Annotated in this window: 52 protein-coding genes (1 of these 52 only partly in view); 32 read left to right on the top strand and 20 right to left on the bottom strand. The window is 71.0% G+C overall.

The window, feature by feature from the left end:
* From KXC43_RS15170 to KXC43_RS15160, 3 genes are all read right to left on the bottom strand, one after another.
* A protein-coding gene (locus KXC43_RS15170) for a ribonuclease Z (RefSeq protein WP_221376705.1) crosses the window boundary here: on the bottom strand, positions 1-597 show its 5' portion. Its footprint begins 315 nt before the window's first position; the window shows 597 of its 912 coding nt (coding positions 1-597); it begins with the start codon at positions 595-597; its stop codon lies off the left edge, out of view.
* A 308-nt stretch (positions 598-905) separates the two neighbouring features.
* A complete protein-coding gene (gene ppk2, locus KXC43_RS15165) occupies positions 906-1892 on the bottom strand; it encodes a polyphosphate kinase 2 (protein ID WP_221376704.1) in 987 nt (328 codons plus the stop codon).
* A gap of 54 nt (positions 1893-1946) precedes the next feature.
* Positions 1947-3365, bottom strand: coding sequence for a CYTH and CHAD domain-containing protein (locus KXC43_RS15160; protein WP_221376703.1), 1419 nt, complete (start codon positions 3363-3365; stop codon positions 1947-1949).
* 96 nt (positions 3366-3461) lie between these two features.
* Between KXC43_RS15160 and KXC43_RS15155 the strand changes: the two genes are divergently transcribed.
* Positions 3462-3635: a hypothetical protein gene (locus KXC43_RS15155; protein ID WP_221376702.1), complete on the top strand. Its 174-nt coding sequence runs from the start codon at positions 3462-3464 to the stop codon at positions 3633-3635.
* Here KXC43_RS15155 and KXC43_RS15150 read toward each other — a convergent pair.
* Positions 3632-3961 carry a hypothetical protein gene (locus KXC43_RS15150; protein ID WP_221376701.1) on the bottom strand — a complete coding sequence of 110 codons (330 nt, stop codon included), beginning with the start codon at positions 3959-3961 and terminating at the stop codon, positions 3632-3634. The genes KXC43_RS15155 and KXC43_RS15150 overlap by 4 nt on opposite strands.
* Before the next feature lie 305 nt (positions 3962-4266).
* Between KXC43_RS15150 and KXC43_RS15145 the strand changes: the two genes are divergently transcribed.
* Positions 4267-5346 (top strand): NAD/NADP-dependent octopine/nopaline dehydrogenase family protein, encoded by a 1080-nt coding sequence (locus tag KXC43_RS15145; protein ID WP_221376700.1) that lies wholly within the window; start codon positions 4267-4269, stop codon positions 5344-5346.
* A 279-nt stretch (positions 5347-5625) separates the two neighbouring features.
* On the opposite strand, the gene msrA is transcribed toward KXC43_RS15145, so the two are convergent.
* Both msrA and KXC43_RS15135 read right to left on the bottom strand, forming a co-directional pair.
* Positions 5626-6285 carry a peptide-methionine (S)-S-oxide reductase MsrA gene (msrA, locus tag KXC43_RS15140; RefSeq protein WP_221377084.1) on the bottom strand — a complete coding sequence of 220 codons (660 nt, stop codon included), beginning with the start codon at positions 6283-6285 and terminating at the stop codon, positions 5626-5628.
* Positions 6286-6333: 48 nt separating this feature from the next.
* Positions 6334-6747: an HIT family protein gene (locus tag KXC43_RS15135; protein WP_221376699.1), complete on the bottom strand. Its 414-nt coding sequence runs from the start codon at positions 6745-6747 to the stop codon at positions 6334-6336.
* A 24-nt stretch (positions 6748-6771) separates the two neighbouring features.
* Between KXC43_RS15135 and KXC43_RS15130 the strand changes: the two genes are divergently transcribed.
* From KXC43_RS15130 to ilvA, 3 genes are read left to right on the top strand one after another with little or no spacing between them, the layout of a single operon-like run.
* On the top strand, positions 6772-7923 hold the full coding sequence (locus KXC43_RS15130; RefSeq protein WP_221376698.1) for a cystathionine gamma-synthase: 1152 nt from the start codon (positions 6772-6774) through the stop codon (positions 7921-7923).
* A gap of 16 nt (positions 7924-7939) precedes the next feature.
* A complete protein-coding gene (locus KXC43_RS15125; protein ID WP_221376697.1) occupies positions 7940-9301 on the top strand; it encodes an amidase in 1362 nt (453 codons plus the stop codon).
* 31 nt (positions 9302-9332) lie between these two features.
* Positions 9333-10583 (top strand): threonine ammonia-lyase, encoded by a 1251-nt coding sequence (gene ilvA / locus KXC43_RS15120; RefSeq protein ID WP_221376696.1) that lies wholly within the window; start codon positions 9333-9335, stop codon positions 10581-10583.
* Between the two features lie 45 nt (positions 10584-10628).
* On the opposite strand, the gene greA is transcribed toward ilvA, so the two are convergent.
* A complete protein-coding gene (gene greA, locus KXC43_RS15115) occupies positions 10629-11123 on the bottom strand; it encodes a transcription elongation factor GreA (protein WP_221376695.1) in 495 nt (164 codons plus the stop codon).
* A gap of 141 nt (positions 11124-11264) precedes the next feature.
* On the bottom strand, positions 11265-11684 hold the full coding sequence (locus KXC43_RS15110; protein WP_308129087.1) for a DUF4307 domain-containing protein: 420 nt from the start codon (positions 11682-11684) through the stop codon (positions 11265-11267).
* Positions 11685-11793: 109 nt separating this feature from the next.
* Here KXC43_RS15110 and mca point away from each other — a divergent pair, with 109 nt between their 5' ends.
* The 3 genes from mca (at position 11794) to KXC43_RS15095 (ending at position 15892) form a co-directional block, all read left to right on the top strand.
* Positions 11794-12675, top strand: coding sequence for a mycothiol conjugate amidase Mca (mca, locus tag KXC43_RS15105; protein WP_221376693.1), 882 nt, complete (start codon positions 11794-11796; stop codon positions 12673-12675).
* 58 nt (positions 12676-12733) lie between these two features.
* Positions 12734-13090, top strand: a complete 357-nt coding sequence (locus tag KXC43_RS15100) for a hypothetical protein (RefSeq protein ID WP_221376692.1) — start codon at positions 12734-12736, stop codon at positions 13088-13090.
* Between the two features lie 237 nt (positions 13091-13327).
* Positions 13328-15892: a putative bifunctional diguanylate cyclase/phosphodiesterase gene (locus KXC43_RS15095; protein ID WP_308129086.1), complete on the top strand. Its 2565-nt coding sequence runs from the start codon at positions 13328-13330 to the stop codon at positions 15890-15892.
* 16 nt (positions 15893-15908) lie between these two features.
* Here KXC43_RS15095 and KXC43_RS15090 read toward each other — a convergent pair whose 3' ends face one another.
* Complete coding sequence (locus KXC43_RS15090) at positions 15909-16595, bottom strand: Abi family protein (RefSeq protein WP_221376691.1); 687 nt, start codon at positions 16593-16595, stop codon at positions 15909-15911.
* Between the two features lie 219 nt (positions 16596-16814).
* Positions 16815-17249: a restriction system modified-DNA reader domain-containing protein gene (locus tag KXC43_RS15085; protein ID WP_221376690.1), complete on the bottom strand. Its 435-nt coding sequence runs from the start codon at positions 17247-17249 to the stop codon at positions 16815-16817.
* Positions 17250-17365: 116 nt separating this feature from the next.
* Between KXC43_RS15085 and KXC43_RS15080 the strand changes: the two genes are divergently transcribed.
* Genes KXC43_RS15080 through KXC43_RS15055 form a run of 6 tightly spaced genes read left to right on the top strand, consistent with a single transcriptional unit; the run spans position 17366 to position 22523 of the window.
* Positions 17366-19354, top strand: a complete 1989-nt coding sequence (locus KXC43_RS15080; RefSeq protein ID WP_221376689.1) for a thioredoxin domain-containing protein — start codon at positions 17366-17368, stop codon at positions 19352-19354.
* Positions 19355-19366: 12 nt separating this feature from the next.
* Complete coding sequence (locus tag KXC43_RS15075) at positions 19367-20509, top strand: 5-(carboxyamino)imidazole ribonucleotide synthase (RefSeq protein ID WP_221376688.1); 1143 nt, start codon at positions 19367-19369, stop codon at positions 20507-20509.
* Positions 20510-21007 (top strand): 5-(carboxyamino)imidazole ribonucleotide mutase, encoded by a 498-nt coding sequence (purE, locus tag KXC43_RS15070; RefSeq protein WP_221376687.1) that lies wholly within the window; start codon positions 20510-20512, stop codon positions 21005-21007.
* A 9-nt stretch (positions 21008-21016) separates the two neighbouring features.
* Positions 21017-21430 carry a glutaredoxin domain-containing protein gene (locus KXC43_RS15065; protein WP_221376686.1) on the top strand — a complete coding sequence of 138 codons (414 nt, stop codon included), beginning with the start codon at positions 21017-21019 and terminating at the stop codon, positions 21428-21430.
* A gap of 48 nt (positions 21431-21478) precedes the next feature.
* Positions 21479-22033 carry a type 2 periplasmic-binding domain-containing protein gene (locus KXC43_RS15060; protein WP_221376685.1) on the top strand — a complete coding sequence of 185 codons (555 nt, stop codon included), beginning with the start codon at positions 21479-21481 and terminating at the stop codon, positions 22031-22033.
* Between the two features lies 1 nt (position 22034).
* On the top strand, positions 22035-22523 hold the full coding sequence (locus KXC43_RS15055) for a substrate-binding domain-containing protein (protein WP_221376684.1): 489 nt from the start codon (positions 22035-22037) through the stop codon (positions 22521-22523).
* Between the two features lies 1 nt (position 22524).
* Here the strand turns inward: KXC43_RS15055 and KXC43_RS15050 are convergent, their stop codons facing one another.
* The 3 genes from KXC43_RS15050 to KXC43_RS15040 form a co-directional block, all read right to left on the bottom strand.
* On the bottom strand, positions 22525-23163 hold the full coding sequence (locus KXC43_RS15050; protein WP_221376683.1) for a hypothetical protein: 639 nt from the start codon (positions 23161-23163) through the stop codon (positions 22525-22527).
* Between the two features lie 255 nt (positions 23164-23418).
* Positions 23419-24036 (bottom strand): histidine phosphatase family protein, encoded by a 618-nt coding sequence (locus KXC43_RS15045; protein WP_221376682.1) that lies wholly within the window; start codon positions 24034-24036, stop codon positions 23419-23421.
* Entirely contained in the window at positions 24036-29150 is a 5115-nt protein-coding gene (locus tag KXC43_RS15040; protein ID WP_221376681.1) for an SCO7613 C-terminal domain-containing membrane protein, read from the bottom strand. The genes KXC43_RS15045 and KXC43_RS15040 overlap by 1 nt, the downstream gene beginning before the upstream one ends.
* A 186-nt stretch (positions 29151-29336) precedes the next feature.
* On the opposite strand from KXC43_RS15040, the gene KXC43_RS15035 reads away from it, so the two are divergent.
* Both KXC43_RS15035 and KXC43_RS15030 read left to right on the top strand, forming a co-directional pair.
* Positions 29337-30491, top strand: a complete 1155-nt coding sequence (locus tag KXC43_RS15035; protein ID WP_221376680.1) for an acyl-CoA dehydrogenase family protein — start codon at positions 29337-29339, stop codon at positions 30489-30491.
* Positions 30492-30575: 84 nt separating this feature from the next.
* Complete coding sequence (locus KXC43_RS15030; protein ID WP_221376679.1) at positions 30576-31133, top strand: Uma2 family endonuclease; 558 nt, start codon at positions 30576-30578, stop codon at positions 31131-31133.
* Between the two features lie 43 nt (positions 31134-31176).
* Here KXC43_RS15030 and KXC43_RS15025 read toward each other — a convergent pair whose 3' ends face one another.
* Entirely contained in the window at positions 31177-32235 is a 1059-nt protein-coding gene (locus KXC43_RS15025; RefSeq protein WP_221376678.1) for an iron-siderophore ABC transporter substrate-binding protein, read from the bottom strand.
* Between the two features lie 178 nt (positions 32236-32413).
* Here KXC43_RS15025 and KXC43_RS15020 point away from each other — a divergent pair, with 178 nt between their 5' ends.
* Genes KXC43_RS15020 through KXC43_RS15000 form a run of 5 tightly spaced genes read left to right on the top strand, consistent with a single transcriptional unit; the run spans position 32414 to position 38565 of the window.
* On the top strand, positions 32414-33370 hold the full coding sequence (locus KXC43_RS15020) for a FecCD family ABC transporter permease (protein ID WP_438870898.1): 957 nt from the start codon (positions 32414-32416) through the stop codon (positions 33368-33370).
* Positions 33367-34392, top strand: a complete 1026-nt coding sequence (locus tag KXC43_RS15015; RefSeq protein ID WP_221376676.1) for a FecCD family ABC transporter permease — start codon at positions 33367-33369, stop codon at positions 34390-34392. The genes KXC43_RS15020 and KXC43_RS15015 overlap by 4 nt, the downstream gene beginning before the upstream one ends.
* On the top strand, positions 34389-35213 hold the full coding sequence (locus KXC43_RS15010) for an ABC transporter ATP-binding protein (RefSeq protein WP_221376675.1): 825 nt from the start codon (positions 34389-34391) through the stop codon (positions 35211-35213). The genes KXC43_RS15015 and KXC43_RS15010 overlap by 4 nt, the downstream gene beginning before the upstream one ends.
* Positions 35210-36850 (top strand): ABC transporter ATP-binding protein, encoded by a 1641-nt coding sequence (locus KXC43_RS15005; protein ID WP_221376674.1) that lies wholly within the window; start codon positions 35210-35212, stop codon positions 36848-36850. The genes KXC43_RS15010 and KXC43_RS15005 overlap by 4 nt, the downstream gene beginning before the upstream one ends.
* A complete protein-coding gene (locus tag KXC43_RS15000; RefSeq protein WP_221376673.1) occupies positions 36847-38565 on the top strand; it encodes an ABC transporter ATP-binding protein in 1719 nt (572 codons plus the stop codon). Before KXC43_RS15005 ends, KXC43_RS15000 begins: the two co-directional genes overlap by 4 nt.
* A 7-nt stretch (positions 38566-38572) precedes the next feature.
* Here KXC43_RS15000 and KXC43_RS14995 read toward each other — a convergent pair whose 3' ends face one another.
* Positions 38573-39187 (bottom strand): hypothetical protein, encoded by a 615-nt coding sequence (locus tag KXC43_RS14995; protein WP_221376672.1) that lies wholly within the window; start codon positions 39185-39187, stop codon positions 38573-38575.
* Between the two features lie 122 nt (positions 39188-39309).
* Here KXC43_RS14995 and KXC43_RS14990 point away from each other — a divergent pair, with 122 nt between their 5' ends.
* The 5 genes from KXC43_RS14990 (at position 39310) to KXC43_RS14970 (ending at position 42883) form a co-directional block, all read left to right on the top strand.
* Positions 39310-39645, top strand: a complete 336-nt coding sequence (locus KXC43_RS14990; RefSeq protein WP_221376671.1) for a PadR family transcriptional regulator — start codon at positions 39310-39312, stop codon at positions 39643-39645.
* On the top strand, positions 39638-40450 hold the full coding sequence (locus tag KXC43_RS14985) for an ATP-binding cassette domain-containing protein (RefSeq protein WP_221376670.1): 813 nt from the start codon (positions 39638-39640) through the stop codon (positions 40448-40450). Before KXC43_RS14990 ends, KXC43_RS14985 begins: the two co-directional genes overlap by 8 nt.
* Positions 40447-41121: a hypothetical protein gene (locus KXC43_RS14980; protein ID WP_221376669.1), complete on the top strand. Its 675-nt coding sequence runs from the start codon at positions 40447-40449 to the stop codon at positions 41119-41121. Before KXC43_RS14985 ends, KXC43_RS14980 begins: the two co-directional genes overlap by 4 nt.
* Positions 41122-41138: 17 nt before the next feature.
* Positions 41139-42041 carry an arginase family protein gene (locus tag KXC43_RS14975; RefSeq protein ID WP_255644117.1) on the top strand — a complete coding sequence of 301 codons (903 nt, stop codon included), beginning with the start codon at positions 41139-41141 and terminating at the stop codon, positions 42039-42041.
* 452 nt (positions 42042-42493) lie between these two features.
* Positions 42494-42883 carry a hypothetical protein gene (locus KXC43_RS14970; protein ID WP_221376668.1) on the top strand — a complete coding sequence of 130 codons (390 nt, stop codon included), beginning with the start codon at positions 42494-42496 and terminating at the stop codon, positions 42881-42883.
* A gap of 390 nt (positions 42884-43273) precedes the next feature.
* On the opposite strand, the gene lexA is transcribed toward KXC43_RS14970, so the two are convergent.
* Positions 43274-43882 carry a transcriptional repressor LexA gene (lexA, locus tag KXC43_RS14965; RefSeq protein ID WP_221376667.1) on the bottom strand — a complete coding sequence of 203 codons (609 nt, stop codon included), beginning with the start codon at positions 43880-43882 and terminating at the stop codon, positions 43274-43276.
* A 53-nt stretch (positions 43883-43935) separates the two neighbouring features.
* Entirely contained in the window at positions 43936-47298 is a 3363-nt protein-coding gene (locus tag KXC43_RS14960) for a hypothetical protein (RefSeq protein ID WP_221376666.1), read from the bottom strand.
* Positions 47299-47381: 83 nt separating this feature from the next.
* On the opposite strand from KXC43_RS14960, the gene KXC43_RS14955 reads away from it, so the two are divergent.
* Both KXC43_RS14955 and KXC43_RS14950 read left to right on the top strand, forming a co-directional pair.
* The gene (locus KXC43_RS14955) at positions 47382-47903 is read left to right on the top strand and encodes an acyl-CoA thioesterase (protein ID WP_221376665.1); all 522 of its coding nucleotides are present in this window, start codon (positions 47382-47384) and stop codon (positions 47901-47903) included.
* 16 nt (positions 47904-47919) lie between these two features.
* A complete protein-coding gene (locus KXC43_RS14950) occupies positions 47920-49854 on the top strand; it encodes an acetoacetate--CoA ligase (protein ID WP_221376664.1) in 1935 nt (644 codons plus the stop codon).
* On the opposite strand, the gene KXC43_RS14945 is transcribed toward KXC43_RS14950, so the two are convergent.
* A complete protein-coding gene (locus KXC43_RS14945) occupies positions 49851-50555 on the bottom strand; it encodes a TIGR03089 family protein (RefSeq protein ID WP_221376663.1) in 705 nt (234 codons plus the stop codon). The genes KXC43_RS14950 and KXC43_RS14945 overlap by 4 nt on opposite strands.
* Before the next feature lie 180 nt (positions 50556-50735).
* On the opposite strand from KXC43_RS14945, the gene KXC43_RS14940 reads away from it, so the two are divergent.
* Genes KXC43_RS14940 through KXC43_RS14930 form a run of 3 tightly spaced genes read left to right on the top strand, consistent with a single transcriptional unit; the run spans position 50736 to position 53588 of the window.
* Positions 50736-51887, top strand: a complete 1152-nt coding sequence (locus tag KXC43_RS14940) for a glycosyltransferase family 4 protein (RefSeq protein ID WP_221376662.1) — start codon at positions 50736-50738, stop codon at positions 51885-51887.
* Positions 51888-51905: 18 nt separating this feature from the next.
* Positions 51906-53021, top strand: coding sequence for a mannose-1-phosphate guanylyltransferase (locus KXC43_RS14935; protein ID WP_221376661.1), 1116 nt, complete (start codon positions 51906-51908; stop codon positions 53019-53021).
* A 33-nt stretch (positions 53022-53054) separates the two neighbouring features.
* Entirely contained in the window at positions 53055-53588 is a 534-nt protein-coding gene (locus KXC43_RS14930; RefSeq protein ID WP_221377081.1) for an NUDIX hydrolase, read from the top strand.
* A 51-nt stretch (positions 53589-53639) separates the two neighbouring features.
* Here the strand turns inward: KXC43_RS14930 and KXC43_RS14925 are convergent, their stop codons facing one another.
* A complete protein-coding gene (locus tag KXC43_RS14925) occupies positions 53640-54698 on the bottom strand; it encodes a coenzyme F420-0:L-glutamate ligase (RefSeq protein ID WP_221377080.1) in 1059 nt (352 codons plus the stop codon).
* Positions 54699-54784: 86 nt separating this feature from the next.
* A complete protein-coding gene (gene cofD, locus KXC43_RS14920) occupies positions 54785-55762 on the bottom strand; it encodes a 2-phospho-L-lactate transferase (protein WP_221376660.1) in 978 nt (325 codons plus the stop codon).
* A 111-nt stretch (positions 55763-55873) separates the two neighbouring features.
* Between cofD and KXC43_RS14915 the strand changes: the two genes are divergently transcribed.
* Entirely contained in the window at positions 55874-56827 is a 954-nt protein-coding gene (locus KXC43_RS14915; RefSeq protein ID WP_221376659.1) for a hypothetical protein, read from the top strand.
* Positions 56828-57006 lie beyond the last annotated feature (179 nt).

The raw sequence follows: 57006 nt of genomic DNA, 5'->3' as shown, positions 1-57006 counted from the left end.
GAAGGCGAAGCTCTGGCCGGGCCGCTCGACGCTGACCTGGTCGAGCGTCACGTCGCCGATCCGGCCCGCGCGGTTCAGCTCGCCGACCGCGGGCCCGGTGATGCCGTGCGCGGCCAGCAGCGACGGGACCATGCGGCGCCCGGCCGGTTCGTCCAGCCGATAGCCGTACGTGGGAAGGGAGTGCCGAAGAGGCAGCGCCGTCAGGCGCCCGGCCGGGATCGGCTGCGAGAAGCTCGCGCCCTCGATCGGCGAAGCCACGATCTCGGCGTTGTCCCAGTAGCTGGTGGCGTGCCGCAGCCGGTCGTAGAACTCCTGGCCGGCGCCCGGATAGTGGACCGTGACCGGGTGGGCCACCTTGTCGAGCGAGATGCGCTGCAGGATGCCGGGCAGGCCGAGGCTGTGGTCGCCGTGGAAGTGGGTGATGCAGATGCGCTTGATCGGGGTGACCGCGAAGCCGGCCAGGAGCATCTGGCGCTGGGTGCCCTCGCCCGGGTCGAAGAGAATCACCTCGTCGTCCCAGCGCAGCAGGTAGCCGTTGTGGTTTCGGTGCCGCGTGGGCACCTGGCTCGCGGTGCCCAGGACGATCAGCTCGCGCACGTCAGGCCGCCCGATAAAGAAATCACGTCAGGCCCCCGGTGGAGAAATGAAGCGACCCCTGGGGACTTCCGCACACGCATGCGCGGTCCGGTCGGACAAGGCCGGATCCCCAGGGGTCGGGTGGCTATCTGGTATTCGCCGCACCGCTGCCACACGGTCTCGACGTATTGCTACGAAGCTGTCGAGGACAGCGGCTAGCGGACAGCCACCTCACGAGTCCCGTTGCTATACAACTTCGGACCACCTCCCTTCACGTGTACGGCCACGTTAACCACCGGAGGCGGTGCTCGCCAACACTTTTTGAATCACTACAGACGTGGGAATACCCGGGGCGACATCTCGGTGCCCTCCACCGCCAGTGACGCCGGCCCGACGATCAGCGGATCGGGCGTGCCGACGATCTCGGTGTCCTTGTTGTCGTAGTCGAAGCGGTTGAGGACGTGCCGCATCGCCTCGAGGCGGGCGCGCTTCTTGTCGTTGCTCTTCACCACGGTCCACGGCGCGTCGGCGGTGTCGGTGTAGAAGAACATCGCCTCCTTGGCCTCGGTGTAGTCCCCCCACTTGTCCAGGGAGGCGAGGTCGTTGGGGGAGAGCTTCCACTGCCGCACGGGGTCGACCTGCCGGATGGCGAAGCGGGTGCGCTGCTCGCCCTGGGTCACCGAGAACCAGAACTTCACCAGGTGGACGCCGGAGCGCACGAGCATCCGCTCCAGCTCTGGGGTCTGGCGCATGAACTCCAGATACTCCGCGCGGGTGCAGAAGCCCATGACCCGCTCGACGCCGGCCCGGTTGTACCAGGACCGGTCGAACAGCACGATCTCGCCGGCGGACGGCAGGTGCTTGATGTAGCGCTGGTAGTACCACTGGGTGCTCTCGCGCTCGTTCGGCTTCTCGAGGGCGATCACCGAGGCGCCGCGCGGGTTCAGATGCTCCATGAACCGCTTGATCGTGCCGCCCTTGCCGGCCGCGTCGCGCCCCTCGAAGAGGACCACCAGCCGCTCACCGGTGGTCTTGCACCAGTTCTGCAGCTTCAGCAGCTCGATCTGGAGCAGGCGCTTCTGGTGGTCGTACTCGGCGCGGGGCATCCGCTCGTCGTACGGGTAGTCCTCGCGCCAGGTGTCGACCGGGCTGCCGTCGGCGTTGAGCAGCACGGGGTCGTCGTCGTCATCGTCGGCGACCCGATAGCCGCCCAACTCCGCGACCGGTCCGTCGTAAGGACTCGTGGTGAGGTCCTCGTGGTGACCGTTGTGCTGTTCCGGCTGTTCCTGGTGTTCCTGCTCCGCCTCGGACTGCATGGCTCATTTACTACCCAGAACGGGTGACCATTCAACGAGCCGGAAGGTGAACAATCAGCCCAGCCACTGGCGGAAGCGAGCCTTGCGCGAAGTTTCCACAACCACCGGCAACTCGGCGTACGTCTCCCGGCCCACCTGCTCCTGCCGGGCCCACAGCACGCCGAACCAGAAGCTGTCCTGCCCCAGCTCGTGCAGCAGCTCCCGGGCGACGACCGAATCCTGGTGCGCGCCGAGCACGTCCTGCAGCTCGGTCAGCGCGTCGACCAGCTTCTTGGCGGGCTTGCCGGCCGTGGGCTGGAAGACCTCGACCGCGTACCGGGCCCGCTTGTAGGCCTTACGGGCGTCGTGCAGCTCGTGGTCCTCGCCATGGGCCAGCGCCTCGTCGAGCAGCCCGTCGGCCTTGGCCAGGCTCTTGGCGGCCCGCCGGATCGGGTCGGCCTCGGTCGTCTCCTGCGCGGCGAGCTGATCGATGCGGTCGAGCAGGGTGAGGTAGCGCTCGCTCTCGAGCGCTTCGTCGAGCGCGGCCCGGCCCTCGGCCACCTGGGCGTCGAGATGCTCGCGGATGCGGGCGGCGACCGGGCGGAACTGCTCGCCGGCCTCGTCCAGCCCGGCCAGCAGCTTCCCCTCCTGCACCTGGCCGTCGCGCACCTGGCCCAGCAGGTCGGCCAGCCACTTCAGCTCGTCGTTGAGGTCGGCCGCGTCGGGGAAGGTGCGCTTGAACGTCTTCAGGGTGCTGCGCAGGCGCCGGGTGCCGACGCGCATCTTGTGCACCGCCTCCGGGTCGCCGCGACGGACACCCGGGTCGTAGCCGGTGATGGCGTCGTGCTGCTCCCGCACGTACTGAAGAACCGGGCTCTTGGCCTTCTTCGGCGCGGCCGGCTCGGGCTGGCCGCCGACGGCGCGCGAGACCTTGGACGGGCCCTCGGCCGGGGTGGCGCCCGCCTTGAACAGCACCTTCTCGACGGCGGCGAGCAGCTTGGGGCTGCCGTCGACCAGCTCGACCTCGACCTCCTGCCAGCGCTGCTCGCGCCCGTCGGTCTCTGCGGTCACCTGATCCTGCGCGACGAGGGCGAGCGTGTTGCCGTCGGCGTCGCGCAGCGGAGTCTCGACCCGATGGGTGCGCAGGCGAGCGATCGGCCGCAGCCCCTGACGGCGCACGATGGCGCGGACCTGGCCGATCAGCTCGTCCGGAACGGTTTCGGGCCTGCCGTTGAGGGGAAGGCGGTGCTCGGTGCGGTTCGCGCCGTCACCGGGCGTCTTCAGATGCCAGCCGGCATCGCCGCCGCCGGTGCGCCGCCGGAGCGTGCGGCGGTGGCGCATGAGGGCGAAGTCGTCGGTATCGAAGTAGGTGGCGTCGAGGTCGTGCGTCTCGGCGCCGTCGGTGCTGCTGATGCCGGCCTTGCCGGTCAGATCGGGAAGCCGAAACTCGGCGGGCACGTCGTATTTACGCTCTGTTTCGGTGGCGATCTCCATGCGTTAATACTGCCCGAACGGGTGACCTTCATACAGGCCAAGTTCTTGGCAGGTTGTGCACAGCCGGACCACAGATACCGCTGGCACCGTGGTCCCATGGAGAAGTCAGAACGCCGGCCCGTCTCGCTGGCCGGCCTCGGCCTGATCAGCGCCGGCGCAGTGCTCGGCCTCGCGCTGGCGGGGCCCGCCGCCGCTGCCCCGTCGTCGTCCTCGCCGCCGGCGCAGCCCGCCGGACAGTCCCAGTCGGCCCCCGACGACGACAAGAATTAGGCCGCCATCGGGCGCCCGCCCAGGCTGCGCAGATAGAGCGCACGCGAGTAATGGGCCGAGGCAGCCCCGTAATACATGGTGGCCAGCCCGACGTAGAAGCCGTTGTTGGTAATGGCATTCTTCGCATTGGTCGAGGCCGACCAGCGGATCTCCGCGTCGGACTCGCTGATCCCCTTGCGGATGCAGCGCAGCCGGTTCATCTCCTTGCCGGTCTTCCAGGTCTCGAGCGCCGCTTCCGCCTCGCGCATCGACTCCTCCGCCTGCTCGGCAAGCGACTCGGCAAGACTCCAGGCGCGCCGCTCCTCGTCGTTGTAGAAAATCGGCATGGCTTCACCTCCCGCACCACCGCTGACCCTTCCCAGTGTGCGAACGATGTCGGGACATGTCGATCTTTTACACTCCGAGGCGTGAAAACAGCCCCCGGCAGTTGCCGGGCGCGGAACGGTCCTGGATCGTCCGCAGGAGTTCCGGGGAAGCGTTCCTCCCACGCGCGGTGCAACTCGGCTGGCAATCGACCGCGTAAGGTCTTCGATGGGAATAACCTCCGAGATTTCGCCGAATTTGTCGAGGAACACTTCCACCGATTGAATCCGCCGGCGTCTGCCATGACGCCGCAGGATTGGGAGCGACCATGAACGTCACCGTTATCGGTTCCGGCAACGGAGGCATGGCTGTCGCCTTCGACTGTGCTCAGCAAGGCCACCGGGTCTCGCTGTACTCCCGAGCCGAACACGCTCACGAGAACATCGAGGCAGTCGGGGTAAAGGGCGGCATAACGAGCCAGGGACGGCTTGAGGGCTTCGCCCCGGTTGCGTACGCCGGTACGGACATCGAAGCCGCCATGGAGGGCGCCGAGATCGTCTTCGTGGTCGGGCCCGCGTTCGCCACCGAGCCCTTCGGCCGTGACCTCGCACCTCACCTGCGTACCGGGATGACCGTGGTGATCTGTCCCGGATCCTGCGGCGGTGCCCTCGCCTTCAAGCGAGCCGCGGGTTTGGCGGTGCACGACGACAACATCATCGTCGGGGAGACCAGCACCCTTCCGTACGCGTGCCGGGCCGACGGCCAGGGCAACGTCCACGTATTCCACAAATTCGACACGGGCCTCTTCGCCGCGGCCGTCCCTCGGTCGGGCAACGGCAAACTGCTGGAGATCCTCAGGCAGGTCTATCCCTCGGCCACCGAGGCGGCCACGGTCCTCCAGACGTCTCTGCAGAACGGCAACCCCGTCATCCACCCCGCGGTGACGCTCATGAACGCCGCCCTGCTGGAGCGGACCGGTGGCGACTTCCTCTTCTACGAGGAAGGTGTCACCCCGGCTGCGGGCCGTCTGATGGAGGCTGTCGACACTGAGCGTCTCGCCATCGCGACGGCGCTCGGCGTGACGATCCTGTCCGAGCCGGATATCGGTGTGGAGCAGGGCTACATGACCGAGAGCAACTACACGACCGGGTACTCCCGCGCGCCCGGCTTTCGCGGCATCAAGGCCCCGACTGCCATCGACTCGCGGTACCTCACCGAAGACGTCGGCTACAGCCTGGTCTTCTTCACCGACCTGGCGCGCCGACTCGCGGTGCCCACCCCGACGATGGACGCGATCATCGGGATCACCTCTGTCGTCCTCGCACGCGACCTCCGTGCGGAAGGAGCCCGCACGATGAGCTCTTTGGGACTCGACGACCTGACCGCCGAGCAGCTGGCCAGCCTTTGAGGGCAGGCGCCGAGGCCTCATCTCTGGCCGGTCAGCCGAGCCGGCATGAGCGTGCGGATCGAGGCGGGCCCGGCGATCCGGCCCGATCTGGCAACTCATGCCGGACGGCGCGCTTCTGGTGGTACCGGCTGGTCGACCCGGCGAACGACAGCGTGATCGAGGGCGACGGTCCTGGACCCGGTCCGCGGAGTTCCGGGAAGCGTTCCTCCCGCGCGCGGCGACCCGACCATCGTCGCACGAGACGGGCACCCGATGCGGATGCCCGTCCGTTGCCGGAGGTCAGTTGGTCCTGGCGACGCCGATCGGGCACGTCATGCCGTTGGGGCCGTGGTTGCAGTAGCCGTACGGGTTCTTGGCGTCCGACAGGTACTGCTGGTGGTAGTCCTCGGCGTAGAAGTACGCGCCGAGGGGGCGGATCTCGGTGGTGATCTGGCCGTGGCGGGCCGCGGTGACCACCGGCTGGAAGGCCTCCAGGGACTGCTGGGCGATGCGGGCCTGGTCGTCCGTGGTCGTGTAGATCGCGGAACGGTACTGCGTGCCCACGTCGTTGCCCTGGCGCATGCCCTGGGTCGGGTTGTGGTTCTCCCAGAAGGCCTTCAGCAGGTCCTCGTACTGGATCTTGCTGGGGTCGTAGACGACCTGAACCACCTCGGCGTGGCCGGTGGAGCCGGAGCAGGTCTCCTCGTAGGTCGGGTTCTTCGTGAACCCGCCCGCGTAGCCGACCGAGGTCGAGTAGACCCCGGGCAGCTCCCAGAAGATGCGCTCGGCGCCCCAGAAACATCCCATTCCGAAGACCGCGACCTGGAAGCCGGCCGGCCACGGTCCCTTGAGCGGGGTGCCGAGCACGGTGTGCTTGTCGGCGACCGGCATCTCGAGGGGGCGGCCCGGCAGGGCCTGGTCGGGGGTAATCAGTTCGAGCTTCTTGTGCCGCAGGAACACGGTCACTCCCTTCATCCGCCTGGTGTAACGCCGGGGGCGGCCGCTTCCTTACCCGAGTTCTTTCGCGATGCGCGAAGCAAACGACGACGCCTCGTCGTCGCTCGCGTACTTGTGTCGCGGCCAGAAGAAGCCCCGCAAACCGTCGCCCTTGGTCCGCGGCACGACGTGGAAGTGCAGATGGGCCACCGACTGCGAGACGACGTTGTTGTTCGCCACGAATGTCCCCTGCGCCCCCAGGGCTGCCGGAACCGCGGCGGCCACCCGCTGCACAAGCCCGAAGAATCCGGGCAGATCCGCGGCCGGAAGGTCGGGCAACGTCACCACGTGGGCGCGCGGAACGATCAGCACGTGGCCCTTGAACACCGGCCGGGTGTCGAGGAACCCGACCCCGTCCGGCGAGTCGATGACCTTGAAAGCGGGCACCGAGCCCGCCACGATGTCGCAGAAGACGCAGGATGCCACCAGGTGAGACTAGCCTTGCCGAGCATGACGGCTAACGACTACGGGTTCGACACCCTCGCCATCCACGCCGGCCAGGATCCGGACCCCCGGACCGGTGCGGTCGTGCCTCCGATCTACCAGACGAGCACGTACGCCCAGGACGCCGTCGGCGCGCCCCGGCTCGGCTACGAATACAGCCGCTCCGGCAACCCCACCCGCGACGCCCTCCAGGAGTGCCTGGCCGCGATCGAGGGCGGCCGCCGCGGCCTCGCCTTCGCGAGCGGTCTCGCGGCCGAGGACACGCTGCTGCGCGCGGTGTGCCGGCCCGGTGACCACGTGGTGATCCCCGATGACGCGTACGGGGGAACGTATCGCCTCTTCTCGAAGGTGGCCGAGAACTGGGGTCTGGACTGGACGGCCGTCGCCCTCGACGACCTCGACCAGGTGCGAGCCGCTTTCCGGCCCGGCGTGACCAAGCTCATCTGGGCCGAGACGCCGACGAACCCGCTGCTCAACATCGCCGACATCGCGGCGCTGGCCGGCCTGGCCCACGAGTACGACGCCATGCTCGTGGTCGACAACACGTTCGCCTCGCCCTACCTGCAGCAGCCGCTCGCCCTGGGCGCCGACGTGATCGTGCACTCGACCACGAAGTACCTGGGCGGGCACTCCGATGTGGTCGGCGGCGCGCTGGTCACCGCGAACGACGAGCTCGGCGAGCAGCTGGCCTTCCACCAGAACGCGATGGGCGCGGTCAACGGGCCCTTCGACGCGTGGCTCACGCTGCGAGGCATCAAGACCCTGGGCGTACGGATGGAAAGGCACTGCGACAACGCCGAGCGCATCGTCGGGTTCCTCCGTGAGCACCCGGCCGTCACCGAGGTGCTCTATCCGGGCCTCGAGACGCACCCCGGCCACGAGGTCGCGGCCAAGCAGATGCAGCGCTTCGGCGGCATGGTGTCGTTCCGCGCGGCCGGCGGCCAGGAAAAGGCCATCGACGTCTGCAACCGGACAAAGCTCTTCGTGCTCGCGGAGTCGCTGGGCGGGATCGAGTCGCTCATCGAGCACCCCGGCCAGATGACACACCTGTCCGCTGCGGGTTCGGCGCTTGAAGTCCCCGCCGATCTCGTGCGACTGTCTGTCGGCATCGAAACCGTTGACGATCTGCTCGCCGACCTGGAGCAGGCATTGGGCTGAGGTAAACGGAGAGGCAATGAGCGACGGTACGACCTGGGTAGGCGCGACAGCCAAGCAGATCTCCCGTGCGGTGCGGCGCGGTGACGCGACCGCCACCCAGGTCGTGGCCGACCACCTGGAGCAGATCGCGATCACCGACCCCACCCTGGACGCCTTCCGGGTGATCCGGGGCGGCGAGGCCATCACCGAGGCCGAGAAGGTCGACGACCAGGAGGATCTGGCCAACCTGCCGCTGGCCGGGGTGCCGGTCGCGGTCAAGGAGAACACCGCCGTCGCCGGCCTGCCGACCTGGAACGGCTCGGCCGCGGCGCGTACGCCCGAGGTGGCCGAGGACGACCACGAGGTGGTCCGGCGGCTGCGCGGCGCCGGGGCGATCGTGGTCGGCACCACGCGCATGCCCGAGATGGGCCTGTGGGCGGTCACCGACGAGGGCGAGGGTGTCACCCGCAACCCCTGGGACCGCGACCGTACGCCGGGCGGCTCCTCCGGCGGGGCGGCGGCTGCGGTGGCGGCCGGGCTGGTGCCGATCGCCCAGTGCAACGACGGGCTCGGCTCGATCCGAATCCCCGCGGCCTGCTGCGGGCTGGTCGGCCTGAAGCCCGGGCGCGGCGTCGTCCCGTCCGACCTGGGCATCACCAACTGGTACGGGCTGGTCGAGAACGGCGTGCTGACCACCACGGTCTCGGATGCCGTGCTGGGCTTCTCGGTGCTGGCCGGTCGCGATCCGATCAAGCTGGTCGAGCCGAGCCGTCTGCGGGTCGGGGTCTCGGTGAAGTCACCGCTGGCGGGCGTACGGCCCGACGAGCCCAACGCCTCGGCCGTCACCGCGGCCTCGAAGCTGCTGGTGCAGGCCGGGCACGACACGGTCGCGGCCAACCCGCCGTACCCGCAGACGCTGGGCATCGGCACCCTGGCCACCTGGTTCGCGTCGGCCTACCGCGAGTCCGCCGACTACCAGCTGACCCAGCTCCAGCCACGCACCCGGCAGCACATCCGCCTCGGCAAGTGGGCCCTGCGGGCCGGCCTGGTGCGCCAGTCGCAGCGGGACGCCTATCGCGAGGCGGCGATCCGGTTCTTCGCCGACAACTCGCTCGACCTGTTGCTCACCCCGGCCCTGGCCGGCGCGCCGCCGCTCGCCGAGGGCCACGCGGGCGGGTCGTGGCGGGGGAACATGTCGGCCAGCATGAGGTACGCCCCGTACGCCGCCCCCTGGAACGTCGCCGGGCTCCCCGCCATCGTCGTCCCGGTCGGCACCCGGCCCGACGGCCTGCCCCTGGGCATCCAGCTGGTCGGCCCGCCCGACTCGGAAGCCCTGCTCCTGGCCGTGGCCGGCCAGTTCGAGGTTCTCAATCCCTGGCAGCGGGTCGCCTTCGTGTAGCAGGCGCCGGCGAAGTGGCAGCATTCGGGGAATGAATGGTGCTCCCCACCCGCTCGATCTGCTCGCGCCGGCCGACATCGAGGCCGCGCGCGAGCTGCTGACCGGCGTGGCCAAGAAGACCCCGCTGATCCCGTCGCGCCCGCTCTCCGAGATCACCGGCACCCCGGTCTGGCTCAAGTGCGAGAACCAGCAGCGCGCCGGCTCCTACAAGGTCCGCGGCGCGTACACCCGCATCGCCCGGCTCTCCGACGCCGAGCGGGCCCGCGGGGTCGTGGCGGCCAGCGCCGGCAACCACGCGCAGGGTGTCGCGCTGGCCGCCGAACTGCTCGGCACGCGGGCCACGGTGTTCATGCCCGAGGGGGCGCCCCTGCCCAAGGTCACCGCGACCCGGAACTACGGCGCCGCGATCGAGTACGCGGGCACGGCCGTCGACGACTCGCTGGAGGCGGCGCGCGACTTCGCCGACCGCACCGGCGCCGTGCTGATCCATCCCTTCGACCACCCGGATGTCATCGCCGGTCAGGGCACCGTGGGCCTCGAGATCCTCGAGCAGTGCCCCGAGGTGACCACGATCATCACCGCGGTCGGCGGCGGCGGGCTGATCTCGGGCGTGGCCGTCGCGGCCAAGGCGTTGCGGCCGCAGATCCGGGTTGTCGGGGTGCAGGCGAGCGGCGCCGCGGCGTTCCCGCCCTCGCTGGCCGCCGGCTCGCCGCAGAAGCTGGCGCGGGGCGTCACGATCGCCGACGGCATCAACGTGCTGCGGCCCGGGGAGCTCACGTTCGCGCACGTCAGCAAGCTCGTCGACGAGATCGTGACGGTCAGCGACGAGGATCTGTCGGCGGCGCTGCTGGTGCTGCTGGAACGGCACAAGACGGTGGTCGAGCCGGCCGGGGCGGCCGGTGTGGCGGCCCTGCTGACCGGCGCGTACGCCCCGCTCGAGGACGGCCCGGCGGTGGCGATCCTGTCCGGCGGCAACATCGACCCGATGCTGCTGATGCGCGTGATCGAGCACGGGCTGGCCTCGGCCGGCCGCTTCCTGCGGCTCGCGGTGCGCTGCACCGACCGGCCGGGCGAGTTGGCGCGGCTGCTGGGGCAGATCGCCGCCCAGCGGGCCAACGTGGTCGACGTGGCCCACTCGCGGCAGAGCCCGCGGCTCAGCTTCGGCGAGGCCGAGGTCGCGCTCTCGGTCGAGACCCGCGGCCCGGACCACTCGGCCGCGCTGATCAGCAGCCTGCGTGACCTGGGCTACCGGGTGGCGCTGCTGGCCGACCACACGCCCTGACGAAAATGGCCCGCGGCGCATCGCCGCGGGCCTCTCGCCAAGCTCTCAGCCCTCGAACGGGCCGAACTTGACCACGGTCACCTTGATGTCGGAGCCGCTGGGCGCCGTGTAGGTGACAGTCTGGCCCTCGGCCGCGCCGAGGATGGCCGTGCCGAGTGCCGACTCGGGGCTGTAGACCGTGAGGTCGGTGGTGGAGGAGATCTCGCGCGAGCCGAGCAGGAACGTCTCGGTGTCGCTCTGGTCGTCGTCGAAGTAGATCGTGACGACCGAGCCGGGGCCGACCTTGTCGGCGGTGGGAACCTCGCCGACCTCGGCGTTGCGCAGGAACTCCTTCAAGTAGAGGATCCGGCCTTCCTGCCGGCTCTGCTCCTCGCGGGCCGCGTGGTAGCCGCCGTTCTCGCGAAGGTCGCCCTCTTCGCGACGCGCGTTGATCTCCGCGGCGACGGCCGGACGCGCGGCGATCATCTCGTCGAGCTCGGTCTGCAGCCGGTCGTGAGCGTCCTGAGAAAGCCAGGTCTTGGGCGCCTCTGAACTGGCCATGCGCGATCTCCTTGCTGGAACGGGGGACGTCATTAAATGGAAAACGCTCAGCACCCCTGGACCGGATGCTGAACGGAGCGAATCACTAACCTTACCAGCGGTATGCACGCCGCCGGTTTCGTGCGATCTTGTGCGGATTCCTCAGGCCGGTGGCCGGCAGCTCAGGACATCCCCGACGCTGGCCCGGGCCGTGGTGGGCACCGTCTCCTTCGCGTCGATTGTCGTTTCATTCCCGGTGGGTCGTACGACGACTGTCCGCCGCCCCACCTCGAAGCCGTCGTAGTCGCGGGCGCGCAGCACGCACTCGGCCGGTTGGCCGGCCGGGACGCGCACCTTGAACTCGATGTTCAGCACGGCGGCCGACGGCTCGTCCCAGCCGACGATCTGCGGCTCGTAGTCTGTCCGGCCGAACTGCTGGAAGAGCCGCACCGAGAGCAGCAGCGAGGCTGCCACCACGACAATGAGCACGACGAGGGGCAGCACCGATCGGCGGCGGCCGGACCGGCGCCGTCCGTAGCGGCCCGGCGGGAACACCGGGTCTGTGGTGCGCGTCTCGCTCACCTCGGCACCTCTCGTGCGTTTCTTGTCGGGGGGATCCGCAAGAATGGCAGGGTCCATCTTCGCAGCCGACACCGGCTCGCCTGCCGCGGGTCAGGTACAAGGAGTTTCTGTGGCTGAGCAGTTGCGTCTCATGGCGGTGCACGCGCACCCCGACGACGAATCCAGCAAGGGCGCCGCCACCATGGCGCGTTACGTCGCCGAGGGCGTTCGGGTGATGGTCGCGACGTGTACCGGCGGCGAGCGCGGCAGCGTGCTCAACCCCAAGATGGACCGCCCCGACGTGCTCGAGAACATCACCACCATCCGCCGCGCCGAGATGGACGAGGCGCGCGCGATCCTGGGCGTCGAGCAGTCCTGGCTCGGCTTCATCGACTCGGGCCTGCCCGAGGGCGACCCGCTGCCCCCGCTGCCCGAGGGTTGCTTCGGCCTGCAAGATCCGGAAACGGCCGCCATCCCGCTGATCAAGCTGATCCGCGAGTTCCGTCCCCACGTCATGACCACCTATGACGAGAACGGCGGCTACCCCCACCCCGACCACATCATGTGCCACAACGTCTCGGTGGTGGCCTTCGACAAGGCCGGCGACCCCGAGGCGTACCCCGAGCTGGGCGAGCCGTGGCAGCCGATGAAGCTCTACTACAACTCGGGGTGGACCAGGGCGCGCATGCTCGCCCTGCACGAGGGCATGCTGGCGGCCGGGCTCGAATCCCCCTACGGCGAGTGGCTCGAGAAGTGGAACGACCGGGAGGACCGGGGCGACAAGATCACCACCCGGGTCGAGTGCGGCGAATACTTCGAGGTCCGCGACAACGCTCTGCGCGCCCACGCGACCCAGGTCGATCCCGACGGCTTCTGGTTCAAGATTCCGCTCGAGCTCCAGCAGAAGGTGTGGCCGACCGAAGACTTCGAGCTGGCCCGCTCCCTGGTCGACAGCCCCGTTCCCGAGTCCGACCTGTTCGCGGGCATCCGCGAGTCGGTCGAGGCCCGCTGAGACCCCTTCGGCCACCCGCCCGCCGCCCGTCAGCAGTCCGAAGGCCTAAACTCGGCCCATGGACATCACCGTCGCGGTCAACAACTTCGGCGACACCCGCTCGGGCGGCCTGGCCGGCCCGATGGGGCTGTTCGTCATCGTGCTCATGTCCATAGCGACTGTTCTGCTGATCCGCAACATGAACAAGCGCTTGCGTCGGCTTCCCGACAGTTTTCCTGACGTGAAGCAGACGCAGCGTGAGGCCGAGATCGCCCGGCTCAATGCCGATCTCGAACGTTCCGGCGCCGGTGAGGCGGCCTCAGACGTCGAAGCGGATCGATCCTCGACGGCCGGCGCCGCCGCGGATAACGAGGTCACGGGCATTACTACGCAGGGTGACGGCGACTCCGCCGACGGCGACAACCGTCGCGTTTGACCACGTCGCAGGCGGTTCTCGCTCGACGGTGGACGACACACACCGTATTGGTCTGACGTAAGGGCGATACGCGTCGTGCGTCAAGCCCTGTTCTGTTCATCGGTATTGATTTAGCCTTCCGCCGGGGGCTTAACCGCCCCTGATCCCTGCGCGGAAGGGGGCGCCGAAAATGACCATTCCCCGCCCCCCGTTTTCTCCACTGCAGATGCACGTGCATCCGCGAGTGCCACTGCTCAAGTGGGGTTTTCCGTGACCGCCCGGCCGGTCAGGGAGGCCCCCGTCCGCCGCTCCTTCAGCGACGCGGCGGGCCTCGCCGGTCGCTCGCGCGGGGTGCGCGCGCTCACCGTCACGGTGATCAGTTCGGCCGTGCTGCTGGCCGTCCTCGGTGTCCTCCTGCCGCTCGACCGTCCGGCCGACCGTCCGATGACTCCGGTCGTCGGCGCCGCGCTCGCCGTGGTCGTGATCATCGCTGGGCAACTGGCCCGCCTGCGCTTCCGGCTCGGCCGCGGCATGGTGTCGGTCAGCTGGGGTGAGGCCGCCTTCATCATCGGCTTCGTGGTGGCGCCGCCCGGCTGGCTGCCCGCGGCCACTCTGGCCGGCGCGCTCCTGGCCTGGGCACTGCTGTCCTGGTGGGATTCGCACCGCAACACCGCCGAACTGGCCCACCTGGCTGCCTCACTGAGCCTCGGGGCAGCCGGCGCCACCGCGGTGACGGTTCTGGTGGCGGGCGACGCGGCGGTGCTCAGCACGCGCATGACGATCGGCCTGCTGGCCGGCGCACTGACCTACCTGCTCATCACGTTCGGCCTGGCCACGCTCACCCTCAGCCTGCACCGGGACGCCACGGCCCGGCAGATCCTGCTGCGGGCCTCGTACGCGAAGATCCCGATGTTCGTGGGCAACGTGGTGGTCGGCCTGGCCGCGGGCCACGCCATTGTCGACGGCCCGCTCTGGCTGCTCGCGTTCGCGCCCGGGCTCTGGCTGCTCCAGCGCACCTACCGCTTCCACCTGCGCGCCGAGGAGGAACGCCGCATGTGGGAGTCGTTCTCGGCCGCCACAGCGACGCTGCCCGGCGGCACCGAGGCCGAGGTGGCCCGGGCCGGTCTGACCGCGGCCCTCGAAGTCTTCGGCGCCCGCCGGGTCGAGATCGAGGTGCGCGGCGGCGACGGCGACGGCGAGCGCCGCTACGCCGAGGACGGACCGGGCCTCGACAACGCGATCGCCGGGCTGCCCGGCCCCGCGATCACCCGGGCGATGGCGGTGGCCGGCGACCCGGTCGGCGAACTCACCGTCTGGCTGTCCGGCCCCACCCTGCCCGCCCCGCGCGACGAGGCTGCCATCTCGGCCTTCGGCGACGCTCTGGCCGGGGCTCTGCACGACGCGTCCACCCGCAGCCGGCTGGCCGGGCTCGAACAGCAGATCACCCAGGACCTCACCAAGGACAGGCTGACCGGTTTGCTCAACCGCAGCACGCTCCTGACCGACGGCGACCGGCTGCTGCGCTCCTTCGACCGGCAGCGTCCGGTCGCGCTGCTGCTGCTCGACATCAACGACTTCCGCGAGGTCAACGGCACCCTGGGCCACCGGCACGGCGACGAAGTGTTGCGTGTGGTGGCCGAGCGGCTGACCGAGCTGGCCCGCGCCGGCGAGCTGGTGGCCCGCACCGGCGACGACGAGTTCGCCCTGCTCATCCCGACCGTGACCGCCGTCAGCGACTCCGCTGTGCGGCCGCACGAGCAGCCCAGCCCGCTGCCGGCGGCCCTGCGCCGCGCCCGCGAGCTGGTCGAGCATCTCATCCGGCCCCTGGAGGTCTCCGGGGTGCGGCTCGCCGTCGAGGTGGCGGTCGGGGTGGCGGTCAGCCCGGCCGGCGGCGTCGATCTCGGCGAGCTCGTCCGGCGGGCTTCGCTCGCCCTCAACCAGGCCAAACGGCAGCAGCTGGCGGTCAGCGCGTTCGACCCCGGCCAGGACGCGGTCACCACCGACGCGCTCGCCCTGCTGGCCGAGCTCCAGGACGCCCTGGCCGCCGACGACCAGATCCTGCTGCACCTGCAGCCCGCGGTCGACCTGATCACCGCCGCGCCGACCGGCGCCGAGGCCCTCGTACGCTGGCGGCACCCCCGCCGCGGCCAGCTCTCACCCGGCGATTTCGTACCCGCCGTCGAGCACTCGGCCGAACTGCAGACGGCGTTCACGGCGCGGGTGCTCGACCTGGCGCTCGAAGCCGCGGGCAGCTGGCAGGCCGTCGGCATCGACGTGCCGGTCTCGGTCAACGTCTCGGCCCGCAGCCTGCTCGACCCCGGCTTCCCGGCCCAGGTCGCCGAGGCGCTGCGCCGCCACCGCGCACCGGCCGCCTACCTGGTTCTCGAGATCACCGAGTCGGTGGCGGTCAGCCAGGAACGCATCGTCGACGAGGTGCTGGCCGAACTGCGCGACATGGGCGTCCAGCTCTCCCTGGACGACTTCGGCACGGGCTACTCCTCCCTGGCCATAGTCACCCGCGTCCCGGTCGACGAAATCAAGATCGACCGCTCCTTCGTCGACGACATGATCGAGTCCCCGGCCGCCGAGGCCGTGGTCCGCGGCGCCGTCGAACTGGGCGCCCGACTCGGCGTCCGCGTGGTGGCCGAGGGCGTCGAGACGATCGAACAGCGGGCCGCCCTCATCGCCCTCAACTGCCCCACCGCTCAGGGCTACCACTTCTGCAAGCCGATGCCCGCCGACAAGATCGTCCAAGCGCTCACCGCCCTGGCCGAGGCCGCCCCGGCCAACATCCGCCCCCTACGCGCCGACGACGCCTCGTAGGATCATCAGCGCTGCCTTATGAGTTCAGCCGTGAATCGGAGTTGCCAGTAGGTCGGGCAGCGAGCGCGGCGGTGACTGAGCTGCACTCCTCGATCCAGAGCCGAATCGTCGGGCAGATCCATTCGGCTATCTGTAGCGAAGTTTGGTACAGGCCGGCTAACGGTCGGTTGAACATTGGCTCGTGGTGTGCCATGCGGTTGCGTGCTTCGTGTAGCTGACCAACCGCGTCGAAGACGGTCACACGCCTCTGCCGAGAGAATGCCCTGTGCAGACACGGGTGCCAAAGCCCACGGTCATACCGGCGAGCTAGAAGAAACCGCCAGAAACCAAGATTGAGTTCCGCGACAACACGCCCAGGCGTCTCTGGCCCTGCATTACGTGCGGCGCGAGTCCTTGCCTTGGCGATGTCTCCGAGGGCTTCGGCGAAGAGAAAACCGTTCGGCCGGGTTCGTGATGGGGGGTTGAGGTACCAGCGGGGCTCCTCGAACGTTCGAGCGGACCAAGCCTCAAGTTCTTGGTGGAGGGCGTTTCGCAACGTTACTTCGACATGGCCGATGGTCGACGCGAGCGCGGCTGTGACCTCGGCGTTCCACCGGTAGAGCGCAAGAGCCGTTTCGAGGCTGCCACCGCATGCACGCTTGTACGGGCCGAGGCGCTCGGGTGACAGACGTTGCTCAATCATCGCCAGGTCGGCCGCCCGCACGTCTGTCTCCCTCTTGTCGTCAAACCGCGCTATGCTTCGGCAGAAGACCCCGGTTCGCCTCTGCCCGCGAGGGCATGCTGCCGGGGTTTTGCATGCATGGGCTGAGGGGCTGCGATACGGCCCACGAAGCCATCTCGCCGACCCGAGCGCGCGGATGTCTTAGACGATCTAGCCCGCCAATGCTCCAAATCGTAGAGTCTGGAGATTGGGAGCGCAAGCTCAATCCTGTCCAACTTGAGCGCGGAGTTCGTAGAGTGACCGGCCACTAGGCACGTGGACGTAGAGCCAGCCGTTGATCGTGGTGCCTGTCTGCTCCGCGAGAGCCCGCGACGGAGTCGAGAACTGGCTGCCGTCCGGCAGTTCCAACCAGCCGCGGCTGGTGACGGTCGCCTCGTGAGCCATGCGTCGTCTGGGTTGTTCGTGTCGCAGCAGGTCGCCGGCGGCGACGACGCCGGCATTGAGCAAAGGCATCAGGGCCCCGGGTCGTCGCCGCAGCCGTTTCCTGGGGAGTGCAGTCTTATGCTGAGGGTCTTCAACCTCTGCGTTGAGTAGTAGTCGGCGTAACACATCGTTGGGAGTGTCAACCAGCGGTTCGCAATGCTGCTGCAAGAAGGCGAACACCTCATCGTCGACTTCGATAGTCCGGCCTGTCATCGCGCTCCCTCCCATCTCCTAATCGCCATACTACTGGGAGAGCGCAGAGATTGGGAGATTGCCCGGCTTCGCGTACAGATCGCCGAGGTGGAGCTGCGATGTGGCAAGGTTGGCCTATGAATCGGCTCGGCAACGCGACTTCGCCGTACCTGCTTCAGCACGCCGACAATCCCGTCGACTGGTGGGAATGGTCGCCGGAGGCGTTCGCCGAGGCGAGACGGCGGGATGTGCCGGTGCTGATCTCGGTGGGCTACGCGGCCTGCCACTGGTGTCACGTGATGGCGCACGAGTCCTTCGAGGACGAGCAGGTCGCCCGGCTCATGAACGACGGCTTCGTGGCGATCAAGGTCGACCGCGAGGAACGGCCCGACGTCGACGCCGTCTACATGACCGCCACCCAGGCCATGACCGGGCAGGGCGGCTGGCCGATGACCGTCTTCGCCACGCCCGGCGGCGACCCGTTCTTCTGCGGGACCTATTTTCCCAAGGCCAACTTCGCCCGCCTGCTCGACTCGGTCCGCACCGCCTGGCGTGACCAGCGTGAGCAGGTGCTTCAGCAGGGTGCGAGCGTCGTCGAGGCGATCGGCGGGGCGCAGCTGGTCGGTGGGCCCAAGGCGCCGATCTCGGCCGAGCTGCTGGCCGCCGCGGCCAACGGGCTGCTCAAGGAGCAGGACACCACCAACGGCGGCTTCGGCGGGGCGCCCAAGTTCCCGCCGCACATGAGCCTGCTCTTCCTGCTGCGCCACTATCAGCGCACGGGGTCGGAAGAGGCGCTGGAGGCGGTGCGGTTCGCTGCCGAGCGGATGGGGCGCGGCGGCATCTACGACCAGCTCGCCGGTGGTTTCGCGCGCTACTCGGTCGACGCGACCTGGACGGTGCCGCACTTCGAGAAGATGCTCTACGACAACGCGCTGCTCCTGCGGGTCTACACACAGCTCGCGCGCCTCACCGGGGACTCGTTCGCCCGGCGCGTCGCCGACGAGACGGCCGAGTTCCTGCTGCGCGACCTGGGCACGCCGGCCGGCGGGCTGGCCTCGGCGCTGGACGCCGACGCGGCCGGGGTCGAGGGTCTCACGTACGCCTGGAAGCCCGAGCAGCTCACCGAGGTGCTCGGCGACGACGGGTCGTGGGCGGCCGACCTGTTCAACGTCACCGCCCAGGGCACGTTCGAGCACGGCAGCAGCGTGCTGGTGCTGGCCCGCGACATCGACGCCGCCGAGCCGGCCCTGGTCGAGCGCTGGCGTGACGTACGCGAAAGGTTGCTGGCGGCCCGGGCCGCCCGCCCGCAGCCCGCGCGCGACGACAAGGTGGTCGCCTCGTGGAACGGCCTGGCTGTGACCGCGCTGGCCGAGCACGGCATCCTGACCGGCGCCGAGTCGTCCCGGGTGGCCGCGATCGAGATCGCCACCGTGCTGGCCGAGCGTCACGTGGTCGACGGCCGCCTGCGCCGCGTCTCGCGCGACGGCGTGGTGGGCGAGCCGGCCGGTGTGCTCGACGACTACGGCTGTGTCGCCGAGGCGTTTCTGGCCGTGCACCAGCTCACCACCGACGGCGCGTGGCTCGATCGGGCCCGCGAGATGCTCGACGTGGCGCTGGCCCACTTCGGCACGGGCGAGGGCGGGTTCTACGACACCGCCGACGACGCCGAACGCCTGGTCACCCGCCCGGCCGACCCCACCGACAACGCCACGCCGTCGGGTCTGTCGTCGGTCTGCGCGGCCCTGGTGGCGTACGCGGCCCTGAGCGGCGAGCCCAGCTACCGCGAGGCGGCCGACGCCGCCCTGGCGACGGCCGGGCCGGTGATCGGCGGGCACCCCCGCTTCGCCGGCTACTCGGCGACGGTGGCCGAGGCGGCGCTGACCGGCCCGTACGAGATCGCCATCGCCGCCCCGGCCGGTCAGGAGGGCCCGCTGCTGACCGCGGCTCACCGTCACGCGCCGCCGGGCACCGTGATCGTCGCCGGCGAGCCCGACCGCCCCGGCGTACCGCTGCTGGCCGACCGGCCTCTGCAATCCGGCGTTCCGACCGCGTACGTGTGCCGTGGTTTTGTCTGCGATCGCCCGGTGACCAGCCCGGACGATCTGGTGGCGCGCCTGACTCGGTAGGCTGGACGAGCGATGGATACCCGAACCGGTCTGCCTGTGGTCGGCATGGTGGGCGGGGGCCAACTGGCCCGGATGACCCACCAGGCCGCGATTTCTCTCGGTCAGTCACTGCGCGTGCTGAGCGTGTCGCCCGATGACAGTGCCGCGCTGGTCGCGGCCGATGTGCGGATCGGCACACACACCGATCTGGCGACGCTGCGCGAGTTCGCCAAGGGCTGTGAGGCGGTCACCTTCGACCACGAGCATGTGCCGACCGGGCACATCGAGGCGCTCGAGGCCGAGGGCGTCAAGATCTTCCCCGGCTCCCGGGCTCTGGTCTTCGCGCAGGACAAGGGCCTGATGCGCGAACAGCTGGCTGAGCTGGGCGCCCCGGTGCCGCGGTGGGGCCGAGTCGAGTCGGCCGAAGACATCGAGACCTTCGCGGGCGGCGTCTGGCCGGTGGTGGCCAAGGCCACCCGCGGCGGGTACGACGGCAAGGGCGTCTGGATGCTCGGCGGCCCTCAGGAAGCGGCCGAGCTGGTGGCCACCGGCACGCCGCTGATCGTCGAGGAGCGGGTGCCGCTGCGCCGTGAGCTCGCCGCCCTGGTCGCTCGCTCGCCGTTCGGGCAGGTCGCGGCGTACCCGGTGGTCGAGACAGTGCAGCGGGACGGCATCTGCGTCGAGGTGCTCGCGCCCGCGCCGGGCCTGAACGAGGCGCTGGCGCTGAAGGCCCAGCAGCTCGCGATCGACCTCGCCCATGAGCTCGGCGTGGTCGGCCTGCTCGCCGTCGAGCTGTTCGAGACGGTCGACGGCATCGTGGTCAACGAGCTCGCCATGCGCCCGCACAACTCCGGCCACTGGACGATCGAGGGCGCCCGCACGTCGCAGTTCGAGCAGCACCTGCGGGCCGTGCTCGACTACCCGATGGGCGAGACGTCGCTCGCCGCGCCCGCGGTCGTGATGGCCAACGTGCTCGGCGGCGAACCGGGCGGCATCTCGATCGACGAGCGCCTGCACCACCTTTTCGCCACCGACCCCGGCGCCCGCGTGCACCTGTACGGCAAGCTGGTCCGCCCGGGCCGCAAGATCGGGCACGTCACGGTGCTCGGCGACGACATGACCTCGGTCCGGGCCCGCGCGGCCCGGGCCGCGCAATGGCTCCAGGAAGGCCGGTAAATGGCACCGCTCGTCGGAATCATCATGGGCAGCGACTCGGACTGGCCCACGATGGAGGCGGCGGCGCTGGCCCTCGCCGAGTTCGAGGTGCCGTTCGAGGTGGGCGTCGTCTCGGCCCACCGCACCGTACGCAAGATGGTCGACTACGCCGAGACCGCGGCCGACCGCGGCCTCCAGGCGATCATCGCCGGGGCCGGCGGCGCCGCCCACCTGCCCGGCATGGTGGCCGCCCTGACCCCGCTGCCGGTGATCGGTGTGCCCGTGCCGCTCAAGCACCTCGACGGCATGGATTCGCTGCTCTCGATCGTGCAGATGCCGTCCGGCGTGCCGGTGGCGACGGTGTCGATCGGTGGCGCGCGCAACGCCGGCCTGCTCGCCGTGCGCATTCTCGGCGCCGCCGACCCGCTGCTGCGGACGAAGATGGCGAATTTCCAGGCCGGCCTCGAGAAGCTGGTCGCCGAGAAGGACGCGGCGCTCCGTGAGCAGCTACTCGGGTAACCTCGCGACATGACGCGCCGCTGGCAATCGACGACCTTCCTGGTGGCGATCGGCGTCCTGGGCGGGTTCTGGATCGGCTCGCTGCCCGGCGTGGCTTTCTTCGTGGTTCTCGTCGTGCTCGCGGCCCTCGTGTCACCGCGCGCCTTTCCCCGCTCGATCACCGATGCCGAGGCGCGTGCGGCCCAGGCCGCCGACGGCCGCCCGATCATCTACTGGCGGACGGGGTGCCCGTACTGCCTGCGGCTGCGCGGCTCGCTGGCCCGGCGGGCCGGCCGCTACCACTGGGTCGACATCTGGAGCGACCCCGACGGCGCGGCGACAGTCCGCTCGATCGCCGACGGCAACGAGACCGTGCCCACGGTGGTGACCGTGTCCGAGTCCTTTGTGAACCCTTCACCGCAGCTGGTGCGAAACCTTAACTGAACGTTCAGGGGGCCCTCCCAGGGTCGGCCCATCGACTTCTGGTGGAGTGTGGCGCTCGCGACCCTGGGTGTTGTCGCGCCCGGCATCGCGGCGATATACGAGTTCCTCGTCAAGGGCCGCAAGCGGCTCGGCTACCGCGTGCAGATGGACACGACGGCCAACGACGTCGGCGACATCGCCGCGCCGGGCGCGCTCGGTGAACTGAGCAACAACGGCGTCCCGCTGGTCGATCCGAGCATCGTGCTGCTGCGAATCGAGAACACCGGCCGTACGAACATCGACGAGCACGACTACGCCGTCCGCGACGACGACAAGGCCGGCATCCGGGTGAGCTTCCCCGGGCGGCGCACGATGGCATTGATCGCGTTCCTGGCCGTTCTGGTCGTCGCGCAGTCCGTCGTCTTCTTCCGCAGCGACAACGGCACGCCCCTCGACTGTGCGTCCGGCCGGCTGACCCTGACCGGCTCGACGGCGTTCGAGCCCGTGGCGCGCGAAGCCGCCCAGTCCTATCAGGACGTCTGCACCGAGGCGACGTTCAGCTTCGAGATGCGCGGCAGCGGCGAGGGTCTGCTGGCGCTCGCCCGGGCCCGGCGAGAACGCTGACATGCTGGCCTTCTCGGACGGCGACAAGTCCGACGGCATGCCCGGCCTGGTCGCCCGGCCCCTCGCGTTCGTGCTGTTGACGCTCGTGGTCAACGCCGAGACCGGGGTGCGCGACCTGACCACGGAACAGATCCGCCGGTTGTACGGCGGCACCATCACCAACTGGAAACAGATCGGCGGACGGGACGTGCCGGTGCGCCTGATCAGCCGCAACCCCGGCTCCGGCACCAGGGCCGCCTTCCAGCGCCGCGTCCTCGGCGGCGTCCGCGAGCCCGGCAGCAACCCAGGTAGGAGCCGACATCATCCGCGCCCACGGCGACCGCCCCTGCGCCGAACTCGCCAACCCCCAACTCTGTCGCCCGGCCCCCATCTCCTGATTCATTTGCCATCGCCCATTTCGATGGGCCGCAATGGCGGAGAGTGTGGGGGAAGGCCAGGATCTCACCTCCGAAGTGGCCGAGGCCGGCCGATCCGGAACACGAGTTCATGAGTCATTCCTGGGTGGCATCCTCGGCTCGGTCGATCAGGTCGGTGAACCAATCCGCGTCGGTGGCGGGGACGAAGTCGGTTGTTGCCCAGAAGCGTTTCGCGATCTCGGCGTCCGTCGATTTCAACGCCGCGTTGCTGTCGGCGGTGAAGTAGGCCGTTGTCTGGTGGAGGGCTACGTCGTCGGGCGCGGGCCGGATCGGTTTGCTGCTGCGTACGCAGATGGCGTGCGACAGATCAGAGACGTCGGTGCAGGTTGAGGTGGGGCCGGCGGCGAACTCGACCACGACGAAGATGCGGGCGTTGCCGGCGCTGAAGCGATAGCCGTCGAGCAGGGCGCCGTTCCCTGATCCGCGGTGGGGGCCGCCGCTCAGGTTGGGCGGGTTGCCGGGGGAAATCTCGATCAGACCGGGCGGACGGGACTCCGGCACATAGGTGAAACCGACCGGATTGCCGAACCGGCGCCAGTCGTCGACGTACAGAACGCTGTCGAGCAGCTTGGCCTCTGGCGTGGAGGGGTCGACGCTTCTGGGCGTCGGCGCGATCACTCCGGCGGCGGCCTCGTCGGCCGGCCAGTGCCGAACCGTCAGCCCGGCCGCGACGACCAGGGCGATCGCCCCGGCCACCCAACTGCGTGGTCGCACTTCGTACTCCCGTCGATCTTGTTGCCGCAGGCTAACCGATGCCGGGAAGTCCGTGCCGGTCGCTCACCGCTCGTCATAACCCGTTCTCCGTTACCAAGCTGGCCGATCTCGGCCGCGCCTTGCGGCTGCGCCCGGGCCTGACCATGCTCGATCTGGCGTGCGGCAGCGGCGTGAGGAGTTCGACACGGCGCCGCTCAACCATGTCCGCTATCAGCGCCGCTATCTGGGCTGGGGAGTCTTCGTCCTCAAGAAGCGCTAACTCAAATGCGCGACGTCGTTCAGGGCGACGATCGCGTGGTTGTGGAATCGGTCGTCCTCGCGCAGGGTCGTGATGCCGCCGGGGGAGAAGCGGAACGCCAGCCGGCCCGCTGACTCGAGCGGCATCTCGATCCAGGCCGCGAGGACGAAGGTGGCGGCCATCCCGTGCGTCACGATCACCTGCTCGGGCGCGTCCGACTTCAGGATGCGCTCCACCGCCGCATAGACGCGGACGGCCAGGTCCCACTTCGTCTCGGCGCCGGGCAGGCCCTCGTCGTGGCGCATGCGCTCGCCGAACTCGGGCGGTGGCACGAAACGCTCGTCCAACCAGGACTGTGGCCGGCCGCCGGCCTCGCCGAACGACTTCTCGCGCAGGTCTCTGTCGAGCACCACCACCGTGCCCAGCCGTGCGGCGATGACCTCGGCCGTGCGACGGGTCCGCAGCAGGTCCGACGAGTAGATCTCGGCCTCCGGCGCCCGTGCGGCGATGACGGAGGCGACCCGTGCGGCCTGGTCCAGCCCGCGCGGGGTCAAGTCGGAGTCGTGCCAGCCGCCGACCAGCCCTTCGACGTGGTGGGTCGCCTCGGGGTGGGTGACGACGTGGATCGTCCGCATCAGCGCATCTTGACCAGGGCGCCGCGCAGGCCCTCGCGGGTGCGGCGGCGGTTCTCGTTGGTGGCGCCGACCCAGAGCAGGATCACGCCGAGCGGCACCAGCACCAGCCACGGGCCGACCAGCGTGCTGGCGAAGTGGATGGCCGCGAAGATGGTCGCCACCGCGCCCACGACCACGGGCGCCTGCTGGCGGTTGCGGGAGCCGACGATCAGGGTGGCCACCGCGGCCAGCAGCAGCAGGACCTCACGCGTCTCGCCGCCGTTGCCGGCCAGGACGATGCCGATCGTCGGCACGAACGCGGCCAGCAGCGCCGGACCGTACGCGGCCCAGCTGCTCAGGTCGGGCCGGTCGCGCGACTCGATGACGCCGACCAGTAGGGCCAGCGCGGCGAACGGCAACGTGTACGCCTCGGGCAGCGCGACGTCGGCCAGCGCGACGAACAGCCACACGCCGACGATCTCGAAGCCGACGGCTGTCCAGAACAGCGCCCGCCGCTGGCTGGGCGGGCGGCCGACCCGCGCCGCGGCCAGGCCGAGGACGGCGCCCCAGGCGGCCAGCAGCGCCGCCAGGTGGGGCGGGGAGTCGAAGGCCATCACACCGGCGATCAGCGCTGACGCATAGCCGCTCCACTCGACGGTGGACGCCTCGGCGCGGTACTGCGGCAGACCCAGGCGCGGCACAGTGGCCTCGAGGATCAACAGCGCGGCGCCGACGGCCAGCACGCCGAAGGCCGCCCAGGGGCGCTCGACGCCGGCCGCGATGGCCGCGGTGAGCACGAAGAGCTGGCCCATCACCGCGGCGAACACCCAGCCCAGGATGCGGGCGAACCGGCTGCGCCCGCCGAGCGCGGCGACCAGCCCGACCAGGATCGCGCTGCCCAGCGTGAACAGCGTGAGCCGCTGCTGGGCGAGGCTGCCGGCCAGGCCCGCGTTGCCGGCGAGCAACCCGATCACGAAGACGATCGTGCGGGTCGTGCCGAGCAGCGACGAGCGGCGGCCGGCCGGCGGCGGGGTGAGCGCCAGCCCGAGCATCGAGATCGTGAACACGACCAGGGCGGCCGTGGTGGCGGTGGGGTATTGCGCGTGCAGGGCGATCGGCGCGATCAGGATGGTGATGGCCACGCCGGGCAGGATGACCGGCACGGACTCCGACGGCTTGCCGCCGAAGCCGACCGCGGCCAGCGCGGCCGCCCCGGTGAGCAGCACGATCGCGAGGACGCTGGTGCCGTCGACGTAGCCGGACGACGGCTGCGCCAACGCCGGGATCGGACCGTCCCAGATGTGGGAGAGCTGGCCCAGCGGGTCGACCAGCGCGGCCCGCAGCGCGGGGGCGATCGAGAACAGGGCGAGGATCGTCGGCACCAGGGCGAGCACCACCGCGCTGGTGGCCGGGTCGACCAGCCAGCGGCCGCTGAGGCCCAGCGGGCGGGCCGTGGTCCACCGGCGTGGCTGGTAGCGGCCGGCGCCGGTGAACACGCCCTCGCGGGCCAGCGTGATGCCGGGCGCCGGGATCGAGCCGCGCAACAACTCGGCCATCACGCCGAGCAGGGCCGCTGCGGCCGCGTACAGGGCCGTCGGGTGCGGCGTGGGGATCGACGCGAATGCGGTGATGGTCGCGCCGAGGACCAGGCCGACCGTGGCCCAGGGCAGGAACTGCGGGATGTAGCGGCCGGTCAGCGCGAGCAGGGCCAGGCTGAGGCTGGACGCGGCGAGCGCGCCCGTCAACACGACCTGGGCGCCGTGCTGTTGATCGGCGGCTACCGAGGCCAGCACGCCGGGCAGGGCCAGCATGATGGCGCCGGTGGCGGCGCCGCCGATCTGGGCGCGGTGACGGGGCAGGCCGGTGTCGTCGCGGGCCAGGTCGGCCTCGGTGACGGTGGAGGGCGACCAGAACCGGCCCGGCGGGGGCAGGGGGGTGCCCGGCGGCGGGCTCTCGATGGTGGCGACCGGGGTGCGCGCCATGACCGCGGTCAGGGCGCCGATCATCACCACGAGCAGCAGGGCGAGCGCGGTCGACCAGGGCCGGGCCAGCGACGAGACCACCGCGTGCAGCAGCACGGCGGCGGCCGCACCGGCCCGGCAGAGCGCGGCGGCGGGCTCGAGGGCGGCGACGGCGGCCATCGCGTACGCCACCGCGACCGCACCCCCGATCAGCAGGGGTGACCACCAGGGCAGCCCCAGCGCGAACGGCGCGCCGATGGCGGCCGCGGCGCCGGCGATCGCCGAGAACAGGTGCGACCACGGGCGGGGCGCTGCGATGGCGGCCGCGATCGAGACCACGACGAGGGCGAAGGGAGCCTGCCAGGCGCCCGGGCCGGGGGCCGGGAGGGCGGTCAGGTCGGCGTCCCACAGGTCGGCTGAGACGGCCAGCATGCGGATCGCCCCGGCCAGCGCCAGGTAGCCGGCGATCGCACCGACGACCACGCCCGCGACGGCCAGACCGCGGTTGGGGCCGCGACTCCACTCCGCGGGCAGCACAGCCACGCCGAGCGCGACGATCAGCACCACCACGCCGGCCACCGCGAGTGGCGCCTCGGGGAAGGCGAGCGCGAACACGCGGGCCAGCGCGCCGCAGATCGCGACGGTGGCCGCGGCGGCGGCGATGTCGGGGCCGTCGAGCACCCGGTCGCTGCGCCGCCCGTTGTCGATCGACTTCGAGAAGAACAGCAGACCGGCCGCGACCAGCAGAAGCGCGCCGACCCAGACGTCGGGCGCGGTGGCGCCGGGCGAGAGCAGGGCGGCCAGGGCCAGCGCGATCGCGCCCAGGCCGGTGCCGGCGGTCAGCGGCAGGCTGATGTCGCGCCGGGCCACCTGGAACACCGCGGAATAACTGAGCGTGGCGGCTACGGCGAGGAAGCCGACGGCCAGCGCCGGCACGGTGACCTCTTCGGTAGCGGGCGGGCCGCTGCCCTGGTCGGCCACGGCGAGCGCGGCGGTGACCACGGCGCCGGGCAGGGCCAGCGCAGTCGCGCCGGACGCCCAGTCGCCGACCAGCCAGGCGTACAGCCGGATCGGGATCTGCCGGGCGGCCACGGCGATCATCACGCCGGCGCCGGCGATCGCTGTCAGCACAGCGGCGGTCAGCCAGGCCGCGCCCAGGGCAGCGCCGGCCCCGAACAGGCCGACCACGCCGGCCGCGGCCACGTGCACGATCGCTATGCGGCGGGTGGTGGCGGCCAGACCGGCGGCGCCGATGCCCACCGCGGCGATGACCAGCGGCCAGGGCGCCCCGGACCAGTCCAGGCCGAGCGAGGCGGGTACGGCCAGCGCGGTCAGCGCGATGCCGACGACCGCGCCCTCGTGCCGCACGCTGGGCGGCAGGGCGAGCGCGGCGGCGATCGTGACCAGCAGCGCGCTGAAGGCCAGCAGCCACCCCAGGTCGCCGGCGGCCTCGGCCATCCGCTGGGTGTAGCCGGCCGGATCGGCGTGCCAGACCGGGCGGGCGGCCTGAAGGAGCTCGAACGCGGCGCGCAGGCAGTCGAGCACCAGGACCAGGCCGATGATGGCGAGCGCGACCGCCGAGGCGATCTGCGGGCCGCGGCGCACCTCGGGCGGCACCAGGGCGACGACGGCGCCGGCGACCGCGACCGCGGCGGCGGCCACAGCCAGCGTCCAGTGCGGCGAAACGACATCGGCGATGCGGGCCGTCGCGCCGATCACCGAGATGGTCAGCACGCCGCCGGCGATGTTGCGGGCGGTCAGGTTGTCGAGCAGCCAGGCGGCGGCGAAGCCGGTGAGCGCGGCCAGCACCAGGATCAGCCCGGACCGCAGCGCGTCGGGCAGCACGCGAGCCTGCAGCAGCGCCACCGACGAATAGAGCAGGGCGCCCGCGCTGGCCACGCACAGCAGCGCGAACGTCAGCTCGCGCAGCCAGTCGGCGGACGGCGGGGTGGCCGGCGGCGCGATCGGCACCGAGCCGGCCGCGGGCGCGCCGGCCGGACGCGGGCCGGGGAAGATGCGGGTCCGCAACCAGCCCTTGCGACGCCGGGTGGAGACGCCGTGCAGGATGAGGTCGGGTTCCTCGGGCGCCGTCTCGGGGCGCTCGGGCGCGTCCTCGGCCAGCAGCACCGGGTCCTGGTGCTCGCGGTCGGCGGCCACCGGGCGGCCCCACGGCCACTGGGGAAGCAGCCGGCCCCGGCGGATGACGGTGGTGAGCAGCAGCAGGTCGAGTACGGCGACCACGGTCAGGGCCATGCCCCAGCCGGCCGGGCTCTGGACCATCGGCTCGGCCAGCAGCAGCGGAACCGGCTGCACGGCCACGACCGTGGCGTACCGCGGCGCGGCGAGGCGGGTGGCGCCGGCATACGCGAAGCTGGCGACCGCGGTGATCGCGAAGGTGATGCCCAGGTAGAGCGGGACCGGCACGCCGGTGCCGCCGGTCAGCTCGCTGCCGTGCAGGGCGAACAGGGTGAGCGGCAGCAGGATGAGGCCGACCCAGCCGACCGTCTCGCCGGTCGAGCTCAGGCCGCGGCGCGCGATGCCGGGCGCGGCGACCAGGGCGGTCGTGGTGGCCAGGGCGAGGATCAGGGCCCGGGCGAACGGATTGGTGACGGCGACACCGGCGAAGACGACCGCCGCCACGCCGATGAGCAGAGCGCCCAGCGCCAGCAGGATGTTCTGCACCGACTGGGAGGACGCCTCGGGCGGGTGGTGCTCGGCGCCGGTGAAGCCCGCGGTGCGGCGCGGCGGCGGCGCGACCCGCTCGGTCGGCGGCGGGTCGTCGACGAGCATGGTGACGCCGTCGGTGGCGACCCCGGGCGGCCCGGTGTGCGGCGAGCCGGTCGGGGCCCAGTCGGGCCGCGGACCGGTCCTCCGGGAGGAGGACGGTGGCGGTGGCGGCGGCTCTTCCTCCGGGCCACCCGTCGGCGGGGGCGGCGGCGCGAACTCGTCGGGCCCGCGCCGCCGTACGCGCCGGGACTTGCCGGTCTTGGTGGCCTTCTTCTTGGTGTTGGCGTGGGCCAGGATGTCGCGCTGGAACTGCGCCGCCTGGATCTTGGCGGCGATCTGGGTGCGCTCCTTGGCCGCGGCCATGTCGCGGATCTTCAGATCCGCGATCGAGGCCTCGATGCGGGCCAGCTCATCGTCGTAGCTGTCGGGCTGTTCAGCCTGCGCCACGGAACCTCCTCGACCTGCCGGCCACACCTTGTCTAGAGCATGCCGGTCCGACACCTCATTAGAACAGGCTCACCGGGGCCGACATCTATAGAAAACGCCCGCGGCCCTCATACCCAACCTCTGGTCGGCGTACCCTACGCGCCAGTAACATAGCGGCGGGACTGCACAACCGAAGGGGCCAGGCCAATGAGCGAGTTCGACGTCTACCAGCTGCCGGAGGACCACGAGACCATCCGCGCCGCGGTGCGCGAGGTGTGCGACGCACGGGTGGCGCCGAACGCGGCCGAGGCCGACGAGACCGGGGAGTTCCCCAAGGCCTCGTACGACGCCTTGCGCTCGAGCGATTTCCACGCCCCGCACATCCCGGTCGAGTACGGCGGCGCCGGGGCGGACGCCCTGGCCACCGCCATCGTGATCGAGGAGGTTGCCCGCGCCTGCGGCTCCTCCTCGCTGATCCCGGCGGTCAACAAGCTGGGCACGATGCCGCTGCTGATCGCCGCCTCCGAGGAGCTCAAGCAGAAATACCTGCCGAAGGTCGCGTCGGGCGAGGCGATGTTCTCGTACTGCCTGTCGGAGCCCGAGGCCGGCTCGGACGCGGCCTCGATGACGACCAAGGCCGTACGTGACGGTGATCACTGGGTGCTCAACGGCGTCAAGCGCTGGATCACCAACGCCGGCGTGTCGGAGTACTACACGGTCTTCGCGGTCACCGACCCGTCCAAGCGGTCCAAGGGCATCTCCGCCTTCGTGGTCGAGAAGTCGGACGCCGGCGTCAGCTTCGGCGCGCCCGAGAAGAAGCTCGGCATCAAGGGCTCGCCGACCCGCGAGGTCTACTTCGACAACGTACGCATCCCGGCCGACCGCATGATCGGCGACGAGGGCACCGGCTTCGCGACCGCGATGAAGACGCTCGACCACACCCGCGTGACGATCGCGGCCCAGGCGCTGGGCATCGCTCAGGGGGCGCTCGACTTCGCGAAGGGCTACGTGAAGGAGCGCAAGCAGTTCGGCAAGCCGGTCGCCGACTTCCAGGGCGTGCAGTTCATGCTGGCCGACATGGGCATGAAGCTCGAGGCGGCCCGCCAGCTCACCTACGTCGCCGCCGGCAAGAGCGAGCGCGGCGACGCCGACCTGACCTACTTCGGCGCCGCCGCCAAGTGCTTCGCCTCCGACGCCGCCATGGAGATCACCACCGACGCGGTCCAACTGCTGGGTGGGTACGGCTACACCCGCGACTACCCGGTCGAGCGCATGATGCGCGACGCCAAAATCACCCAGATCTACGAGGGCACCAACCAGGTCCAGCGCGTCGTCATGGCCCGCCAGCTCCTCAAGGACTGACTGCGGTCATCCACAATTCGAAGTTGTCCACAGGGACGCCTCGGCCGAGTTGGCCGGGGCGTTTCTGGGCTTAGGATGAATGGCATGAGCGCCGAAACCATCGGCAGGAACTTCCCGCCCGTCGTCACGCTCGACGACCTGGCGGTGATGAATGACGTCGACGAGAACGGCCATCGCTTTGAGCTGAGCCCGGAAGGAGTCCTGTCAGTCATGCCGCCGTCCGGGAGTGACCACGCTGTGGTCGCGAGCAAGCTCCAGGTATGGCTGTTCATGGCTGGCTGGCCGGCGGAACAAGTCCTCCAGGCGCTGGGAGTCCGCATTCCGGGGCCGATGAGCGACGGCGGGCGGATTCCCGATCTGACCGTGTGGGCACACCCGATTCCATCGACGGTCTGGCTCGGTCTCAACGACCTCATTCTCGCGGTCGAGATCGTCTCGCCCAGCTCCGTGACGATGGACCAGGTCATCAAGCTGCGGGAATACGCGGCGGCCGGCGTTCCGCGTTACTGGATCGTCGACCGGGATGCCGCGCAGACTGTCATCCAGCACGTCCTCGGGCCGGACGGCACCTACGAGGTGGTGTCGAAGACGCCTCTGGCCTGGTTGTTGCAGACGGATCCGGCCGAGCATCTCGGCCGCTGAGCGATGTGGCCAGGCCGTGAGGGGCCCGGCCACATCAGGTTCGTCAGCTGGCGCGGACGACCGCGGTAGCCGGGTCGCCGTCGACGGCCTGGGCGATCTGGGGGACGAGCTTGTCGAGCAGGTACGGCAGGCTCAGCACCGAGATGAACGACGTCGCCGCGCCCACCTCTTCGAGGTTCTCGACGTAGAGGTCGCGGGCCTCGGTCTTGACCTTGAGCTTCGAGTAGAGCGGGTCGGCCTGCACCTTCGCCTTGTCGGTGTCGTACTTGTCGACGATCCAGACGAGCATGTCGACGTCGAGCAGGTCGGTCCGTTCCTTCGAAAGGTTGGCGCCGAACTCCTTGCCGGTGATCTCGTCGAGGCCGGCGGGCAGCTTGAATCCGAGGTCGGCGAGCAGCCGGCCGCGGGGGTCCTGCGTGCCGTACACCCAGTAGCCCTCGTACGTGGTGGCCATCAGGCCGGTCTTGCCGGCGAACTCGGGGTGGTCCTGCTTGACCTTGGTGAACAGCGCCTCGGTGTCGGTGACCAGCTTCTCGGCCTGCGCCTTGCGACCGACCGACTCGCCGACCGTACGGGTCAGTTGCTGCCAGCCCACGCCGTAGTCGACCTGGCCCTTGGGCTGGGCGACGGTCGGCGCCATCTTCGACAGCTTGGCGTAGTCCTCAGTGGTCAAGCCGGAGTAGACGGCCAGGATGAGGTCGGGCTTCAGCGCCGCGACCTTCTCGAACTGGATGCCGTCGGTGAAGGTCAGCACCTCGGGCCTGGTCGCCGAGCCCAGCGCCGCCGTGGCCCACGGCCAGATCGCGCCCGGCTTCTCGCCGAACCACTCGGTCGTCGCGACCGGGACGACGCCCAGCGCCAGCAGGGCGTCCTGCTCGACAAGGCCGACGGTGACGATCCGCTTGGGCTCGGCCTTGATCTCGGCCGTGCCGAACTTGTGGGGGATGGAGACGGGGAAGGCGGCGGCGTCGGCGCCCGCCGAGGCGCTACCGGCGGAAGTCGCCGGCTCGTCATTTTCGCTGTTCGGTCCGCACGCGGCGAGCGCGAGGAGGAGCCCGGCCGCCGCCACCGTGGCAGTCCGCCGGATATTGAAGAGCCGCACGGGCTGTTCCCTTCTGCAAACGCGAGGCCCCGGGACGGGTGACCTCGAACGCGAGTGTAGGTTAGCCTCACCAAACGCAGAACCCATGGAGCCCACGTTGACCGCCGTCATTGCGGCCCCACCCTCCAGCGCGCACCGGAGACGGGCGAATCGGCGCTGGATCGGCTTCGCGGCGGCCCTGGCTGTCCTATTTGTCGTGATAGCGCTGAGCATCGCGATCGGCAGCCGCACGATCTCGTTCGCCACGGTGTGGCAGGTGCTCTGGCACCCCGACAACTCGTCGGAATCGGCGATCGTCCACGATCTACGCCTCCCGCGGACGCTGCTCGGCGTCGGGGTCGGCGCCGCCCTGGGTCTGGCCGGCACGGTCATGCAGGCGCTCACGCGCAACCCGCTCGCCGAGCCGGGCCTGCTCGGCGTGAACATGGGCGCCTCGACCAGCGTGGTGTTCGCGATCGCCTTCCTCGGCGTCACCACCGCCTCCGGCTACGTCTGGTTCGCCTTCGCCGGCGCCGCGCTCACCTCGGCCGCGGTCTTCGCGCTGGGTGGCGCCGGACGGCATCCCACGCCGGAGCGCCAGATCCTGGCCGGGGTCTCGATCACGGCGGTGCTGGGCGCGGCGGTCTGGGTGGTCCTGGTGCTGCGCCGCGAGGCGTTCGACCGCTACCGGCACTGGGACGTCGGCTCGTTCTCCGACCGCGACTCGGGGACCGTCCTGCGGGTCCTGCCGTTCCTCGCGGCCGGCATCCTGCTCGCTCTGGTGCTGGGCCGCCAGCTCAACGCGCTCAGCCTCGGTGACGACTCCGCCAAGTCGGTCGGGGCTCATCCCGTACGCATCCGCGCCCTCGGCCTGCTGGCGGTGACCCTGCTGTGCGGCGCCGCGACTGCCGCCGCCGGTCCGATCTGGTTCCTCGGGCTCGCGGTCCCGTACGCGGCCCGCATGATCGTCGGCTCCGACTACCGCTGGATCCTGGCCTACGCCGTCCTTCTCGGCCCGGCTTTGGTGCTCGGGGCCGATGTGCTGGGCCGGGTCCTGGTCATCCCGGCCGAGCTGCCGGTCGGCGTGGTCACTGCCTTCCTGGGCGCGCCCCTGTTCATCGCGCTGTGCCGCCGACCCCGGTTGAGTTCGCTGTGAGAACGGTCATCCGCGGCGCCGGCCTCTCCGTACGCGTGTATCCGCGCGCCCTTCTGGTCAGCGTCCTGCTGCTCCTCGCCGCGCTGGCGGTCGCGCTGGTCAACCTGACCACGGGCGACTTCCCGGTCCCGGTGGCGGACGTGCTGCGCAGCCTGGCCGGCCGGGGCGACGCCGGCACCGACTTCATCGTGTACGAGCTGCGCCTGCCCCGGGTGCTGGTCACCCTGCTCGTCGGCGCGGCCCTGGGCGCCAGCGGCGCGGTTTTCCAGAGCCTGACCCGCAACCCCCTGGGCAGCCCCGACTTCATCGGCCTGACCACGGGCGCGGCCGCCGGGGCGCTCATCGTCATGCTGATCGCCGGGGGCGGCGGCGTGCAGGTCGGAGCGGGGGCGATCGTCGGCTGCGTCGTCACCGCCGTGGCGGTCTACCTGCTCGCGTTCCGCCGTGGTGTGCAGCCGTTCCGGCTCGTACTCATGGGAATCGGGGTTTCGGCGCTGCTGGAGGCGCTGAACTCGTACCTGATCTACCGGGCCCGCCTCAACGAGGCCATCGCGGCCCAGGTGTGGCTGATCGGCAGCGTGAACGGGCGCGGCTGGACCGAGGTGGTCATCGTCGCCGTCACCGTCGTCCTGCTGCTGCCGACCGTCATCTACTTCGGACGGAACCTCAAGCTGCTGGCGCTGGGCGACGAGATGGCCGTTCTCCAAGGCGTGCCGGTCGAACGCAGCCGGGCCATCCTGGCTCTCGCCGCCGTGGGGCTGTCGGCCGGCGCTACGGCCGCAGCCGGCCCGATCGCGTTCGTGGCTCTGGCCGCCCCGCCGCTGGCCGCCCGCTTGAGCCGGTCGCCCGACGCGGGCATCCTGCCGGCAGCCATGATGGGGGCGGCGCTGCTGTCCGCGGGCGACTGGGCCGCGCAGAACGCCCTGCCCGGCAACGACATCCCGGTCGGCGTCATCACCGCGGCGCTGGGCGGCGTCTATCTGACCTGGTTGCTGTTCCGCGAACGAGGAGCGAGACGATGACCGATCCCCGCCTGCGGGCCCAGGACCTGACACTCGCCTACGACAAGCGGGTCGTCGCCGAGAAGCTCGACGTCGGGATCGCCGACGGCTCGTTCACGGTCATCGTCGGCCCCAACGCGTGCGGCAAGTCGACCCTGCTCAAGGCGCTCGCGCGCGTGCTCAAGCCGCAGGCCGGGGCGGTCTGGCTGGACGGGCAGGCCATCGCCTCGTACCCGTCCAAGCAGGTCGCGAAGCAACTGGGCATGCTCCCGCAGTCGCCGATCGTGCCGGGCGGCATCGTGGTCGAGGAACTGGTCGCCCGCGGCCGGTTCGCCCACCAGCGGCTGCTGCGGCAGTGGTCACCCGAGGACGAGGACGCCGTGACCGAGGCGATGCGCCTCACCGAGGTGTCCGACTTGGCCGACCGCTTCGTCGACGAGCTCTCGGGCGGTCAACGGCAGCGGGTCTGGCTGGCCATGGCGCTGGCCCAGCAGACGCCGATCCTGTTGCTCGACGAGCCGACCACGTTCCTCGACCTGTCACACCAGTTCGAGGTGCTCGACCTCTGCGCCGAGCTGCACGAGCAGGGCCGCACGATCGTCGCCGTGCTGCACGACCTCAACCACGCCTGCCGCTACGCCACCGAGCTCATCGTGATGAAGGCGGGCGAGGTCGTCGCCCAGGGCCCGCCGGCCGAGGTGATGACGGCCCAGCGGGTCGAGGACGTCTTCGCGATGCCGTGCCGGGTCATCGACGACCCCGAGACCGGAACCCCGATGGTGGTTCCGGCCGACCGTCATCGACGGCGCGGCGTCCGTACACCGGAAGCGGCTCGCGCGTGAAGCCTGCGCTCACGAAGCAGCGCCGGCTGATCGCCACCGGCGCGCTGCTGGCCACCCTGCACCAGGCGGGCGAGGTGTCCGTGCCGTTCCTCATCGGCGTCATCATCGACCGGGCGGTCGACGGCGGCGTCGGCGACCTGTTCCTCTGGCTGGGCGTGCTCGGTGCTGTCTACATCGGACTCAGCTACAGCTTCCGCTACGGCGCTCGGGCCGGTGCCCGCGCTTCCGAGCAGACCGCCCATGACCTTCGCCTCCAGGTGACCCGCCGAGTGCTGCACAACCGTGGTGGCGCCGAGGAGGGCCGGCTGCCCGGCGCCCTGGTCTCGATCGCCACCAGCGACACGGCCCGGGTCGGCGGGGTCGCGGTCGCGATCGTCTACGGCACCGCGGCCGTCGTCGCGGTCGTCTTCACCGCCGTGCTGCTGCTCTGGATCTCGATCCCGCTCGGCCTGCTCGTGCTGCTCGGCCTGCCGCCGCTGATGTGGCTGAGCCAGTTCATCGGCAAGCCGCTGGAGGAGCGCAGCGAGACCGAGCAGGAACACGCGGCCGAGGCCTCCGGAGTCGCAGCCGACCTGGTCGAGGGGCTGCGCGTGGTCAAGGGCCTGCACGCCGAGGAGGCCGCGGTCTCGCGCTACCGGCAGCGCAGTCAGATCGCGTTGGCGGCCACCGTGCGGTCGGCCCGCACCGAGGCGGCCTACCAGGGCGTGGTCCTCACCATCAGCGGGCTCTTCCTCGCCGTGATCGCCACGGTCGGCGGCATCCTCGCGGTGCGGGGCGAGATCACCGTGGGCCAGCTCATCTCGTCCGTCGGCCTGGCCCAGTTCCTGGTCGGTCCACTCTCGACGTTCGGCTGGGTCGGCGCCGACTTCGCGCAGGCTCGCGCGTCGTCCCGGCGTATCGAGGCGGTGCTGTCGGCGCCCGTCGCGGTCACCGGCGGCGACGCCACCCCGGTCACCCCGGTCAAGGGCCAGATCGATCTGCGCGTACGGGATGTGGCCCTGAAGATCGCCGCCGGCGAGACCGTCGGGATCGTCGCCACCGACGCGGCCGCCGCCGCCGAACTGCTGCGCCTGCTGAGCCGGTCGTCCGACCCGGCCGACGGCGTGGTGGAACTCGACGGCGTGACCTTGGCCTCGCTGGAACCGGAGGACCTGCGCGCCGCCGTCCTGGCCGTCGAGCACCACACCGGGCTCTTCGACGGCACGATCCGGGCGGCCGTCTCGCTCGACCGCGCCGAGCCGGCCACAGTGGACGCGGCGATGGCCGCGGCCGACGCCGACGAGGTTGCCCGGGGCCTGCCCGACGGCCTCGACGCCGTGCTCGGCGACGGCGCCCGCACGCTTTCGGGCGGTCAGCGCCAACGGATCGCGCTGGCCCGGGCACTGGCCACCGAGGCGCCGGTGCTCGTGTTGCACGACCCGACCACAGCCGTCGACGCCGTGACCGAGGCCCGGATAGCGGCCCGGCTGCGGCAGATGCGCGAGGGCCGCACGACAATCCTGGTCACCACCAGTCCGGCCCTGCTCGCGGTGACCGACCGGGTGGTGTTCCTGCACGACGGCGCGGTCCGCGCCGAGGGCACCCACGGCGACCTGGCCGCCGGCGACGAGACGTACCGGGAGACGGTGCTGGCATGACGACCACCCTGCTGCCGATCGCGACCGGGGCCCGTACGCGCTCGGTCGTCCTCGGATTTCTCCGCCCCCAGCGGGCCCGGCTCGCCGGGGCGCTCACGCTGCTGGTCGCCGGCACCATCGCCGGCCTGGTCGCGCCGCCGCTGCTCGGCCACATCGTCGACCTCGCGACCAAGGACGGCAGCACGGGCGACTTCGTGCTCGCGGGCGCCGGCCTGGTCGGCGCCGCCCTGTTCGAAGCGGTCCTGGCCGGTCTCGGCATCGCGCTGCTGGCCCAGGTCGGCGAGGACACCCTGGCCCGCCTGCGCGAACGGTTCGTGGAATCGGCGCTGCGACTCCCGCTGGAACAGGTCGAGAAGGCGGGCGCGGGCGACCTCACCTCGCGCGTCACCAACGACGTCGCGGTCGTCGCCGAGGCCGCCCGCACCGCGCTGCCCGAGTTCACCCGCGCGCTGCTGACCATCGTGCTGACGCTGGGCGGCATGGCCGTGCTCGACTGGCGTTTCCTGGTGGCCGCGCTGCTGGCGGTGCCCGTGCAGGCGTACACGGTCCGCTGGTATGCCCGCCGGGCTGTGCCCCTGTATGCGCGACAGCGGGTAGCTGTCGGCGCTCAGCAGCACCAGCTGCTGGCCACCATCGACGGCGCGACGACCATCCGGGCCTTCCGCATCGCCGGCGAACACAGCGGACGGGTGGCTGCCCGCTCCCAGCAGGCGGTCGACCTCCTGCTCCAGGGCGTCGCGTTGCAGACCCGCTTCTACGCCCGGCTGCACGTCGCCGAGTTCGCCGGCTTGGCCGCAGTGCTCGCGACCGGTTTTTTCCTCGTACGCGGTGATGCCGTCAGCATCGGCACGGCCACCGCCGCCGCCCTGTACTTCCACGGACTGTTCAACCCGGTCAACGTGGCCCTCGCCCTGGTCGACGACGCCCAGGCCGCCGCCTCCGGCCTGAACCGCCTGGTCGGCGTGGCGTCCCTGACCACTCCGGCCCGGGCCGGGTCCGAGTCGTCCGACGCGCCGTCGGCCATCGAGGTCCGCGGCCTGACCTTCGGCTACCACCCGGATCGCCCGGTGCTGCACGAGGTCGACCTCACCGTGGCCCGAGGCGAACGGGTGGCGGTGGTCGGCTCCACCGGAGCCGGAAAGACCAGCCTGGCCAAGGTGATAGCCGGCGTCCACGACCCGCTTTCGGGAAGCGTCGCAGTGCCCGCCGGCGAGGTCGCGCTGATCACCCAGGAGGTCCACGTCTTCGCCGGCCCCCTGGCCGAGGACCTGCGCCTGGCCCGTCCCGCCGCCACCGACGAGGAACTGTGGGCTGCCCTGGCCGCCGTGGACGCCCTGGACTGGGTGTCCAAGCTCCCCGAGGGGATCGAGACGGAGGTCGGCTCGGGCGGTCACACCCTGACGGCCGCCCAGTCCCAGCAGCTGGCCTTCGCCCGCCTGATCCTGGCCGACCCGCCGGTGGCCATCCTCGACGAGGCGACGGCCGAAGCCGGCAGCGCCGGAGCCCGCATGCTGGAACGAGTGGCTACTGCGGCCCTGCAGGGTCGCACCGCGGTGATCGTCGCCCACCGCCTGACCCAGGCCGTGACCGCCGACCGGGTAGTTGTCCTGGAAAACGGCCGGGTGGTCCAGAACGGACCGCACGAAGCCCTGGTGGCCGAGCCCGGCCCCTACGCCGTTCTCTGGCAGGCCTGGTCCGGCCAGCGCACTCACTGATTCACGGTCAGTCGCCCGCGGCGGTCTGGAACAGGATTCGCCCGTTCAGTGCGATGACCATGTTGCCGTCGGCTCGCAGGATCAGGACGGCGCCGGGGTTGCCGGCGGTGCCGCTGCTGAAGGCGGTGCCGTTGTCCGCGTCGTAAAGGACCAGATGGCCGTCGTTCTGCATGACGAGCTTGACGCCGTTGTCCGTGCCGGTCTGCCAGACGGTCCGGCCCTGGTCCCGCAGGACGAGGTTGCCGCCGGTGGTCACCGTGAGCCGGAGCCGGTTGGTCGACCAGCTCTGGCCGGTGGTCAGGACGCTGGTGGCGGCGATGACTTTCTCGCCCCACCGCGGTGTCTTCGGCGGTGTGGTCGCCGGGGGACGGGCGGTGCGCCTCTTGTCCGTGGGCGTTGCGTCGGGCGTCGAGGTTGCGGCTGACGGCGACGGGGGCGGAAGGGTCACGGAAGGGAACGCCGAGGGATCGGGCGTGGGCGCAGATCGGGCGGTCTCCGGGCGCGAGGGGTCGTCGCGGGCGATCCAGAATCCCGCGTACCCCGCTGCTCCCATGCTCAGGATGACGGCGGCCACCGCAGCGATCGCCGCCCCGCTGACATTCCGGCGCTCGTTGTCGGTCATGCGTCCTTCCTGGTCGGGCCTGCACAGCGACGCTACGTCGGGCGACGGGCGCCGGGATCGTCCACTCGGCCGGATGATCCCGGCTAGTCAGTCTCCCTGCTAACCAGGTAGCCTTCCTAGCCATGACTCCACGGCCCTGGCTGCACGGGTTTCTCGATCTCTGTCTGCTGGCGATGCTGCGGGAGCGGGCCGACTACGGCTACGGGCTCTCGCAACGGCTGGCCGCGGCCGGTGTGGCCGATGTGCCCGGCGGCACCCTCTATCCGGCTCTGCTGCGACTCGAGGAACAGGGGCTCGCCACGCCCAGCTGGGCGCCTTCCGAGGCTGGGCCGCGTCGCAAGTACTACGCGATCACCGGCGTCGGGCGGGATCTGCTCGACGGTCAGGCCGCCGACTGGCGCCGGTTCCGCGACGGCGTCGACGCGCTGCTGAGCGCCAGCGAGGTGCGCCATGACTGACTGGCCCTCGGCATTCGAGGCCGAGCTGTTGCGCCTCGGGGTGCAGCCCGCCCGGGCCCGGCGGCTCGCCGATGAAACGTCGCTGCAGGCAGCCGAGACTGCGGACGCGCCCGGGGAAGTCTTCGGGCCCGCGCACCTCTACGCCCGCCATTTGGTGGCTGAGCTCAGCGCGCCGGGTGCGGCTTCCCCGCGTACGAAATTCGAACCCGGCCCGATCCTGCTGAGCCTCACCGGAGTCAGCAAGCGCTATCGCCGCCAGACCGTCTTCACCGGCGTCGACCTGACCGTGCGCGGGGGCGAGGTCGCTGCCATCGTCGGCGCCAACGGCTGCGGCAAGTCCACGCTGTTGCGCATCTGTGCCGGGCTGACCAGGCCCAGCGGCGGCACGGTCAAGCGCACCCGGCGGGTCGGCTTCGTTCCGCAGGACGGCGGGACGGCCGGCTGGCTGACCGCCGAGGAACACTTCACCCTGTTCGGCGCGGCGGCGGGCATGGTGCCCGGGCGTGCCCGGTCCACCGGCGTCCACCTGGCCACCCGCCTCGCCTGGCGGCCGGGCCGGCAGCAGCGCGCCCAGCAGATGTCCGGCGGCACCCGGCAAAAGCTCAACCTGGTGCTGGGCGAACTGCACGCGCCCGATCTGCTGCTGCTCGACGAGCCCTACCAGGGCTTCGACCAGGGCACCTATGTGGACTTCTGGCAGCAGGTCTTCGCCTGGCGCGACGCCGGCCGGGCCATCGTGGTGGTCACCCACCTGCTGCACGACCTGCAGAACGTCGACCACGTGCTCGATCTGGGGGAGCGATGACAACACTCGTGGTGGCCGGCCTCTCGACCCGCGAGGTCGGGCGGCGGTGGGCCGCGCTGGCCCTGGTGATCGCCCTGCCGTTCTGGTTCTACCTCGTCCGCCGCGACGCCACCGGCCAGTCCATGCGCATGCTGGCGCTGGGCATCGGCTGGGCGATCTCGACGCTGACCCTCTTCGTGGTCAACGCGTCCCGCGGCGTCGATCCGCGGCTGCGCCTGACCGGGGCGCCGGTCATCAGCATCATCGGCGGCCGGCTGCTCGCCATGACGGGGGTGGGTGTGGCGCTGGCCGGCGGCTACTGGATTCTCACCTGGCTCGATCAGGACGTGCTGCACCTGGGCGCGGCCGCGCTGATGATGCTCGTCTCGGCCGTCGTCGCGGCCCCGCTCGGCAGCCTGATCGGCGCCCTGCTGCCGCGCGAGCTCGAGGGCGCCTTGGCCCTGCTGAGCGTCGTGGCCGTGCAGATGCTGGCCGACCCCGCGGGTCTCACCGCCAAGCTGATGCCGTTCTGGTCGGTGCGCGAGATCGGCACGTACGCCGTGGACGGCGGCAGCTTCGACATGGTGTGGCACGGTCTGGCGCACGCCGGGGTCACCTGGCTGATCTGCGCCGGCGGCACCCTGGCCCTGTTTCAGTGGCGCCTGCGACTGGCCCGCTATCCCGAACCGTGACCTGCCAAGATGGGATCATGAGCCGTCAATGGTCCGTGCTGGGAGTTCCGTCGAGTGCCGGGGCGCACACGCCCGGCCTGGAGCAGGGGCCGGCCGCTGTCCGGGCCGCCGGCCTGCTGAGCGATCTGCGCGCCGCCGGCCTTCAGGTCGACGACCGCGGTGACGTGCCCGGCTTCCGCTGGCGTCCCGACCCCGAGCGGCAGAACGGCCAGAACGCCGCGGCGGTGGCTGCGGTCGCCGACGATGTGGCGGCGGCCGTGGCGGCCGTTCTCGGCGAGGGGCGTACGCCGTTGGTAGTGGGCGGCGACTGCAGCATCACCGTCGGCGTGATGGCCGGGTTCGCCCAGGCGGCGCGGGATCCGGCACTGCTCTACATGGACGGTGGTCCCGACCTGTTCACGCCCGGGACCAGGTCCAACGGCAACCTGGACGCGATGGGTGTGGCCCACCTGCTGCGACTGCCCGGCCACCTGCCTGAGGTCGCCGCCGTCGGCCCGCCGCTCACGCCCGACCGCGTGGTGTCCTATGGGGACGCTCTGCCCGCGGAGGGCCCGGACGTCGAACGCGACCTGCTGGAAGAGCTGGCCATCACCCGCATCTCGGCGCTCGACGTGCACCGCGACGCCCACGCGGCCGCCGCGAAGGCGCTGGCCGCGGCCGAGTCCGCGGGCGAATCCTTCGTCCTGCACTTCGACGTGGACGTGCTGCGCTTCGCCGCCATGCCGATCGCCGACGTCCCCGACTCCGGCGGCGAGCCGATCGGCCTCTCCCTGCACGAGGCGATGACCAGCGTGTCGATCTTCGCCCGCAGTCCACGCCTGGCCGCCGTCGTCCTCACCGAGATCAACCCCGACCACGCCCCCGACTCCGAAGTTCTGAGCGACTTCATCACTGCCCTGGCCACCGCGCTGGCCGCCTGAGCCGTTGCGCCGCTGAGTTGCTGAGCCGCTGAGTTGCTGAGCCGCTGAGCGGCTGAGGCGTTGCGCCGCTGAGTTGCTGAGCCGCTGAGCGGCTGAGCCGTCGCGCCGTCGCGTCGCTGAGCGGCTGAGCCGTCGCGCCGTCGCGTCGCTGAGCTGCTGAGCCGTCGCGCCCTCGCGCCGCTCCGCTTCCGTGGCCGGTAGCCGTTCCGTGCGGTGTAGCCGCATCCGCGCCGCGTAGCCGCTCTTATTTCTCGCGCTGCTCCAAATTCCCCGCGCTACGCCGCCGTCTCCACAACGCGAGCGGTGACGCTTCAGGGGGCTCGCGGACGGTGTGACCGGCAGCACAAACGGTCAGGCAAGATCAGCCGAAAGTACGTATGAGCCTCTCCGTGTCCTTTGCGTCCGATATGCCACGATCTGTGGCGTAAGGCAGGAACCACTTGGAGGTTGAGATGAGCAAGACTGCTCGGATGTTCACCATGCTGGGCCTGGGCCTGATGGCGGGCGCGACGATCGGCGCCGGCCCGGCGCTCGCCGCGGGCAGCGCGGACGCGCCGGCCGCCAAGCCCGCGACCACGACGAAGGTCCAGAAGCACGGTGACCGGGACCGGGTCGCCGGCTACTTCCGCACGCGGAGCGCCTGCGAGCGGGTCGGCCGCATCGGCGAGTGGCGTGACCGCTGGGACGACTACGACTGCGACCGGGTCCGCTTCGGCTTCAAGCGTGGCCTGTGGGCCCTCGAGGTCGAGCAGAACTGGCGTGGCGGCGGCCACGGCCACGGCCCGTTCGGCGGTCACGGCGGTCACGGCGGTCACGGCGGGTTCGGCGGTCACGGTCGCTGACCTCAGTGTCAGCCGCTGGAGAGTTCAGCAGCCGTGACGCCCCGAACCGTCACGGCGTGAGCCTTCCGGCATGACAGGTAGCGGGTTCGAGAGTTCCGTCCATGCTCTCGATCCCGCGCCTGAACCACCCCGGTACTCGGGCCGCATCGCCACGATGCGGCCCGAGCGCATTTCCGCCCGGCGCGGCAACCCTCCACTGTGCCGGGTCGGACCCGGTGGAGAACGGTGACCGGCTTGCTCGGGTTGGACCCGGTGGAGAACGGTGACCGGCTTGCTCGGGTTGGACCCGGTGGAGAACGGTGACCGGCTTGCCCCGGGCCGGACCTGGCGGAGAACAGTGACCGGCATGCCCGGTCGGGTCCGGCGCGGAACGGTCACCGCCTCGCCTGGTCAGACTCGGCGCAGGACGGTGACCACCTTGCCGAGGATGACGGCGTCGTCGCCCGGGATGACGTCGTAAGCCGCGTTGCGGGGCACCAGCTCGATGTGGCCGCCGGTGCGCTGGAAGACCTTGACGGTGGCCTCGCCGTCGATCATCGCCGCCACGATGTCGCCGTTGTCGGCGACCTGCTGCTGGCGCACCACGACGGTGTCGCCGTCGCAGATGGCCGCCTCGATCATCGAGTCACCCTTGACCTTCAGGGCGAACAGCGTGCCGTGGCCGACCAGGCTCAACGGCAGATTGAGCTCTTCGTCGACGTGCTCGTCGGCAAGAATCGGCGTGCCGGCGGCAATCGTGCCCAGGACGGGAACGGGCACATTGGCCTGCTCGCCCGGAGTGCGTACGTCGATCGCGCGCGAGCCGCGGGCCCCGCGCCGGATGTAGCCCCGCTCTTCGAGCACCTTGAGCTGGTGGGCCACGGACGAGGGCGACTCGAGCCCGACGGCGGCCCCGATCTCGCGGATGGTCGGTGGATAACCGTGCTGGTCGATCCACTCACGGATCATCGAGTGGATCTGCCGTTGCCGCTTGCTCAGAGGCACGTCGTCCGTGGACATGCGAGGATGATACTACATTCTTCGATCATTTGTACGACTCGAACGAATGACTCTCAGCTCGGCTCGCGCTGGGCGGGGATCGCCGGCTCGTCCTCGGGCGGCCGCTCCATGCTCATCACGGTCAGCCCCCGCTCCTCGGTCGCCGTCCCGGCCCCGTCCGGCGGCGTGACGCGGCCGGACGGATCCTCGGCGTCGGCTCGCCCTCCGGCCCGCCCGGGCACCGTGGCCTTGCCCTTGGCCGCGAGCCGCACGATCTCCGTACGCTCGCCCGGCGGCTCGACGGTTCCCGTCCGCGCACTCTGCGTACCATCCGGACCGAACCGGATCACCTGCGTCTCGTCCCCGCCGATGTCCCCGGTGTGGCTGACAGCCGCGGTGTTCTGCCCCGATGCCCGCCCCGGATGAGCAGCGAGGTCGGCCGGCAGTACCGGCGGCAGCAGATGCAGCGGCGCCGCCAACTCGGCGACCTTCACCAGATGCGTACGCTCCGGGTCCGGCGCATCCAGGGGCTGGGTGACCGCTCCGTCGACCACAGTGATGGCCTGCGTCCGATCCGGGTCGGGCGCACTGAGCGACCGCGTCGTCTCCTCGCCGTGCGCCGTCCCACCGACCGCAGCAGCCGTGTCGTCGGACGAAACGACGACGATTCTCTGTGTGCGTTCCGGGTCGGGCGCGCTCAGCGACCGGGTCGTTTCCCCATCGTCGGATGTGCTGCCGGCGGCGGTAGGTGTTGCGTGGTCGGTCGGGATGACCGTGATGGTCTGTGTGCGGTCCGGATCCGGCGCGTTGAGGGACCGGGTGGTTTCCGCGTCGTCGAAACTGTCGCCGGTCGGGCTGACCGCGATGGTCTGCGTGCGGTCGGGGTCGGGCGCGTTGAGGGACTGGGTGGTTTCCGCGTCGTCGGTTGAGTCGCCGGCGGCGGTGTGTGTTGTGTGGTTGGTCTGGCTGAGCGCGATGGTCTGTGTGCGGTCGGGGTCGGGCGCGTTGAGGGGCCGCGTGATCTCCGCATCGTCGGACGAGACGACGGAGATGGTGTGAGTCGTGTCGTGTCCGGCGCCTTCCTCCGGTACGGCGGGGGTTGTTTGTGCCGTTCCGGAGTCGGGCGCGTTGAGCGACTGGGCTGTCGCCACGTCAGCGGCAGGCGGTTCGTCAGCCGAGGTGAACACCTTGATGGTGCGGGCCCGGTCCGGGTCGGGCGCGCTGAGTGACCGGGTGACCTCGACCCCGGAGAGGTCCGGCCCGGTCGGTTCGGGCGCGGCTACCGTCGCCCGTGCCCGCACCGGCTCGTTGACCGCCTCGACTTCGTCGCCCCCGGCCGGAGTGACCTGAAGCTTCGTGGTCAGCTCGCCCAGGTTGATCGCCCGGGTTCGATCCGGATCCGGCGCTTCGAGCGACCGGGTCTCCTCCAGCTCCGGCGGCACAGCGCGCGTGTTCGGAGCCGGCTTGGCGCGCCCGACAACAAACAGATCGGCAAACTCGTCGGAGTCGGAGTCGGAGTCGGAGTCGGAGTCGGAGTCGGAGTCGGAGTCGGAGTCCGAGTCCGAGTCGGCATCGGCATGCGTCGCCATCTCGGTTGCAGCCGTCGAGCCCCGTTCCTCGATGATCTCTGTCGCACGCTCATCGTGGGCGGCTGTGTCACGGTTCCCGGAGTTCTCGGGCCCGGCCGGGCCAGCGGCGCCATCCGCCACCACCGCGACGTCGAGGTCATCGCTTGGAGCGGTCGACTCGCTCCCGACCCGAGCAGCAACAACACCGCCGTCGACCGGAACCTCAACGGCCCCTTCCTCAGCCGCCGTCACCGCCGCGCCGGCTGGTCCGCTGCCGAGTTCGACGGGCTCGGCCGCTTCGCCATCCTTGACTTCCGACGCCGCAACGGCGTCCGACCCCACCACCGATGCTTCAGCGGCGTCCGGTTCCCCCAACGGCTCAGCACCAATCTCTGGTTCGATCGGCGGTGTGGCAAGGGCGACTGGTTCGATCGGCGGTGCTGGAGCGGTTTCTGGTTCCACCGGCGGGTCAGCGGCGGCCGCTGGTCCGGTCGGCGGTGCTGCGGCGGCTTCTGGTTCCAACGAGGGTGTTGCGACGGCTTTCGGCTGCGCCGGCGGCGCAGCAACCGTGGCTCGGCGGGTGGACGCCTGCCCGTTGTGCAGCGCCGCCACAGTCGCAGCCTCATCCCACGAGACCACAACCGCTGTCTGCCGTTCCTGCCGCAGAGTCAGCACCGCGATGGTCGCCTCATCCTCGGGCGCCACATCAACGACTTCGCCGATCTTGAACGGCTCCTCGGCCGCCAGCGCCGCAACCGCCTTGTCGACAGCGTCCTCGCCCCGAGCCGCCGCAACAGAATCGTCCGTGGCAGCTGCGGCCGCAACGCTCGCGCTCTCAGCTGCGCCGTCAGCGACCGGCGAAACCGTGGAGTCTCCGGAAACTGTCCCTGGCGTCGCCGCGTCCCGTTCGACCGGATTGCCGGCAACCGCACTACCGCCGGTCGCGCCCACCGCTGTCAGCGCAGTTGTGTGCTCATCGGCGGAGTCCGAGGAGTCCCTGAAGTCAGCCGGATCCGAGGAGGCGACCGAGGCCGTCTTCTCGTCGACGGCCGTGAGCAAGGCAGTCCGCTCATCCTCGGCGTCGGCCGGGATCGCCGCGCTCTCGACGGTCTTCTCCTCCGGCCGGGCCGGCGCGTTTTCGGCCGTTCTCCCGTCCGGGAAAGGCGTCGCGGCGGAAGGAGTCGTGGCGGAAGGCGTCGCGGCAGGGAGCGCCGTCCCGGCCGAGGCGGGCTCGCCCATCGCCGTACCCGAAGCGGTGGACGACGGCAGGACCGTGGTGGCGTCGGGATCGAAGGCAGGACGGCCGCCGGCCAGCACGGTTGTCGTGTCGTCGGAGGCGGGCGCCATCATCGGCAGCCGCATCACCTTGCTCGGGTCGTCCTCGTTCAGATGCCGGGTCGATGCTGCGGGCGGCATCGCCACCTGGCCCCGCGCGCGCCCCAGCTGCCCGATCAGCGGCAGCACCGGCGGCTCGTACCGGGCCCACCGTCGCGCGCTCAGAGCCGTACAGATCAGCGGAAGCGCGAGCAGCGCAGCCAGCCCGTAGCCCGGCCGGCTGAGATCGAAGCCGTCCTTGGCCACGGATTCCGGCCACACTGCCGCGTACGATTCCGGCGCGGCCAGGGCCCACGCCGAGACGCCCAGGTAAGCCAGCCCGCCGAGGAACGGCCCGGCCGGCGAGATCGGGGCGAACAGCAGGATGGCGTACGCGGCCCCGGCGAGCACGAGCAGCAGCAGACCGGCCACCGACTCGACGGCGAAGTCGTCCTGCCCCCGGGCGGTCAGATCATGTGTGAAACCCACGCCCGCGAGCACCCACACCGCCGGTGCCAGCACGAGGGCATACAAGATCGACCTGAAGTGGCGCACGCTTTCTCTCCCCGAATCCCGACTGCCGTCGCACCGTACCGTCGCCGGGCAACCGGGCGGAAGGACGACGTAACGTACGCCGCATGAATGAGCAGCTCCCCGGCCGTCCCACGAGTCATTCCCGGGTCACTCTGAGCCGCATCATGACAGCGATAGACGTCAATCTGTACGGGACCGTGCACGGCGGTGTCCTGATGAAGTTCGTCGACGACGTGGCCGGCGCCTCGGCGGCCCGGCACAGCGGCGGCACGGCCGTCACCGCGGCGATCGACGAGATCGTCTTCGTCGAGCCGGTGCGGGTCGGCGATCTGGTGCACGCCTACGCCCAGGTGAACTGGACGGGCTCCAGCTCGATGGAGGTGGGTGTCAAGGTGGTCGCCGAGCGCTGGGACGTCGTGCCCAACGAGCCGGTGACCGTCGCCACCGCCTATCTCGTCTTCGTGGCCGTCGATGTGTCCGGTCACCCGCGCAACGTCCCGCCTGTGTTGCCGGAGAGCGTTGAGGACGAGCGCCGCTTCCGCGAAGCTCTGATCCGGCGGGAGCATCGCCTGGCCCGCCGGGCCGCGATCCAGCGGGCCCGGGCCGAGGGGGAGAAGGCTGAATGAACGTTAAGGTGTGGGCATGACGGGCGCAGTGTTGTGGGAGCCGCCGGCCGACGTCCGGCAGACGTCCCGGATCGGGCAATATCTGTCGTGGCTGCAGCGGTCGCGCGGCCTGGAGTTCGCGGACTACGCGGCGCTCTGGCAGTGGTCGGTCGACGACCTGCCCGCGTTCTGGCAGTCGATCTGGGACCACTTCGAGGTCATCGCCCACGACCCGCCGACGGGTGTGCTGCCCGGGGGCGCCGGGATGCCGGGGGCGAAGTGGTTCCCCGGCGCGACCGTCAACTACGCCGAGCACGTCCTGCGCATGCCCGGGCTGACCGACGACGAGCCGGTCGTGCTCGCCCACAGCCAGACCCGTGCGCCGATCACCCTGACCGCGGCCCAGCTTCGTGAGCAGGTCCGCAATGTCCGCGCCGGCCTGCTGGCGCACGGCATCGGCCGCGGCGACCGGGTGGCGGCCTACGCGCCCAACATCCCCGAGACGTACGTGCTGATGCTCGCCACCGCCAGCCTCGGCGCCGTCTTCTCGTCGTGCGCGCCCGAATTCGGCGTACGCAGTGTGATCGACCGCTGGCAACAGATCGAGCCGGCGCTGCTCGTGGCCGTCGACGGCTACCGCTACGGCGACAAGGCCGTCGACCGGCGCGAGGAGGTCGCGGCCGTCACCGCGGCGCTCCCGTCGCTGCGGCACGTCGTCACCATCGGCTACCTCGATCCCGCCCGCGACACGTTCCACGAGCTCGGTGGCGACGACCCGATGGCGTACGAGAAGGTGCCGTTCGACCATCCGCTTTACGTGCTCTACAGCTCGGGGACCACCGGCCTGCCCAAGCCGATCGTCCACGGTCACGGCGGCATCCTGCTCGAACACCTCAAGATGCTCGCCCTGCACCACGACCTGGGCCCCGGTGACCGGTTCTTCTGGTTCACCACCACCGGCTGGATGATGTGGAACTTCCTGGCCAGCGGTCCCGCCGTCGGCGCCGCGATCGTCATGTTCGACGGCAACCCCGCGTACCCGGACATGTCGGTCCTCTGGGATCTGGTCGACGAAGCCGGCATCACCTATTTCGGCACGTCCGCGCCCTTCCTCATGGCCTGCCGCAAGGCCGGCCTCACCCCGCGGAAAGACGGGCTCAGGGGCATCGGCTCGACCGGCGCGCCGCTGCCGCCGGAGGGTTTCGACTGGGTCTACGAGGCGGTGGGCACGCGCCTGCAACTGCAATCGCTTTCCGGCGGTACGGATGTCTGCACCGGCTTCGTCGGTGCGGTGCCCCTGCTCCCCGTGGTCGAAGGCAGGATCGCCTGCCGGGCCCTGGGCGCCCGGGTCGAGGCGTACGACCCCGCCGGTCACCCGGTGGTCGACGAGCTCGGCGAGCTGGTCATCACCGCGCCCATGCCCAGCATGCCGGTCAGCTTCTGGAACGATCCCGACGGCAAGCGCTACCGCGAGGCCTACTTCGACTACTTCCCCGGCGTCTGGCGCCACGGCGACTGGATCACCATCGCCACCGACGGCTCCTGCGTCATCACCGGACGCTCCGACGCCACCCTCAACCGCGGCGGCGTCCGGCTGGGCACCTCGGAGTTCTACTCGGTGGTCGAGAGCCTGCCCGAGATCGTCGACTCGGTGGTGGTCCACCTGGAGCAGGACGACAACCCCAACGGCGAGCTGCTGCTCTTCGTGGTGCTGACCGACGGCGTGGACCTCGACGACTCCCTGCGCAAGCGGATAGCCACCGAGCTGCGCGCGTCGCTTTCCCCCCGCCACATCCCCGACGAGATCCACGCCGTACGAGCCGTCCCCCGCACCCTGTCCGCCAAGAAACTCGAAGTCCCGGTCAAACGCATCCTGACCGGCACCCCGGTCGAATCAGCCGCCGCGAAGGGCGCCCTGGCCAACCCGGAATCCCTGCTCGCCTTCGAGGACCTGGCCCGCAAACGCGGTTAGGCAACCACCAGGGTGACCTTTTCCGAGCCGGCGCGGGCGTCGAGCTTCGTGCGGTCGAGGTGGGCGCAGAGGACGATTGAGGCGCCGGCGACCAGGGGCGCCAGCAGCCAGTCGATCGGGTCGGGGTGGGTGGTGGCGTCGAACAGCACCCGGCTGCCCGCAGTGAGATCGAGCTCGGCGGCGCGGCTGGTGGCGGCGGCCAGGGTTTCGGCGTGGGTGCGGCCGTTGAGGGCCGGGTCGGCCTCCGTGACGGGCGCGCCGGGGAAGTAGTCGCCGAACTGGCGCACCTCCAGGACGAAGTCGGCGAAGCCGGTGGGCAGCTCGCGGAGGGGCATCGCGAAAGGCAGCAAACCGGTCGCGTAGCGGTCTGAGGCTTTTGTCGTTGTGCTCTGATCCGGGGTCGTGAAGAGGGCGTCGGCGGACGCCGGATCGGTCGTCTCGGCCTCGACGCCGGCCGAAACGACGCCCAGGAGGATCGCGGCGGTCTGCCAGTGCGCCGGCATGGTCACCGCGACGGTGTCGCCGTTGCTCAGGCCCAAGCCGTCCACCAGCAAATTCGCTGTCTTGGAGACCCAGTTGTCGAGCGTCGCGCCGGAGAGCTCGGTGCGATCGCCGCCGGCGTCGTCATAAAAAGTCAGCAGGGGGCTTGCCGGGTCGCGGCGGACGGCGGCCGCCAGCACCTGCGGGATTGTGTTCTGCACCGGTAACACGATAGTTCCGTCCTGGTGGCACCGATGGGGTGACTGTGCGTAGTCATCCCTGAGCGGGCGATGAGAACCGGGAAACGAGGCGGACACGGCGGTGTCGCGGTCACCTGCCTGATGCATTCCGGGCGTACGCTTGCCAGTGGTCTGAATTACAACCTCTTTGGGAGTTGCCTCGTGACCGCCGGTCGCCCCCCGCGAGTGCTCGTCGACGCCACCAGCGTCCCCGCAGACCGAGGAGGAGTCGGCAGATACGTCGACGGCTTGCTCGGCGCCCTCGGGCGGATCGACCCGGACAGGGTCGATCTAGCCGTTGTGGCTCAGCGGTCGGATGCGGAGCGTTACAGCCGCCTGCTCGACAACCGCGCCGAGGTGATCGCCGGCCCGGCCGCCGTCGCCCACCGGCCCGCCCGGCTGGCGTGGGAGCAGACTGGTCTGCCCCTGCTCGCTCAGCAGGTCGGCGCCCAGGTGCTGCACTCGCCGTTCTACACGTGCCCGCTGCGCGCCGGTTGCCCCGTGACGGTGACCGTGCACGACGCGACGTTCTTCACCGAGCCCGAGCACTACGACAACACGAAGCGCACGTTCTTCCGCAGCGCGATCAAGACGTCGCTGCGCCGCGCGGCCCGGGTCATCGTGCCCAGCAAGGCCACCCGCGACGAGCTGATCCGGCTCCTCGACGCCGACCCGACCCACATCGACGTGGCCTATCACGGCGTCGACCAGGCGGCCTTCCACGCGCCCACCGAGGAGGAGAAGGCCCGCGTACGCGCCCGGCTCGGCCTCAACGACGCGGGCTACGTCGCTTTCCTCGGGGCCAAGGAGCCGCGCAAGAACGTGCCCAACCTGATCCGGGGCTGGGCCCGCGCGGTCGCCGACTGGCCGCGCCCGCCGGCGCTGGTGCTGGCCGGCGGCCAGGGCCACGACGACGAGATCGACCGTGCCGTGGCCGAGGTGCCGTCCCACCTGCGCCTGCTCCGCCCGGGCTACCTCCGGTACGCCGACCTGCCGGGCTTCCTCGGCGGCGCACTCGTGGCCTGCTACCCGTCCTTCGGTGAGGGCTTCGGCCTGCCGATCCTCGAGGCCATGGCCTGTGCGACGCCGGTGCTCACCACGCCGCGGCTGTCCCTGCCCGAGGTGGGCGGCGACGCGGTGGCGTACACCACCGAAGACCCCGACCGCATCGCGACCGACCTGGCCGACCTGCTGCACGACGAGCCGCGCCGCCTCACGTTGGCCAAGGCGGGGTTCGACCGTGCGAAAGAGTTCACCTGGGCGTCCAGCGCGGAGGTACACGTCACAACCTGGAAACGGGTAGCGACCCCCTGACCTTTACACTCTGTGCGCATGAGCGATCAACTCGACGGACTGTACGGCGTTGTTCTTGCAGGCGGCACCGGAACCCGCCTCTGGCCGCTGTCCCGAGCCGGTCACCCCAAGTTTCTGCACCCGCTGACGGGCACCGAGGCGTCCCTGCTCCAGGCCACAGTGTCCCGTCTCGACCTGCTGGCCCCCATGGACCGCGTGTTCGTGGTCACCGGGGTCGCCCACGCGGCGGCGGTCTCGCGGCAGCTCGACACCATCCCTGAGGCGAACGTCCTCGTGGAGCCCTCGCCCCGGGATTCCTGCGCGGCGATCGCGCTGGCCGCGGCGGTCATCGCCCGGCGTGACCCCGAGGCGATCATGGGATCGTTCGCCTCGGACCACCTGATCGCCGACAAGGAACGCTTCACCGAGGTCATCCAGCAGGCGATGGCCGGCGCCCGCAAGGGGCTGCTGATGACGCTGGGCATCACCCCGACCCGGCCCGAGACGGGCTACGGCTACCTCCAGTGCGGCGGCGAGACCGGCGACGGGCCGGTGCTCGCGGTCGAGGAATTCAAGGAGAAGCCGACGTACGACGTGGCCGAGGGCTACGTGAAGTCCGGCAACTACCTGTGGAACGCGGGCATGTTCGTCTGGCGGGCGGACGCGTTCCTGGCCGAGTTGTCGCGCCAGCAGCCGCAGCTCGCGGCCGGGGTGTCGCGCATCGCGGCGGCCTGGGAGTCGCCGGAGCGCGAAGAGGTGCTGGGCGAGGTCTGGCCGACGCTGCCGCGCATCTCGGTGGACTACGCGGTGATGGAGGGCGCGGCCGCGGTCGGCCGGGTCGGGACGGTTCGGGGCGACTTCGGCTGGAACGACGTCGGCGACTTCCACACGCTGGGCGCGGTGCTGGCGGCCGACCCGTCGGGCAACGTGATCGTCGGACGCGACATCTCGCAGAAGTCCGGCGTGCTGCTGCGCGACACGGAGGGCCTCGTGGTGGTGCCGACCGAGGGTCGTCTGGTCGCGGCCATGGGCGTACGGGATCTGGTGATCGTCGACACGCCGGACGCCGTGCTGGTGATCCCGCGCGAGCGGGCGCAAGAGGTCAAGCACCTGGTGGACGAGCTCAAGGAGCTCGGCGAGCACGGTTACATCTGAGCCGTGAGCATCGAAGACCTGCACGCCGACGCGATGCGGCGGCTGAACGCGTGGGCGGCGACCTCCGACGAGGCCGAGCGGGGACGTCAGCGCACCCTCGAGCTGCTGGACGACGGTCCGGTCGCCATGACCCGGGCGCATCGTCGCGGTCACGTGACGGCCAGCGCCCTGGTCGTGGACGACGAGGGCCGGGTGCTGCTCTGCCTGCACGGCCGCCTGGGCAAGTGGATGCAGCTCGGCGGACACTGTGAGGCGAGCGACTCGAGCCTGGCCGCGGCCGCGCTGCGCGAGGCGACCGAGGAATCGGGCATCACCGGTCTGCTGCTCGACCCGGAGCCGATCGACGTCGACATCCACGAGGTGCGCTGCGGCCCGGCCGACGGCCTGCCCGCCGAGCCATCGGTCCACTTCGACGTACGGTTCCTGCTCCGCGCTCCGGCCGGCGCTCAGGAGCAGATCAGCGACGAGTCCGCGGACCTCGGCTGGTTCGCGCCCGACACTCTGCCGGCCCCGCTGGCCTCCGGCACCGTCCGCCAGATCGCTCCCGCGCTGGCCCGGCTCAGCTGAACGCGTCGCCCGGCTCGCCAAGAAGGCGCCGCGGAGCCGTCGATGCGGAGGTCAGGAGGCGGAGAGCTCCAGGCGGACGCCGTCCTCGTGGGGGAGGGACAGCGTCACGATGGACTCGGCGGCCAGGGCGGCTCGCAGGCGGTGCGCGTCGGCGCCCAGGCGCATGAAGCCGATGGGCGTCTTGTCGAGTGTGCCCAGGTGCAGGGCGGCGGTTGCGCCGCTGCCGGGGATCACCTCGGCCGGAGCCACCGTTGTAGCGCGGGAGAGGTGGTCGGCCACCGCGGCGGCGGCCCGGTCGACTGCGTCCGGGTCGACCGGTAGGCCGGGCAACGCCGCTTCGGGTCCGTCGGGCAGCAGGGCGGCCCGGCGCAGGCCGTCGGCGCGCGCCTCGGTGGTGCCGAGGCTGAACATGTCGGAGGCGGCGTCGCGCAGCAGCACCGAGGCGTCGGCCGCGTCCCGGATGCCGGAGCGGGGGTAGCCGCGGACAACAGCCACCGGCGTCTGGTCGACCTTGCCCTTGACCAGCTCGCCGGCCGCGGCCAGCTCGTCGATGACGGCCATCTGGGTGATCTCGAGCTCGTTGCCGTACGGGTCGGTCTCGCCGCGGTAGTCACGGATCGGCTCGATGCCGGCGGCGCCCAGGGCCACATCGGTGAGGCCGTTGCGCCAGGCCCGGCCCATCGTGTCGGAGATGATGACGCCGACGTCGAGGCCGCGCTTCACCAGGTCGTCGCGCAGGCGCCGGGCCGACTCGTCGGGATCGGCCGGCAGCAGGACGAGGTGGGACTTGTCGACGTTGGAGGCGTCGATGCCGGCGGCCGCCATCACGAAGCCGTGATGGGTCTGCACGATCGTCGTGGGGCCGCGGCGGGCAACCACACGGGCCGTCTCGGACTCGAGGGCGGCCGCTCGCGCCCGGTCACGTTCGGGGCCGTCGACGGGCACCTCGACCAGCCGGCCCTCGGCCTTGGACACGATCTTGCTGGTCACCACCAGGACATCGCCGTCGGCCAGCCAGGGCGCGGCAGCGGTGATGACGTCGGCCAGCTCGTCGCCGGCCACGATCTCGCCGATCCCGCGCACCGGCAGGATCTCCAACCCGTCCGTCACCACGGTCGCCCCCTCGGCGGTGAGATGTTTCGTTCAGCTTGCCCGCCCGCCGCGGCCGACGCGACACCGCCCCCGAGTAGCGCTGATCACGTCGGTTGCGACCCCGGGCTCGCGACGCCCGCGAGGGAGAGGGCGTCCTTGACCATCTGGGCGGTGGCCTCTTCGGAGGACATCCACAGCGGGACAGCCCGGGTGGGGACGCCGGGCACCTCGGTGGCGGCGTCGGACGAGTCGACCAGCCAGCCGTCGAGGATGCCGCCGGCGGAACGAGGGCCGTAGAGCGCGCCGACCCCGGCCGCCGTGACCGCGACGTCGACCGTGGCCAGGCACTTGTCGGCCATGCCGCGGATCGGGGCGTCGCCGATGATGGGGGACACCCCGATGACGGGGGCCGAGCCGGTGGCCACGGCGTCGCGCACGTCGGCCACGGCCAGGATCGGCGCGATGCTCACTACCGGGTTGCTCGGGGCGACCAGCACCACATCGGCCGCGGCGATCGCCTCGAGGACGCCGGGGGCCGGCTTGGCCGCCTCGGCGCCGACGAAGACGAAGCGGTGGGTCGGGACCTCGCCGCGGTAGCGGACCCACCATTCCTGGAAGTGGATGGCCTTGCGCTCGCCCTCGACGTCGACCACCACGTGGGTCTCGAGGCGGTTGTCGGTAGCGGGCAGCATGGTGATGCCGGGCTGCCAGCGGGCGCACAGGGCGGCTGTCACCGCGGAGAGCGGATAGCCCGCGGCCAGCATCTGGGTGCGTACGAGATGGGTGGCCGTGTCCTTGTCGCCCAGGCCGAACCACGACGGCTCGGCGCCGTAGGCGGCCAGTTCCTCCTTGACCACCCAGGACTCGCCGACCCGGCCCCAGCCGCGCCCCGGGTCGTGGGCGCCGCCCAGCGTGTACATGACGCTGTCGAGGTCGGGGCAGATCTGGAGGCCGTGCATGCGGACGTCGTCGCCGACATTGACCACCGCGGTCACCTCGGCGCCGAGGGCACGAGCCTGCGCGCGCACGCCGACGAGAAACTTGGCGCCGCCGATGCCACCGGAAAGGACCACGATCCGCATGCCCGTATCCTCCCGCACGGGTATGACGGAACTTTCCGGTGGGTATCGATGCAGCGTGCGGGGCCGGACTACCCTGAGCCTCCCGCACCCGACTTCGTCTTGGAGAATTCCGTGACCAGCCAACCGCAGCCCACGCCGGGCGAGGGCAGATCGGCCGGCCAGTTCCTCCGCCCGCTGCGCGACCTCGCGGCCTACGCGCTCGTCGGCGCCCCCGCCCTGTTGCTCTTCGTGGCCGTGATCCGGCTGATCCCGGACGGTGAGAACCAGTTCGGCTACCGCACGCAGGACAGCTTCTACGGCTTCGTGAACACCGCGACGGTGTTCATGCCGCTGGCGGCGGTGCTGCTGGCGCTGCTCGTGCCGCCGCTGCATCCGAAGGCCCGGCTGATCACGCTCGTGGCGCTGGTCGAGTACGCCGTGATGGCTTTCTTCGGTGTGCTGTTCGGCCTGCTCATCGGCCTTATCAACCACGCGAGCAACAACGGCGCGCGGATCGCGTTCGAAGAGCTTCTGGTGCGGGCGGCCTGGCTCGGGGTGTTCGCAGTGGCCGCGTACGCGGTGTTCCGGCTCTGGCAGGGCCTGTTCCACGTGGCCAAGCCCAAGGCGCCGCCCGGCGTTTACGGCCAGCCGGCGTACGGCCAGCCGGGCACTTACCCGGGCCAGCCGGGCTACGGTCCGCCGCCGCAGGGCCAGCCGGGCTACGCTCCCGGCGGCTACCCGCCGCCCGGAACGCCTCCGCCGGGAATGCCGCAGCCGGGCGCCCAGCCGGGCGCGCAGCAGTTCGGCCAGCCGTACGGCCAGCCCTACGGTCAGCCGCCCCAGAGCCACCCGCAGCAGCCGCCGACCTGGAACCAGTCGGCCATGCCCATCCCCGCGTCTGCCCCGCCCGCGGCCCAGGCGTTCCCCGCTTCGGGCCCGCCGGCCCCGCCGTCCGCGGCGCCGGCGTTCTCCGAGCCCACCCAGGTGGTGCCGAACACCGCGCCCACCGGCGACGAGCGCACCGAGAAGATTCCCGACGACCGCCCCGGCTTCGGCCCGGCCGGCGAGGACTCGCCGCGGCGGTAGCACCGGCCGAGCCAAAGCTCTGACGCCGATGAACCCGAGGCTCTGACGCCGATGAACCCGAGGCTCTGACGCCGATGAACCCGAGGCTCTGACGCCGATGAGCCCGAGGCTCTGACGCCGATGAGCCCGAGGCTCTGACGCCGATGAGCCCGAGGCTCTGACGCCGATGAGCCCGAGGC

It is taken from the genome of Paractinoplanes polyasparticus (assembly GCF_019710575.1).
GTDB classification, from domain to species: domain Bacteria; phylum Actinomycetota; class Actinomycetes; order Mycobacteriales; family Micromonosporaceae; genus Actinoplanes; species Actinoplanes polyasparticus.
Note: the sequence above shows the minus strand (reverse complement) of the source record. Positions and strands in the feature narration are given on the sequence as shown.

Excerpts from the sequence above, each read along its gene's own strand:
- ppk2 (WP_221376704.1), bottom strand. The coding sequence starts at position 1,892 with ATGCAGTCCGAGGCGGAGCAGGAACACCAGGAACAGCCGGAACAGCAC.
- KXC43_RS15160 (WP_221376703.1), bottom strand. The coding sequence starts at position 3,365 with ATGGAGATCGCCACCGAAACAGAGCGTAAATACGACGTGCCCGCCGAG.
- KXC43_RS15155 (WP_221376702.1), top strand. The coding sequence starts at position 3,462 with ATGGAGAAGTCAGAACGCCGGCCCGTCTCGCTGGCCGGCCTCGGCCTG.
- KXC43_RS15150 (WP_221376701.1), bottom strand. The coding sequence starts at position 3,961 with ATGCCGATTTTCTACAACGACGAGGAGCGGCGCGCCTGGAGTCTTGCC.
- KXC43_RS15145 (WP_221376700.1), top strand. The coding sequence starts at position 4,267 with ATGAACGTCACCGTTATCGGTTCCGGCAACGGAGGCATGGCTGTCGCC.
- KXC43_RS15130 (WP_221376698.1), top strand. The coding sequence starts at position 6,772 with ATGACGGCTAACGACTACGGGTTCGACACCCTCGCCATCCACGCCGGC.
- KXC43_RS15125 (WP_221376697.1), top strand. The coding sequence starts at position 7,940 with ATGAGCGACGGTACGACCTGGGTAGGCGCGACAGCCAAGCAGATCTCC.
- ilvA (WP_221376696.1), top strand. The coding sequence starts at position 9,333 with ATGAATGGTGCTCCCCACCCGCTCGATCTGCTCGCGCCGGCCGACATC.
- greA (WP_221376695.1), bottom strand. The coding sequence starts at position 11,123 with ATGGCCAGTTCAGAGGCGCCCAAGACCTGGCTTTCTCAGGACGCTCAC.
- KXC43_RS15100 (WP_221376692.1), top strand. The coding sequence starts at position 12,734 with ATGGACATCACCGTCGCGGTCAACAACTTCGGCGACACCCGCTCGGGC.
- KXC43_RS15085 (WP_221376690.1), bottom strand. The coding sequence starts at position 17,249 with ATGACAGGCCGGACTATCGAAGTCGACGATGAGGTGTTCGCCTTCTTG.
- KXC43_RS15080 (WP_221376689.1), top strand. The coding sequence starts at position 17,366 with ATGAATCGGCTCGGCAACGCGACTTCGCCGTACCTGCTTCAGCACGCC.
- KXC43_RS15075 (WP_221376688.1), top strand. The coding sequence starts at position 19,367 with ATGGATACCCGAACCGGTCTGCCTGTGGTCGGCATGGTGGGCGGGGGC.
- purE (WP_221376687.1), top strand. The coding sequence starts at position 20,510 with ATGGCACCGCTCGTCGGAATCATCATGGGCAGCGACTCGGACTGGCCC.
- KXC43_RS15065 (WP_221376686.1), top strand. The coding sequence starts at position 21,017 with ATGACGCGCCGCTGGCAATCGACGACCTTCCTGGTGGCGATCGGCGTC.
- KXC43_RS15055 (WP_221376684.1), top strand. The coding sequence starts at position 22,035 with ATGCTGGCCTTCTCGGACGGCGACAAGTCCGACGGCATGCCCGGCCTG.
- KXC43_RS15045 (WP_221376682.1), bottom strand. The coding sequence starts at position 24,036 with ATGCGGACGATCCACGTCGTCACCCACCCCGAGGCGACCCACCACGTC.
- KXC43_RS15035 (WP_221376680.1), top strand. The coding sequence starts at position 29,337 with ATGAGCGAGTTCGACGTCTACCAGCTGCCGGAGGACCACGAGACCATC.
- KXC43_RS15030 (WP_221376679.1), top strand. The coding sequence starts at position 30,576 with ATGAGCGCCGAAACCATCGGCAGGAACTTCCCGCCCGTCGTCACGCTC.
- KXC43_RS15010 (WP_221376675.1), top strand. The coding sequence starts at position 34,389 with ATGACCGATCCCCGCCTGCGGGCCCAGGACCTGACACTCGCCTACGAC.
- KXC43_RS15000 (WP_221376673.1), top strand. The coding sequence starts at position 36,847 with ATGACGACCACCCTGCTGCCGATCGCGACCGGGGCCCGTACGCGCTCG.
- KXC43_RS14995 (WP_221376672.1), bottom strand. The coding sequence starts at position 39,187 with ATGACCGACAACGAGCGCCGGAATGTCAGCGGGGCGGCGATCGCTGCG.
- KXC43_RS14990 (WP_221376671.1), top strand. The coding sequence starts at position 39,310 with ATGACTCCACGGCCCTGGCTGCACGGGTTTCTCGATCTCTGTCTGCTG.
- KXC43_RS14985 (WP_221376670.1), top strand. The coding sequence starts at position 39,638 with ATGACTGACTGGCCCTCGGCATTCGAGGCCGAGCTGTTGCGCCTCGGG.
- KXC43_RS14980 (WP_221376669.1), top strand. The coding sequence starts at position 40,447 with ATGACAACACTCGTGGTGGCCGGCCTCTCGACCCGCGAGGTCGGGCGG.
- KXC43_RS14975 (WP_255644117.1), top strand. The coding sequence starts at position 41,139 with ATGAGCCGTCAATGGTCCGTGCTGGGAGTTCCGTCGAGTGCCGGGGCG.
- KXC43_RS14970 (WP_221376668.1), top strand. The coding sequence starts at position 42,494 with ATGAGCAAGACTGCTCGGATGTTCACCATGCTGGGCCTGGGCCTGATG.
- lexA (WP_221376667.1), bottom strand. The coding sequence starts at position 43,882 with ATGTCCACGGACGACGTGCCTCTGAGCAAGCGGCAACGGCAGATCCAC.
- KXC43_RS14955 (WP_221376665.1), top strand. The coding sequence starts at position 47,382 with ATGAATGAGCAGCTCCCCGGCCGTCCCACGAGTCATTCCCGGGTCACT.
- KXC43_RS14950 (WP_221376664.1), top strand. The coding sequence starts at position 47,920 with ATGACGGGCGCAGTGTTGTGGGAGCCGCCGGCCGACGTCCGGCAGACG.
- KXC43_RS14935 (WP_221376661.1), top strand. The coding sequence starts at position 51,906 with ATGAGCGATCAACTCGACGGACTGTACGGCGTTGTTCTTGCAGGCGGC.
- KXC43_RS14930 (WP_221377081.1), top strand. The coding sequence starts at position 53,055 with ATGCGGCGGCTGAACGCGTGGGCGGCGACCTCCGACGAGGCCGAGCGG.
- cofD (WP_221376660.1), bottom strand. The coding sequence starts at position 55,762 with ATGCGGATCGTGGTCCTTTCCGGTGGCATCGGCGGCGCCAAGTTTCTC.